At 51.2% G+C, this 41542-nt stretch carries 45 protein-coding genes and 1 tRNA gene (1 of these 46 only partly in view); 23 read left to right on the top strand and 23 right to left on the bottom strand.

What is annotated here, in order from left to right; translation table 11 throughout:
• Both ATB02_RS12255 and ATB02_RS12250 read right to left on the bottom strand, forming a co-directional pair.
• On the bottom strand, positions 1 to 174 hold a 174-nt coding region (locus tag ATB02_RS12255; RefSeq protein ID WP_001455307.1), incomplete at its 3' end, for a helix-turn-helix domain-containing protein.
• Positions 175 to 187: 13 nt separating this feature from the next.
• On the bottom strand, positions 188 to 844 hold the full coding sequence (locus tag ATB02_RS12250) for an IS5 family transposase (protein ID WP_446718972.1): 657 nt from the start codon (positions 842 to 844) through the stop codon (positions 188 to 190).
• A 453-nt stretch (positions 845 to 1297) separates the two neighbouring features.
• Here ATB02_RS12250 and ATB02_RS12240 point away from each other — a divergent pair, with 453 nt between their 5' ends.
• Entirely contained in the window at positions 1298 to 2038 is a 741-nt protein-coding gene (locus ATB02_RS12240) for an outer membrane protein (protein WP_097513686.1), read from the top strand.
• 159 nt (positions 2039 to 2197) lie between these two features.
• Positions 2198 to 3697: a phosphoethanolamine transferase gene (locus ATB02_RS12235; RefSeq protein ID WP_097513685.1), complete on the top strand. Its 1500-nt coding sequence runs from the start codon at positions 2198 to 2200 to the stop codon at positions 3695 to 3697.
• A 321-nt stretch (positions 3698 to 4018) separates the two neighbouring features.
• Here ATB02_RS12235 and ATB02_RS12230 read toward each other — a convergent pair whose 3' ends face one another.
• The 3 genes from ATB02_RS12230 to ATB02_RS12220 form a co-directional block, all read right to left on the bottom strand.
• Positions 4019 to 5284 carry a tyrosine-type recombinase/integrase gene (locus ATB02_RS12230; RefSeq protein ID WP_105271649.1) on the bottom strand — a complete coding sequence of 422 codons (1266 nt, stop codon included), beginning with the start codon at positions 5282 to 5284 and terminating at the stop codon, positions 4019 to 4021.
• A 197-nt stretch (positions 5285 to 5481) separates the two neighbouring features.
• Positions 5482 to 5557: transfer RNA gene (locus tag ATB02_RS12225), tRNA-Phe, on the bottom strand.
• A gap of 105 nt (positions 5558 to 5662) precedes the next feature.
• Positions 5663 to 6370, bottom strand: coding sequence for a DUF554 domain-containing protein (locus ATB02_RS12220; protein WP_105271648.1), 708 nt, complete (start codon positions 6368 to 6370; stop codon positions 5663 to 5665).
• Between the two features lie 152 nt (positions 6371 to 6522).
• Here ATB02_RS12220 and ATB02_RS26690 point away from each other — a divergent pair, with 152 nt between their 5' ends.
• Both ATB02_RS26690 and speC read left to right on the top strand, forming a co-directional pair.
• Entirely contained in the window at positions 6523 to 6600 is a 78-nt protein-coding gene (locus ATB02_RS26690) for a hypothetical protein (protein ID WP_212734103.1), read from the top strand.
• Between the two features lie 162 nt (positions 6601 to 6762).
• Positions 6763 to 8898 carry an ornithine decarboxylase gene (gene speC, locus ATB02_RS12210; protein ID WP_105271647.1) on the top strand — a complete coding sequence of 712 codons (2136 nt, stop codon included), beginning with the start codon at positions 6763 to 6765 and terminating at the stop codon, positions 8896 to 8898.
• 48 nt (positions 8899 to 8946) lie between these two features.
• On the opposite strand, the gene nupG is transcribed toward speC, so the two are convergent.
• The 4 genes from nupG to mutY form a co-directional block, all read right to left on the bottom strand.
• The gene (gene nupG, locus ATB02_RS12205; RefSeq protein WP_001360964.1) at positions 8947 to 10203 is read right to left on the bottom strand and encodes a nucleoside permease NupG; all 1257 of its coding nucleotides are present in this window, start codon (positions 10201 to 10203) and stop codon (positions 8947 to 8949) included.
• A gap of 201 nt (positions 10204 to 10404) precedes the next feature.
• Positions 10405 to 11484 (bottom strand): membrane-bound lytic murein transglycosylase MltC, encoded by a 1080-nt coding sequence (mltC, locus tag ATB02_RS12200; protein ID WP_000760323.1) that lies wholly within the window; start codon positions 11482 to 11484, stop codon positions 10405 to 10407.
• A gap of 64 nt (positions 11485 to 11548) precedes the next feature.
• Entirely contained in the window at positions 11549 to 11824 is a 276-nt protein-coding gene (locus ATB02_RS12195) for an oxidative damage protection protein (protein WP_000091700.1), read from the bottom strand.
• A gap of 27 nt (positions 11825 to 11851) precedes the next feature.
• On the bottom strand, positions 11852 to 12904 hold the full coding sequence (mutY, locus tag ATB02_RS12190) for an A/G-specific adenine glycosylase (protein ID WP_105271646.1): 1053 nt from the start codon (positions 12902 to 12904) through the stop codon (positions 11852 to 11854).
• 160 nt (positions 12905 to 13064) lie between these two features.
• Here mutY and trmB point away from each other — a divergent pair, with 160 nt between their 5' ends.
• From trmB to ATB02_RS12160, 5 genes are all read left to right on the top strand, one after another.
• The gene (trmB, locus tag ATB02_RS12180; protein ID WP_000786911.1) at positions 13065 to 13784 is read left to right on the top strand and encodes a tRNA (guanosine(46)-N7)-methyltransferase TrmB; all 720 of its coding nucleotides are present in this window, start codon (positions 13065 to 13067) and stop codon (positions 13782 to 13784) included.
• Positions 13784 to 14110, top strand: coding sequence for a YggL family protein (locus ATB02_RS12175; protein ID WP_104920308.1), 327 nt, complete (start codon positions 13784 to 13786; stop codon positions 14108 to 14110). Before trmB ends, ATB02_RS12175 begins: the two co-directional genes overlap by 1 nt.
• 183 nt (positions 14111 to 14293) lie before the next feature.
• Complete coding sequence (locus ATB02_RS12170; protein WP_000984793.1) at positions 14294 to 15013, top strand: DUF2884 domain-containing protein; 720 nt, start codon at positions 14294 to 14296, stop codon at positions 15011 to 15013.
• A 175-nt stretch (positions 15014 to 15188) separates the two neighbouring features.
• Positions 15189 to 16235: an L-asparaginase 2 gene (gene ansB / locus ATB02_RS12165; RefSeq protein ID WP_105271645.1), complete on the top strand. Its 1047-nt coding sequence runs from the start codon at positions 15189 to 15191 to the stop codon at positions 16233 to 16235.
• Between the two features lie 115 nt (positions 16236 to 16350).
• Complete coding sequence (locus ATB02_RS12160; protein ID WP_000745202.1) at positions 16351 to 17358, top strand: DUF1202 family protein; 1008 nt, start codon at positions 16351 to 16353, stop codon at positions 17356 to 17358.
• 64 nt (positions 17359 to 17422) lie between these two features.
• Here ATB02_RS12160 and hemW read toward each other — a convergent pair whose 3' ends face one another.
• From hemW to yggS, 5 genes are read right to left on the bottom strand one after another with little or no spacing between them, the layout of a single operon-like run.
• On the bottom strand, positions 17423 to 18559 hold the full coding sequence (gene hemW, locus ATB02_RS12155) for a radical SAM family heme chaperone HemW (protein WP_000239964.1): 1137 nt from the start codon (positions 18557 to 18559) through the stop codon (positions 17423 to 17425).
• The gene (locus tag ATB02_RS12150; RefSeq protein WP_001174747.1) at positions 18552 to 19145 is read right to left on the bottom strand and encodes an XTP/dITP diphosphatase; all 594 of its coding nucleotides are present in this window, start codon (positions 19143 to 19145) and stop codon (positions 18552 to 18554) included. Before ATB02_RS12150 ends, hemW begins: the two co-directional genes overlap by 8 nt.
• A gap of 7 nt (positions 19146 to 19152) precedes the next feature.
• On the bottom strand, positions 19153 to 19443 hold the full coding sequence (gene yggU / locus ATB02_RS12145) for a DUF167 family protein YggU (protein ID WP_001277222.1): 291 nt from the start codon (positions 19441 to 19443) through the stop codon (positions 19153 to 19155).
• Complete coding sequence (gene yggT, locus ATB02_RS12140; RefSeq protein WP_105271644.1) at positions 19440 to 20006, bottom strand: osmotic shock tolerance protein YggT; 567 nt, start codon at positions 20004 to 20006, stop codon at positions 19440 to 19442. The genes yggU and yggT overlap by 4 nt, the downstream gene beginning before the upstream one ends.
• A 17-nt stretch (positions 20007 to 20023) precedes the next feature.
• Positions 20024 to 20728, bottom strand: a complete 705-nt coding sequence (yggS, locus tag ATB02_RS12135) for a pyridoxal phosphate homeostasis protein (RefSeq protein ID WP_105271643.1) — start codon at positions 20726 to 20728, stop codon at positions 20024 to 20026.
• 17 nt (positions 20729 to 20745) lie between these two features.
• On the opposite strand from yggS, the gene ATB02_RS12130 reads away from it, so the two are divergent.
• The gene (locus ATB02_RS12130; RefSeq protein WP_105271642.1) at positions 20746 to 21726 is read left to right on the top strand and encodes a PilT/PilU family type 4a pilus ATPase; all 981 of its coding nucleotides are present in this window, start codon (positions 20746 to 20748) and stop codon (positions 21724 to 21726) included.
• Positions 21727 to 21899: 173 nt separating this feature from the next.
• On the opposite strand, the gene ruvX is transcribed toward ATB02_RS12130, so the two are convergent.
• From ruvX to metK, 8 genes are all read right to left on the bottom strand, one after another.
• Entirely contained in the window at positions 21900 to 22316 is a 417-nt protein-coding gene (gene ruvX / locus ATB02_RS12125; protein ID WP_000017111.1) for a Holliday junction resolvase RuvX, read from the bottom strand.
• Positions 22316 to 22879, bottom strand: a complete 564-nt coding sequence (locus ATB02_RS12120) for a YqgE/AlgH family protein (RefSeq protein WP_001339287.1) — start codon at positions 22877 to 22879, stop codon at positions 22316 to 22318. Before ATB02_RS12120 ends, ruvX begins: the two co-directional genes overlap by 1 nt.
• 108 nt (positions 22880 to 22987) lie before the next feature.
• Positions 22988 to 23938, bottom strand: a complete 951-nt coding sequence (gene gshB, locus ATB02_RS12115; RefSeq protein ID WP_105271641.1) for a glutathione synthase — start codon at positions 23936 to 23938, stop codon at positions 22988 to 22990.
• A 12-nt stretch (positions 23939 to 23950) separates the two neighbouring features.
• Positions 23951 to 24682: a 16S rRNA (uracil(1498)-N(3))-methyltransferase gene (gene rsmE, locus ATB02_RS12110; protein ID WP_001222509.1), complete on the bottom strand. Its 732-nt coding sequence runs from the start codon at positions 24680 to 24682 to the stop codon at positions 23951 to 23953.
• 79 nt (positions 24683 to 24761) lie between these two features.
• On the bottom strand, positions 24762 to 25469 hold the full coding sequence (endA, locus tag ATB02_RS12105; protein ID WP_105271640.1) for a deoxyribonuclease I: 708 nt from the start codon (positions 25467 to 25469) through the stop codon (positions 24762 to 24764).
• 94 nt (positions 25470 to 25563) lie between these two features.
• Positions 25564 to 26061, bottom strand: coding sequence for a SprT family zinc-dependent metalloprotease (locus tag ATB02_RS12100; RefSeq protein ID WP_001296359.1), 498 nt, complete (start codon positions 26059 to 26061; stop codon positions 25564 to 25566).
• Between the two features lie 76 nt (positions 26062 to 26137).
• Entirely contained in the window at positions 26138 to 27532 is a 1395-nt protein-coding gene (gene galP, locus ATB02_RS12095; RefSeq protein ID WP_001352953.1) for a galactose/proton symporter, read from the bottom strand.
• Between the two features lie 485 nt (positions 27533 to 28017).
• Positions 28018 to 29172 (bottom strand): methionine adenosyltransferase, encoded by a 1155-nt coding sequence (gene metK / locus ATB02_RS12090; RefSeq protein ID WP_001062128.1) that lies wholly within the window; start codon positions 29170 to 29172, stop codon positions 28018 to 28020.
• A 55-nt stretch (positions 29173 to 29227) separates the two neighbouring features.
• On the opposite strand from metK, the gene yqgD reads away from it, so the two are divergent.
• The 13 genes from yqgD to dagF all read left to right on the top strand — a co-directional run bounded on the left by yqgD (position 29228) and on the right by dagF (position 41451).
• Positions 29228 to 29479 carry a protein YqgD gene (gene yqgD / locus ATB02_RS26920; protein ID WP_001305310.1) on the top strand — a complete coding sequence of 84 codons (252 nt, stop codon included), beginning with the start codon at positions 29228 to 29230 and terminating at the stop codon, positions 29477 to 29479.
• A 110-nt stretch (positions 29480 to 29589) separates the two neighbouring features.
• Entirely contained in the window at positions 29590 to 29733 is a 144-nt protein-coding gene (gene yqgG / locus ATB02_RS26915) for a protein YqgG (protein ID WP_001297404.1), read from the top strand.
• Between the two features lie 93 nt (positions 29734 to 29826).
• On the top strand, positions 29827 to 29958 hold the full coding sequence (gene yqgB, locus ATB02_RS12075) for an acid stress response protein YqgB (RefSeq protein ID WP_001360961.1): 132 nt from the start codon (positions 29827 to 29829) through the stop codon (positions 29956 to 29958).
• 8 nt (positions 29959 to 29966) lie between these two features.
• Positions 29967 to 31943 (top strand): biosynthetic arginine decarboxylase, encoded by a 1977-nt coding sequence (gene speA, locus ATB02_RS12070; protein WP_001352954.1) that lies wholly within the window; start codon positions 29967 to 29969, stop codon positions 31941 to 31943.
• Between the two features lie 145 nt (positions 31944 to 32088).
• Complete coding sequence (locus tag ATB02_RS12065; protein WP_088541725.1) at positions 32089 to 32820, top strand: hypothetical protein; 732 nt, start codon at positions 32089 to 32091, stop codon at positions 32818 to 32820.
• A gap of 135 nt (positions 32821 to 32955) precedes the next feature.
• A complete protein-coding gene (gene speB, locus ATB02_RS12060; RefSeq protein WP_000105566.1) occupies positions 32956 to 33876 on the top strand; it encodes an agmatinase in 921 nt (306 codons plus the stop codon).
• A 258-nt stretch (positions 33877 to 34134) separates the two neighbouring features.
• Positions 34135 to 36933 (top strand): transcriptional regulator DagR, encoded by a 2799-nt coding sequence (gene dagR / locus ATB02_RS12055; RefSeq protein WP_105271639.1) that lies wholly within the window; start codon positions 34135 to 34137, stop codon positions 36931 to 36933.
• A 118-nt stretch (positions 36934 to 37051) separates the two neighbouring features.
• Complete coding sequence (locus ATB02_RS12050) at positions 37052 to 37480, top strand: PTS sugar transporter subunit IIA (protein WP_032185087.1); 429 nt, start codon at positions 37052 to 37054, stop codon at positions 37478 to 37480.
• Positions 37481 to 37490: 10 nt separating this feature from the next.
• Positions 37491 to 37976, top strand: coding sequence for a PTS system mannose/fructose/N-acetylgalactosamine-transporter subunit IIB (locus tag ATB02_RS12045; RefSeq protein WP_032185086.1), 486 nt, complete (start codon positions 37491 to 37493; stop codon positions 37974 to 37976).
• 25 nt (positions 37977 to 38001) lie between these two features.
• Positions 38002 to 38751 carry a PTS mannose/fructose/sorbose/N-acetylgalactosamine transporter subunit IIC gene (locus tag ATB02_RS12040; protein WP_000380263.1) on the top strand — a complete coding sequence of 250 codons (750 nt, stop codon included), beginning with the start codon at positions 38002 to 38004 and terminating at the stop codon, positions 38749 to 38751.
• Complete coding sequence (locus ATB02_RS12035; RefSeq protein ID WP_198600581.1) at positions 38748 to 39608, top strand: PTS system mannose/fructose/sorbose family transporter subunit IID; 861 nt, start codon at positions 38748 to 38750, stop codon at positions 39606 to 39608. The genes ATB02_RS12040 and ATB02_RS12035 overlap by 4 nt, the downstream gene beginning before the upstream one ends.
• Before the next feature lie 3 nt (positions 39609 to 39611).
• Positions 39612 to 40721 (top strand): D-glucosaminate-6-phosphate ammonia lyase, encoded by a 1110-nt coding sequence (gene dgaE / locus ATB02_RS12030; protein WP_032185085.1) that lies wholly within the window; start codon positions 39612 to 39614, stop codon positions 40719 to 40721.
• Entirely contained in the window at positions 40708 to 41451 is a 744-nt protein-coding gene (dagF, locus tag ATB02_RS12025; RefSeq protein WP_032185084.1) for a 2-dehydro-3-deoxy-phosphogluconate aldolase, read from the top strand. Before dgaE ends, dagF begins: the two co-directional genes overlap by 14 nt.
• A 55-nt stretch (positions 41452 to 41506) precedes the next feature.
• Here the strand turns inward: dagF and loiP are convergent, their stop codons facing one another.
• Positions 41507 to 41542: the 3' end of a metalloprotease LoiP gene (gene loiP / locus ATB02_RS12020; RefSeq protein WP_000701841.1), read on the bottom strand. The gene runs 723 nt beyond the window's last position; 36 of the gene's 759 nt are visible here — the last part of the coding sequence; its start codon lies off the right edge, out of view; the stop codon is at positions 41507 to 41509.

Here is a 41542-nt window from a genome sequence, read left to right as displayed (position 1 = left end):
ATCTAGGAGTGAAGCAACAGCAGGTCGCGGCGTATATTTTGGCGGCTCAGATTTTGCCTGCAAATAACGTTTAACGGTATTGCGGGAGATCCCCAGTTCTCTGGCAATCGCCCGGCTACTCATTCCCTGCTTGTGCAGGATTTTAATTTCCATAACTGTCTCAAAAGTGACCATAAGCTCTCCTGAATCAGGAGAGCAGATTACCCCCTGGATCTGATTTCAGGCGTTGGGTGTGGATCACTATTGCACCGTTCGTGACAGCCCCGTCTGCCGCGGCTGCCCTGATTTTTCTGTGAGTCTGCCGGATAAGGCCCGGGAAGGCTTCTGAGTCCGTGACGTTATTCAGCGACAGGTCTGCACAGACAACTTCATGTGTGTTGCTGTCAACAGCAAGATGCAACTTTCGCCAGATACGACGGCGCTCTTTGCCGTGCTTTCTGACTTTCCATTCGCCTTCACCAAAGACCTTCAGCCCGGTGGAATCAATCACCAGGTGTGCGATTTCACCCCGGGTGGACGTTTTGAAACTGACATTAACCGACTTTGCCCGCTTACTGACACTGGTGTAATCCGGGCAGCGCAACGGAACGTTCATCAGGGCAAAAATGGAATCAATAAAACCCTGCGCAGCCCGCAGGGTCAGCCGGAATACGCGTTTAATCACCAGAACGGTGGTGATGGCGAGATCAGAATAGCGCTGGGGCCTTCCTCGTGATGAAGGCGTTGCCGACTCATACCAGGCCTGAATCGCTTCATCATCCAGCCAGAAAGTGAGGGAGCCACGGTTGATGAGAGCTTTGTTGTAGGTGGACCAGTTGGTGATTCTGAACTTTTGCTTTGCCACGGAATGGTCTGTGTTGTCGGGAGGATGCGTGATCTGATCCTTCAACTCAGCAAAAGTTCGATTTATTCAACAAAGCCACTTTGGTCTGTAGTTGCATCATATCCCCCAAACTGTCAGTCCATGCATCTTTCGTCCCTGGTGTGTTACATGAACACACGTCACTTTTATCTCCTGGCAGAATAAACAAATTTTACAGGTTTTTTCTTCCCCGGGATTCAGCCTCACTCCCTGCTTGCTCAGCAACCATCTGCTGTTGTTGCCGGGTATGACTGTCTGCATGGCATGCATTTGTTGTATCTGTGCTGACTGAATACGATAAAAATTTCTGGTTAATGACGATCGATATCATCTATCGATTCGATCGATTTTATTCAATTGAGACTATCGCATGGGGGGTTTTAAAATGCACTGAGTACTGCTTGCAGCAACGGAGCAATAACGGAGATAATTGAAATGAAAAAGGTTTTTTCTGTTTCAGTGGTGGCCGCAGCCTGTGTATTTGCAGCAAATGCAGGTGCTGAGGAAGGTAAAAGCGGTTTTTATCTGACCGGTAAAGCCGGTGCCTCTGTGGTGTCACTTTCAGACCAGCGTTTCCTGTCAGGAGATGAGGAAGAAACGTCAAAGTATAAAGGCGGCGATGACCATGATACGGTATTCAGTGGCGGTATTGCGGCCGGTTATGATTTTTATCCGCAGTTCAGTATTCCGGTTCGTACAGAACTGGAGTTTTACGCGCGTGGAAAAGCTGATTCGAAGTATAACGTAGATAAAGACAGCTGGTCAGGTGGTTACTGGCGTGATGACCGGAAGAATGAAGTGTCAGTCAACACTCTGATGCTGAATACGTACTATGACTTCCGGAACGACAGTGCATTCACACCATGGGTATCCGCAGGGATTGGTTACGCCAGAATTCATCAGAAAACAACTGGTATCCGTACTTGGGATTACGGGTACGGGTACAGTGGGCGTGAGTCGTTGTCACACTCAGACTCTGCTGACAACTTTGCATGGAGCCTTGGGGCTGGTGTCCGTTATGACGTAACCCCGGATATCGCTCTTGACCTCAGCTATCGCTATATTGATGCAGGTGACAGCAGTGTGAGTTACAAGGATGAGTGGGGCGATAAATATAAATCAGAGGTTGATGTTAAAAGTCATGACATCATGCTTGGTGTGACTTATAACTTCTGACGAAACTGCTCCTGAAAGATAATAATTACTTATCTTCTGTAATTAAAAGGAAACACCCTGCAGTAATTATACTGCAGGGTTGTCTGTTATCTGTTTTACAGATAATTTCTGATTTTTATTATCCTGTTCTCTTCATAATAATGTTGTCGATATACTCCGATGAATATCAGAAAACTGTTTTGTCCGGGCGACAAACCCCGGATTTTATTGTTTTTATTCTTTTTTGTTATTTCTGTGATAATCACAATTGCATGCGGATACACTGAGAAGAATGCCACAGGAAATGTGCTGCTTCTGTTTCTCCTTCTTCTCCTTGCACACAGAAATACCCTCACATCCATTACAACGCTGTTATTTCTGTTCTGTTGTGCACTGTATGCGCCTGCGGGTATGACGTACGGTAAAATCAACAACAGTTTTATTGTCGCGTTGCTGCAGACCACGGCTGATGAGGCTGCAGAGTTTACCGGGATGATTCCTGTTTATCATTTTCTGGTCAGTGCCGCGATTCTGGTATTCATGGTGATTTTCTGGCGGACACACCACCGCGGTCACCGTAACTGGCTGGCACTGCTGCTGTTCGTATTATGCTCTGTAAACAGCTGGCCGTTGCGGATGGTTAAAGGAATTGTTGTGGGAACAACTGACACATTGCGTGAAATGCAGCGTTATAAACAACTGAGTCAGCACGGGGCTGACAACTGGAAAATCCTGCCGGGAACACCGTTGTATGACACGATTGTTATCGTTACTGGTGAGAGTGTGCGCAGGGATTATATGTCGGTATATGGCTATCCCGTGCCAACCACACCATGGCTGAATACGGCTCCCGGTTTATTTATTGACGGCTATACATCGGCAGCAGCCAGTACCGTACCTTCCCTGAGCCGGACACTGATTTATGACTATGAGCAGAACCCTGACTCCGGCAACAACGTGGTGGCGCTGGCAGCAAAAGCAGGATACAGCACATGGTGGATATCCAATCAGGGAAAACTGGGAGAGCATGACACACGCATCTCTGTTATTGCTTCTGATGCGGAGCATACCGTTTTCCTCAAGAAAGGCAGCTTCGCTTCCCGTAAAACGGATGACATGTTGTTGTTACAGGAAACAGAACGTGCGCTGGCGGATAAATCCTCGCCGAAGGTGATTTTCCTGCACATGATTGGCTCTCATCCGAATCCGTGTGACCGACTTAACTCCTGGCCGAATTATTACCTGGAGCAGTATCCCCGAAAGATTGCCTGTTACCTCGCCAGCATCAGTAAACTGGATAACTTTCTCGGTCAGCTTGATGGTATCCTTCGCCGGCATTCCCGTCACTTTGCAATGCTTTACTTTTCTGACCATGGGCTGTCGGTCAGCGACAGTGCTAATCCTGTTCATCATGATGGTCATGTGCAGGGGGGCTACAGCGTTCCCCTGATTATTACCGCCAGTGACATCACGTCTCATCAGTCCGTCAGCAGGAAAATCAGTGCCCGTAATTTCGCAGGCATTTTTCAGTGGCTGACCGGTATTCGTACCGAAAATATACCGCCATTCAATCCGCTGACAGACGAAGATAATGAACCCGTTATGGTTTTTAACGGAGAGAAAAATGTGCCGGCAGACAGTCTGAAACCGCAGCCACTTATTCTTCCGGACCACAGGTAATCATATATGGCAAACTGTAATACAGTCTCTTGTACTGAAAAGGATTCTGTATAGAATAGAACCTGTATTCATATCAGCACAAGGGACCACCAAATCCCGGCAGCATTCCTTACGTCAGTTATCCCGCATCACCCTGTGGGTGCGGGATTTTTTATGATGTTTCTTTTTATTGAATATATATAAATAACGAATAACTGCGGATTCTGATAATCCACCTGCAGGGAGCAATCCGGTAAACATTTAATACATCAGTTAATATCGTTTTGCCTTTTTTAACAAAAAATAATCCCCGGGTGGTTCCCGGGCATTTTCCCGGGAGGATTATTGTTTTAATGGATTATTAATCTTTGCATATTCAAATGAACTGATAAATCTTTCTCTGTTTGCATCCAGAAAATCGGCCCACCACTGTAGCATAAGTCGACGTTCTTCCAGATGTTCGGCTTTATGGATATACGCAGCACGTACACCATTACGCTCCTGATGGCTCATCTGGCGTTCCACAGCATCGCGGGACCACAAACCTGATTCTATTAATGCACTACATGCCATCGCCCGGAATCCATGACCACAGACATCCTGGGTTGTGTCATACCCCATAACCCTCAGGGCTTTATTTACGGTGTTTTCACTGATTGGTTTACGTGGGTCATGTGCTCCCGTAAAGATCAGACCATTTTCACCTGCCCATGTCTGAAGTTCTGCCAGTATGGCTACAGCCTGTTGGCTGAGTGGCACAAGATGTGGTGTTCGCATCTTGGAGCCCCGGTATGAAAATTTTACGCCTGGCAGAGGTTCGCGTTCGGCTGGAATAGTCCACATGGCATTGTCAATATCAATTTCAGACCAGCGGGCATATCTGAGTTCACTGGAACGAATAAAAACCAGTAAATTCAGCATAACTGCCAGTCGGGTGACAGGCTGGCCTTTATAACCGTCAATACGCGACAGAAGTTCAGGCAGGCGTGAAAGATCCAGAGCAGGGCGATGCTGGCGTTTTACCGTGGTCAATGCACCAGCCATATCCAGAGCCGGGTTATATCTGATGATGCCAGACTGTACGGCATAACGCATTACAGCAGATATTCTTTGCTGCAGACGACTGGCGATTTCATAAATTTGTTTAGCTTCTGCAGCACGAACAGGGATAAGCAGGTCCGGGGTACTGAGTGTTGTGATATCCCGGTTGCCGATAAAGGGGAAAACGTGTGTCTCGAGGCTTTTGAGTACTTTATCGCTGTGTGATTGTGCCCATTGTTTATTACTGGCATGCCAGCGTCGTGCAATATGTTCAAAAGAGAGTTGTAAATCAGGGACTACTTTTTTAGCTCTTTTCTGTTCGCAAGGGTCAACCCCCTCCGAAATCAGTTTTCGGGCCTCATCCCGTTTTGTACGAGCTTCGGAGAGAGAAACTTCCGGATACACACCAAGTGCCAGGGTTTTCTCCTTACCCAGAATACGATAACGGAGACGCCAGTAACGGGAACCATTAGGATGAACCAGCAGGAACATGCCGGCCCCGTCAGTGAGTTTATAAGCCTTGTCAGTGGGCTTTGCAGCCCGGATTTTTGCGTCAGTCAGTGCCATAGTTCAGCCTTCTGAATGCGTTAAAGAGGGTACAAATTCTGTCGAACTGGGGTATACCCGCAATTATACCCACACAATGGGGTTGATGTGGGGGGAATCTGGTTGAGTTCGGTAGAATTGATTTGGAGGCAGAACGCTTAAATTGTGGCGTTCTGAAACGAAAAACGGACCTCCGTGGAGGTCCGTTGATATGAATTTGGTGCCCGGACTCGGAATCGAACCAAGGACACGGGGATTTTCAATCCCCTGCTCTACCGACTGAGCTATCCGGGCAACGGGGCGCATTAAACCTGATTCGCCTCGTCTCGTCAATCAAATTTCTTCAATTTACTGCAGACTGCACAATCTATCATCACTTTGCCGCTATTGCACGCATTGTCAGGCAAACCAGGCGGTCCAGGCGGCGGAAAGCGGCATTGCCAGAAGCAATGCTGGAAGCATGTTGACCACCGGGAACATTTTAATGCCACAGATGCGTAAGCCGGTTGCCAGCAGCAATAAACCGCCCACGGCGCTGAAGTCTGCCATCATCGACGGTGTGGTCAGCGGTAATATCAGCGCGGCAGCCCACGCCAGCGTTAACTGGATGATCAGTAATGGGATACTAATTACCGACACCGCAATACCCAACGAGCAGGCGAAGATCATCGCCGTAAAGAAATCGAGAAATGACTTGGCGATTAAAATACTCGGATCGCCGGTCATACCTTCGTTCATCGCACCGAAGATCCCGGTGCCGCTGGCGCAAAACAGGACAATAATCGCGACAAAATTCTGAATAAAAGATTCATGCGCTGGCTTCTTACGTGAGTGGCGAAACAGATTTTGTGCTTTGGTGACCGCGGTATTGACGCCTTTTTCCAGCAGACACATTTCGCCGATTAATGCACCGAGTAAGGTTGCTAAAACCATCGCTGGAAGGTTGGCGCATTTCACCACCAGTAAAATACCAATCCCCAGCGATGCCAGACCAAAAATAGATGTCATGGAGACGCGGATACGTTCCGGTAAACGTTGGCTGAGCAGAGCGCCGATAACGCCACCCAGTAAGACTGCACTCGCGTTGATAAAAGGGCCGATGACCACAAGAGTTCCTGTTAACTGTATTGTTTGATTTTCTTATTATGAACTTTTTGCCTTGTTGATGGCTTGTTTGGTCGCAAAGTCCTGGCTTGCACGCTTTAGCGAAAGGTGCCATGATTGCGCGAATTTTCTCCTCTCTGTACGGAGTTTGCCCGATGCACGCCACCTCCTTACATTCTCTCGCTTATCGCCGTTTCGCGCGAAACTCCTCCCTTTTTCTGCTCATGCGGTGAAGTTAACGCACGCTCACTGCAGGACAACAGTAAAATCAGAGCGTTTCTGCTTTTACTGATGTCTGGCGGTCGGAGCTGGTGACCAGTTTGACCCATATCTCGTGGGGCAGGGTTTTTCACCTTGTCCGGTATTCTTACTTCCCCGAAACGGGTTTTGCGCTTATGAAATCAATGAATATTGCCGCCAGTAGTGAACTGGTATCCCGACTTTCTACTCATCGCCGCGTGGTGGCGTTGGGAGATACTGATTTTACGGACGTCGCGGCAGTCGTCATTACCGCTGCGGATAGCCGCAGTGGCATTCTTGCGTTGCTTAAGCGCACCGGTTTTCATCTACCGGTGTTTTTGTATTCCGAACATGTTGTTGAATTACCTGCGGGCGTTACGGCGGTAATCAACGGCAACGAGCAGCAGTGGCTGGAGCTGGAATCCGCAGCCTGTCAGTATGAAGAGAATTTGCTGCCACCGTTTTATGACACGCTGACGCAGTACGTTGAGATGGGCAACAGCACTTTTGCTTGCCCTGGGCATCAACATGGTGCGTTCTTTAAAAAGCATCCTGCCGGACGCCATTTTTACGATTTCTTTGGTGAGAACGTCTTTCGCGCCGATATGTGTAATGCTGACGTAAAATTGGGCGATCTGCTTATTCATGAAGGTTCGGCGAAGGATGCACAGAAATTCGCAGCCAAAGTCTTTCATGCCGATAAAACCTATTTTGTGCTGAACGGCACATCGGCAGCGAATAAAGTGGTGACGAATGCGCTGTTAACGCGTGGCGATCTGGTGCTCTTCGACCGTAACAACCATAAGTCGAATCATCACGGCGCGCTGATTCAGGCGGGGGCGACGCCGGTCTATCTGGAAGCTTCACGCAACCCGTTTGGTTTCATTGGCGGTATTGATGCGCACTGTTTTAATGAAGAGTATCTGCGCCAGCAAATTCGCGACGTTGCGCCAGAAAAAGCTGACCTGCCGCGTCCGTTTCGCCTGGCGATTATTCAGCTGGGAACCTATGACGGCACTGTCTATAACGCCCGTCAGGTGATCGATACCGTTGGGCATCTGTGTGATTACATTCTGTTTGATTCCGCGTGGGTCGGTTACGAACAGTTTATCCCGATGATGGCAGATAGCTCGCCGCTGCTGTTAGAGCTTAACGAAAACGATCCGGGGATCTTTGTGACGCAGTCGGTGCACAAACAGCAGGCGGGATTCTCACAGACGTCGCAGATCCATAAAAAAGATAATCATATTCGCGGGCAGGCGCGTTTTTGCCCGCATAAGCGGTTAAATAATGCCTTTATGCTCCATGCTTCTACCAGCCCGTTCTATCCGCTGTTTGCCGCGCTGGACGTTAACGCCAAAATTCATGAAGGGGAGAGTGGGCGTCGGCTGTGGGCTGAGTGCGTTGAGATAGGGATTGAAGCGCGCAAGGCGATTCTTGCGCACTGTAAGCTGTTCCGCCCGTTTATCCCGCCCGTTGTTGATGGCAAATTGTGGCAGGATTATCCGACATCAGTGTTAGCCAGCGACCGTCGTTTTTTCAGTTTTGAGCCGGGGGCGAAGTGGCACGGCTTTGAAGGATATGCCGCGGATCAGTATTTTGTTGATCCGTGCAAGCTGTTACTCACTACACCAGGTATCAATGCCGAAACCGGTGAATATAGCGACTTTGGCGTTCCGGCGACGATTCTGGCGCATTATCTGCGTGAGAACGGTATTGTGCCGGAGAAGTGCGATCTCAACTCCATTCTGTTCTTATTAACGCCGGCGGAAAGCCACGAGAAGCTGGCACAACTGGTGGCGATGCTGGCGCAGTTTGAACAGCATATTGAGGATGACTCACCGCTGGCTGAGGTGTTGCCGAGCGTTTATAACAAATATCCGGTGCGCTATCGCGACTACACCCTGCGCCAGTTGTGTCAGGAGATGCACGATCTGTATGTCAGTTTCGACGTCAAAGACCTACAAAAAGCGATGTTCCGCCAGCAGAGTTTCCCGTCAGTGGTGATGAATCCCCAGGATGCGCATAGCGCTTATATTCGCGGTGAAGTGGAGTTGGTGCGGATTCGTGATGCCGAAGGGCGAATTGCGGCAGAAGGGGCGTTGCCTTATCCACCTGGCGTGCTTTGCGTGGTACCCGGGGAAGTCTGGGGTGGGGCGGTTCAACGTTATTTCCTTGCGCTGGAAGAAGGCGTGAATTTGTTGCCGGGATTTTCGCCGGAGTTGCAAGGTGTCTATAGCGAAACCGATGCGGATGGCATGAAACGGTTGTACGGGTATGTGTTGAAGTAAGAATAAAAAAACGGGTCACCTTCTGGTGACCCGTTTTTCTTTGCGTAATTAGTGGCTAACCGTCTGTGTACCTGTCGGGACACGAACGTGTTTATATTTGAACATCGCCATGAATGCGAAGGCCAGAACCACGGAGTAACCTGCGAAAATCAGCCATACGGTCTGCCAGTCGGTAATGCCGTTTTGGGTGTACATCTCAACCACTTTACCGCTCACGATGCCGCCGAGGATACAGCCGAAGCCGTTAGTCATCATCAGGAACATCCCCTGCGCACTGGCGCGAATTGCCGGGCTAACTTCTTTTTCGACAAACACCGAACCAGAGATGTTGAAGAAGTCGAATGCGCAACCGTAAACGATCATCGACAGTACCAGCAGCACGGTACCGAACGGAGTCGGGTCGCCGTAAGCAAACAGCGCAAAACGCAGGATCCACGCCACGATACTGATCATCATTACGTTCTTAATACCGTAGCGGCTTAAGAAGAACGGGATGGTCAGAATGAACAGGGTTTCAGAGATCTGCGAAATCGACATGATGATTGACGCATGCTGCACGATGAAGCTGCTGGCAAACATCGGATCTTTGTCGAAGCTGTGCAGGAAGGTATTACCGAACATGTTGGTAATCTGCAGTTCCGCGCCCAGCAGCATTGAGAAGATGAAGAAGATTGCCATACGCTTGTTTTTAAACAACGCGAATGCATCGAGGCCCAGCAGGGTTGTCCAGCTCTGATTCGCTTGCTGTTTAGCAACCGGAATATGCGGCAGAGTCAGGGTAAACAGAACCAGAACGGCGGAAAGGGCTGCGCCAATATACAGCTGCATGTGGCTTAATTCGAAGCCGGACAGGCTCACCACCCACATTGCCATGATAAAGCCGATGGTGCCCCAGATACGGATTGGCGGGAAGTCAGTAACGATATCCATCCCGGCATTTTGCAGGCGATAGTAAGAGATGGTGTTGATTAACCCAAGCGTTGGCATATAAGCAAACGAGTTAATCAATATCACAAGGAACATCGCTTCCGGCGTCGTGACCTGTGCTGCCATGAACAGCGTGATAGCGCCAATGGTGTGGCAAATGGCATAGACCCATTTCGCACTTAACCATTTGTCGGCCACAATTCCCAGCAGCGCAGGCATGAAGACTGCGGCGATACCCAGCGAGCTATAAACTGCGCCAATAGAAGCACCGTCAAACTTCAGGGTAACAAACATATAGGAGCCGAGGGTCGTCAGCCAACTTCCCCACAGACAGAACTGCAGAAAAGAGAGGATTTTCAGCTGCAGCTTAAGATTCATGTTAATTTCCTCACATCGTGATGCGGATGAGTGTTTGAAAAAGCACATTTGACCGTGCGAGATGATGCGATTCTATCAACTTCGCAGACTGGTTTTTTGTTACCTGTGGCAAATAATTGCAAACATTCCCAATTTGCAAAACGAAATTGTGATGTGGATAACATTTTTGCCCCTGAGCATCGTCAGGGGCGGTAAGTGGAATTATCGGCGGCGGTAAGATTTTTGCGCCGTGTTCACTTTATAAAGATAACGGCGAGATTCCGCAGAGGGATGGCGGGTCGTCAGCGTCTGATAAACATCGCCCGGAGTCATGGTGTTAATAATATTAGCCGCCTGAATCTTATCATTCGAAAAGACTCGCAGCACGCTGCCTGCGCCGCCGTTATAGGCGGTGATGACGGCATAACGCCGCGACGTTGGGTTATCAATTCCGCCAAGATAAACATTATTCAGCATCGCCAGATACGCGGTGCCGGTATCAATATTGCTGGCAGGATCAAACAAGAAACTGCGGCTCGGCGTGCCGGATTTCCCCTGCGAGCGGAACACATCTTTCCCGGCAGTATGTTGTACCACCTGCATTAATCCCAGCGCATCGGAACGGCTGACCGCATACGGGTTAAAGGAAGATTCAGTCTGCATAATTGCCAGAATCAGCGACTCATCAACGCCATATTTCCGTGATGCCTGGCGGACCATACCGAGATATTTGTGCGCACGTTTATCAAGGTGGTTCGGCACCATGTTAATGGTGACGCTGTAGATGATACGCAGCCCGTTGCTGCGGCTTTTCAGACGGTTTTTCAGCAGATAATCCGCGAAGTTGCTCGCACGACCTTCCCAGCGAATCGGCTGCCCGGTGTTGTCCACCACCTGACCGTAAAGGAAAGGTTCTTTCGAAATCGTAATATCATCAACGTCGGAATAGAGATCGACCGAACTCGGATCGTCACCCATCAACAACGTTTTGATAATTGCCCGTCGCAGGTGCGCGGCAGGTTCTGTCCCGGCGATGGTTTCGATAGTGATCGTACCGTCATCGAAGTTGATGTGGCTGCGGGTCTGATATTGATCGGTGTATTTCACATAGTCCTTAGGACCGGCGATCACCACCTCTTTGAATCCCCAGATGTTCTCAATGTTGTGGGCAAATTGCCCCATTAGAATATCAAAACCGTTGGTATCTTTGACCCAGGCTTCGTTATAGGTATCGCCTTTTTTGGTCGTCGAACAGGAGATGAGCAACGGCGCAATCAAAGCCAGCGCGAGATATTTTTTCATCATTCCGGGTGCGTGTTGTGTTTGTTTTTATGCAAGTTGCCGGAGGTGACCTCCGGCTCTGTTTTTATTTTTTATCTTCCGGCGTATAGCCCTCGATATGTACCTCTTTACCCTCGAACAGGAAGTTGACCATCTCCTGCTCCAGCAGCTTGCGGTGCTCAGCATTCATCATGTTGAGTTTCTTTTCATTAATCAGCATGGTTTGTTTGTGCTGCCACTGCGCCCAGGCTTCTTTGGAGATCTCGTTATAGATGCGTTTTCCCAGCTCGCCGGGGTACAGCTGAAAATCCTGACCTTCTGCTTCACGTTGCAGGAAAGTACAAAAAATCGTTCTGCTCATAAATCATCCTCTTTATCGACTCACGCGCTAAACCGGCGCGCCAGTGCGTAACTGCTGTAACAAACGCTCCACGGGAGCCGCCAGGCCAACTGACGGCGGTTGCGCTAAGTTATACCAGAGCGCATTGCCTTCATCCATGCAGCCGGTGAATGACGACACGGGAAGCCACATAGGCACAATATCTAAGTGGAAATGGCTGAAGGTATGCCGAAACGCAGTCAGCTGCGTCAGGTTATCGGCAGAAATCTGTCGTTGCGCCAGCCACTGCCGCAAACTTTCTTCATCGGCAAACTGCGGGAAACAGTATAAACCGCCCCACAATCCGCTCGGCGGACGCTGCGCCAGCAATACTTCATCTTTGTGCTGTAACAGCAGAAAGTAGCCAGTACGCTCCGGCAGCGTCTGTTTCGGTTTTTTGCCCGGATAAAGCGACCAGCTATTGTTGGCGGCGGCAATACACCCGTTTTGTAGCGGGCAGAGCGAACATTTCGGTTTCGAACGCGTACAAATCATCGCGCCCAAATCCATCATCGCCTGGTTAAACCGTTCCACGCCAACCGCGGGCGTCACCTGCTCGCTTAAACTCCATAGTTTGTTCTCGACCTCTTTTTTCCCAGGCCAGCCGCTTACAGCATAGCAGCGCGCCAGCACGCGTTTGACGTTACCGTCGAGAATCGGAAAGTGCTTACCCAGAGAAAGCGAGAGAATCGCGCCTGCGGTGGAACGCCCGACGCCCGGTAACGCGGCAACCTCATCAAAGGTTTCCGGGAATTTACCGCCGTGTAAGGTGGCAACTTGCTGTGCCGCTTTATGTAGATTGCGCGCGCGGGCGTAATAGCCCAGTCCGGTCCACAAGTGGAGAACTTCGTCCAGCGGCGCATTGGCGAGATCGGTCACCGTTGGGAAGCGCGCCATAAAGCGTTCAAAATAGGGGATAACGGTCGCAACCTGAGTTTGTTGCAACATCACTTCTGAGAGCCATACTTTGTAGGGCGTCTTGTCAATTTGCCAGGGCAGCGTTTTCCGCCCGTATTTATCGTACCAGTCCAGAACCTGGGCTGAAAATTGCGACGCTTGCATGGTCACCGAATTCACTGTTGTTGGGGGCAAGATTGCAGCACAGCGACGGCAGGGTGTAAACCGGAACTTTCCGCAGCCACGGCCTTATCATGCTTGCATCCGGCAACTAACTTTGGATAATGCCCGTTTTCAGAACACTTTCACAAGCGACTAAATCTTTATGAAAAACGACGTCATCTCACCGGAATTTGATGAAAACGGCCGCCCACTGCGCCGTATCCGTAGTTTTGTGCGCCGCCAGGGGCGACTGACCAAAGGCCAGGAACATGCGCTGGAAAACTACTGGCCGGTGATGGGCGTTGAGTTCAGCGAAGATATGCTGGATTTCCCTGCGCTTTTTGGCCGTGAAGCGCCAGTGACGCTTGAGATTGGTTTCGGCATGGGGGCGTCGCTGGTGGCAATGGCTAAAGATCGCCCTGAGCAGGACTTCCTCGGCATTGAAGTGCATTCACCAGGCGTTGGTGCGTGCCTGGCTTCTGCGCATGAAGAGGGCTTAAGCAACCTGCGCGTGATGTGTCACGATGCGGTTGAAGTGCTACACAAAATGATTCCTGACAATTCATTGCGCATGGTACAGCTCTTTTTCCCTGACCCGTGGCACAAAGCGCGCCATAATAAACGCCGTATCGTTCAGGTGCCGTTTGCCGAACTGGTAAAAAGCAAACTGCAGCTGGGGGGCGTATTCCATATGGCGACCGACTGGGAACCTTATGCGGAACATATGCTTGAAGTGATGTCTTCTATTGACGGTTATAAAAACCTGTCAGAGAGCAATGATTACGTACCGCGTCCGGCATCACGTCCGGTGACGAAATTTGAACAACGTGGTCATCGTCTTGGTCACGGAGTATGGGACTTAATGTTCGAGAGGGTGAAATAATGGCAAAGAACCGTAGCCGTCGTCTGCGTAAAAAAATGCACATCGACGAATTCCAGGAATTAGGATTTTCGGTGGCATGGCGATTCCCGGAAGGTACATCGGAAGAACAGATTGATAAAACCGTTGATGACTTTATTAACGAGGTTATCGAACCGAACAAACTGGCCTTTGACGGCAGCGGATATCTGGCCTGGGAAGGTCTGATCTGCATGCAGGAAATCGGCAAATGCACCGAAGAACATCAGGCGGTTGTGCGTAAGTGGCTGGAAGAGCGCAAACTGGATGAGGTACGCACCAGCGAACTTTTCGACGTTTGGTGGGACTAAGAAAGCATACGGGCGATGACAAATGCAAAACTGTCTGATGCGCTACGCTTATCAGGCCTGGAAAGATGCACAATCGAGTAGGCCGGATAAGGCGTTTACGCCGCATCCGGCATGGATAACGTGTACTTTGTTATCAATCTGGGGCCAGCAAATGCTGGCCTGATTTGTTCTTGAGGGAAGACTATGATGCGCAAAATGCTGCTGGCGGCAGCACTTTCAGTGACGGCAATGACCGCTCACGCCGACTACCAGTGCAGCGTCACGCCGCGTGATGATGTGATTGTCAGCCCGCAAACCGTGCAGGTGAAGGGCGAAAACGGCAATCTGGTGATCACGCCAGACGGCAACGTGATGTATAACGGTAAGCAATATTCCCTGAACGCCGCCCAGCGCGAGCAGGCGAAGGATTATCAGGCTGAACTGCGTAGTACGCTGCCGTGGATTGATGAAGGCGCGAAAAGCCGCGTCGAGAAAGCCCGTATCGCGCTGGATAAAATTATCGTTCAGGAGATGGGCGAAAACAGCAAAATGCGCAGCCGTCTGACCAAACTTGATGCGCAACTGAAAGAGCAGATGAACCGCATTATCGAAACGCGCAGCGATGGCCTGACGTTCCACTATAAAGCCATTGATCAGGTTCGCGCCGAAGGCCAGCAATTAGTGAATCAGGCAATGGGCGGAATTTTACAGGACAGCATTAATGAAATGGGCGCGAAAGCGGTGCTGAAAAGCGGTGGTAACCCATTACAGAATGTGCTGGGAAGCCTGGGCGGTCTGCAATCCTCAATCCAAACCGAATGGAAAAAGCAGGAAAAAGATTTCCAACAGTTTGGCAAAGATGTTTGTAGCCGCGTTGTGACTCTGGAAGATAGTCGCAAAGCCCTGGTCGGGAATTTAAAATAATCCTCTATTTTAAGACGGCATAATCCTTTTTTATGCCGTTTAATTCTTCGTTTTGTTACCTGCCTCTAACTTTGTAGATCTCCAAAATATATTCACGTTGTAAATTGTTTAACGTCAAATTTCCCATACAAAGCTAAGGGATAATGCGTAGCGTTCACGTAACTGGAGGAATGAAATGGAGTTTTTCAAAAAGACGGCACTTGCCGCACTGGTTATGGGTTTTAGTGGTGCAGCATTGGCATTACCCAATATCACCATTTTAGCAACCGGCGGGACCATTGCCGGTGGTGGTGACTCCGCAACCAAATCTAACTACACAGCGGGTAAAGTTGGCGTAGAAAATCTGGTTAATGCGGTGCCGCAACTGAAGGACATTGCGAACGTTAAAGGCGAGCAGGTAGTGAATATCGGCTCCCAGGACATGAACGATGATGTCTGGCTGACACTGGCGAAAAAAATTAACACCGACTGCGATAAAACCGACGGCTTCGTCATTACTCACGGTACCGACACGATGGAAGAAACCGCTTACTTCCTCGACCTGACGGTGAAATGCGACAAACCGGTGGTGATGGTCGGCGCAATGCGCCCGTCCACGTCCATGAGCGCAGACGGTCCATTCAACCTGTATAACGCGGTAGTGACCGCAGCTGATAAAGCCTCCGCTAATCGTGGCGTGCTGGTGGTGATGAACGACACCGTACTGGACGGTCGCGATGTCACCAAAACCAACACCACCGACGTAGCGACCTTCAAGTCTGTTAACTACGGTCCTCTGGGTTACATTCACAACGGTAAGATTGACTACCAACGTACCCCGGCACGTAAGCATACCAGCGACACGCCGTTCGATGTCTCTAAGCTGAATGAACTGCCGAAAGTCGGCATCGTTTATAACTACGCTAACGCATCCGATCTTCCGGCTAAAGCACTGGTAGATGCGGGCTATGATGGCATCGTCAGCGCTGGTGTGGGTAACGGTAACCTGTATAAATCCGTGTTCGACACTCTGGCGACCGCCGCGAAAAACGGCACTGCAGTAGTGCGTTCTTCCCGCGTACCGACGGGCGCTACCACTCAGGATGCCGAAGTGGATGATGCGAAATATGGCTTCGTGGCCTCTGGCACGCTGAACCCGCAAAAAGCGCGCGTTCTGCTGCAACTGGCTCTGACGCAAACCAAAGATCCGCAGCAGATCCAGCAGCTCTTCAATCAGTACTAATCACCTCGCCCCGGTATCGTGCCGGGGCTTTTCACTTCAGACTCACGTCCATTGCCAATTTTTATCACCCTAATGATAATCACCGGAATAAATTATTCCGCGCGAGGGTTTTCGGGTGAAAAAGCAATGGATTGTTGGCACGGCGCTGCTTATGTTGATGACTGGTAATGCCTGGGCAGATGGCGAACCGCCAACTGAAAATATCTTAAAAGATCAATTCAAAAAGCAGTATCACGGCATTCTCAAGCTTGATGCCATCAGCTTAAAAAATCTTGATGCTAAGGGTAATCAGGCCACCTGGTCAGCGGAAGGCGATGTCTCTTCCAGTGACGATCTCTATACCTGGGTCGGTCAGTTGGCAGATTACGAACTGCTCGAACAGACCTGGACGAAAGATAAACCGGTAAAATTCTCGGCGATGTTAACCAGTAAAGGAACGCCCGCGTCTGGCTGGTCGGTGAACTTTTACTCTTTTCAGGCGGCAGCCAGCGATCGTGGGCGGGTGGTCGACGATATCAAAACGAATAATAAATATCTGATCGTGAATAGCGAAGATTTCAATTATCGCTTTAGTCAGCTTGAATCAGCGTTGAATACCCAGAAGAACTCGATTCCTGCGCTGGAAAAGGAAGTGAAAGCGCTTGATAAGCAAATGGTGGCGGCGCAGAAAGCAGCGGATGCATATTGGGGAAAAGATGCAAACGGTAAGCAAATGACCCGCGAAGACGCATTTAAAAAAATTCACCAACAGCGTGATGAGTTTAATAAACAGAACGATAGCGAGGCGTTCGCGGTTAAATATGACAAAGAGGTTTATCAACCGGCGATTGCGGCATGTCATAAACAGAGTGCAGAGTGTTATGAAGTGCCGATTCAGCAGAAGCGAGATTTCGATATCAACGAACAACGGCGACAGACTTTTCTGCAATCACAAAAACTTAGCCGTAAATTGCAGGATGACTGGATAACGCTCGAAAAAGGGCAATATCCGTTAACGATGAAAGTTTCAGAAATAAACAGTAAAAAAGTCGCGATTTTGATGAAAATTGATGATATCAACCAGGCTAATGAACGCTGGAAAAAAGATACCGAACAATTGCGGCGCAATGGGGTGATTAAGTAATTTTTGCGATGACGCAAGAGTTGTAGCCGGATGTTGCGTACACGCCGCATCCGGCAATACAAATTTACTCAGCCAGAAAAAGCTCCAGCAGCGAATTTAAAAACAACTTCCCATGTTCCGTTATCTGCCAGTAATCCGCACATTCTGTGAGATAACCCTGAGCAATAGCCTCGTCTAACTGAGGGCGAATAACCTCTTCTGAAAGGCCAGTATACTGGCTAAACTCCACGCGCGGCGCGGCTTCCAGCAGACGGAAGCGATTCATAAAGAACTCAAACGGCTTATCTGCGGCTTCGACATCGCGCTGGCTTTCCAGATACCGCCCCTGCATAAAACCACGCGGATGACGCGTTTTGGTGGTACGCAGAATGCGCCCATCCGGGAAGGTGACTTTGCCGTGCGCGCCGCAGCCAATACCGATGTAGTCACCAAATCGCCAGTAGTTGAGATTGTGCTGGCACTGATAACCTGGTTTGGCGTAAGCGGATGTTTCATACTGCTGATAGCCCGCTGCGGTTAATAACTGATGCCCCTGTTCGAAAATATCCCACAGCGCGTCATCGTCCGGCAGTACAGGAGGGCGCGAGCCAAACAGCGTATTAGGTTCGATGGTTAGCTGATACCAGGAAAGATGCGGCGGATTCAGTTCAATAGCCTGGCGTAGATCGCCAAGCGCCTCTTCCAGTGATTGATCCGGTAGCCCATGCATCAAATCGAGGTTAAAGCTACGTAACCCTAAACCGCTCGCCAGCTTCGCAGCTCGTTTCGCTTCTTGCGGGCCATGAATGCGCCCAAGTCGTTTCAGCTTTTCTTCGCTAAAACTCTGCACACCAATAGAGATGCGATTCACGCCAGCACGCTGATAATCAACAAAGCGATCGGCTTCTACCGTGCCTGGGTTCGCTTCCATGGTGATTTCTGCATCCGCTGCCAGCGGCAAACGCGCACGCACGCCGTCCAGCAGCGTTTGCATCGCCGGGCCAGAAAGCAGGCTCGGCGTACCGCCGCCAATAAAGATTGTCTGCACTTCACGGCCCTGAGCGTAAGCCACATCGTTGTCCAGATCGTTAAGCAGATGCTGAACATAATCGTCGTGCGGCACTTCTCCTTTCAACGCGTGAGAGTTGAAATCGCAGTACGGACATTTCTGCACGCACCACGGGATGTGAATGTAGAGACTCAGCGGCGGTAATTTAACCATTTCGTAAAGCGTCCAACAGCAGTTTCAATGCCTGACCACGGTGGGAAATGGCGCTCTTTTCTTCGCGGGTCAGTTCGGCAGCAGTTTTACCTTCGGAAGGCACGAAGAATATTGGATCATAACCAAAGCCGCCAGTACCCGCCGGTTCACGAGTAATCACGCCCGGCCAGCTACCGTGGCACACCAGCGGAGTCGGATCTTCCGCGTGGCGCAGATATACCAGCACGCAGTGGAAACGCGCTTGACGTTGGTCGTCCGGTACGTCTTTCAGAGTTTCCAACAGTTTTTGCAGATTCTTTTGATCGGTCGCGTCTTCACCGGAATAACGTGCGGAGTAAATCCCAGGCGCACCGCCAAGCACATCTACCGCCAGACCAGAGTCGTCGGCAATTGCCGGTAAACCGGTCACTTTTGCCGCGTGGCGTGCTTTCAGAATCGCGTTTTCGATAAAGGTCAGGCCGGTTTCTTCGGCGGAATCTACGCCGAGGTCTGTTTGGGCCACGATATCAAGACCGAAGTCGCTAAGCAGCGACGCCAGCTCACGCACTTTACCGGCATTGCCGGTTGCGAGGACAACTTTTTGCATAGGATACCTAATTAATTAACGCCGCGATTTCTGGCGGGATTTGTTGCGGATTAATGATTTTAATTTGTTTGTGGCGGCCAAGTTCGCCTTTCTCAATTACCACCTGGCTTTTGGCTACCCGGAATTGCTTGCCGAGAAACTTCACCAGATGGCTGTTGGCCTGGCCGTCAACCGGCGGCGCGGTAATGGCGACTTTTACTTCGTCGCCATGTAAACCGACAATAGAATCACGGCTGGCTTTCGGCTGAATATAAAGCCGTAAAACCAGACCGTCATCATTAACTGTTACGGCACTCATAACGCCATCCACAGCCCCGGTAGTAGCATATTTCCGGTCGCCTGCAGTACTTCTGCGACACCCATATTAATGACATACAGCAGCAGAACGAGGATCATCGGCGAGAAATCAATCCCACCCATTGCTGGCAGCAGGCGGCGAATCGGGCGCAGCAGTGGATCGGCCAGCTGGATCAGGACGTATTCAATCGGGCTACGACCCTGGCTTACCCAGCTCATAATCGCCATCACCAGCAGGACCCAGAAAATCAACAGGCCGATGGTTTTCAGCAAAATCAGTAAACCAGCAATCCAGATGATCGGCAGGAAAGTCACGACTTTAAACAGCACGATGGCTTTGATAAAACTGAGAATATAGGCAACCAGCAGCGAGGCGCTGTCAATCGGTCCCATTGCCGGAATAACGCGGCGCAGTGGTCCAATAATCGGCTGCGTCACCCTCACCACAAACTGTGAGAAGGGGTTGTAAAAATCACAATGAGCCCACTGCATCCAGATGCGTAATAACAGCACCATGGTATACAGCTCAATGACCGTTGAAAGCAGGAAAGTCAACGTATTCATGGCGTTCCTTTAATTCCTTATTTTTTAGAGTAATCACGCGCACCAAAAATTGCAGTGCCGATACGAACCATCGTGCTACCTGCCGCAATGGCGGCTTCCATATCGTCCGACATTCCCAGAGAGAGCGTGTCGATATGCGGGTAGCGCGTTTTCAGTCCGGCAAATGCTACAGCCATTTGGCGTGCAACTTCAAACTGCCTTACATATTCTGACTCAGGCGCAGGGATTGCCATCAGCCCGCGCAGACGCAAATGCGGTAGTTCAGCGACCGCTGCTGCCAGCTCGTCCAGTTCAGCCAGTTGAATCCCGGACTTACTGTTTTCATCACTAATATTAATTTGAATCAGTACGTTAAGAGGGGGAAGTTCTGCCGGGCGCTGGTCGTTCAGGCGGGTGGCGATGCGCAAACGGTCGATGGTATGACACCAGTCGAAATGTTCTGCCACCAGGCGGCTTTTATTAGACTGCAACGGGCCAATAAAATGCCATTCTAATCCTGTTACGCCCAGTTCCTGAAAGTGGCGAATTTTATCTACCCCTTCCTGAACATAGTTTTCACCAAATTGACGCTGCCCGGCATCAATGGCTTCTGCGATGGCGCTCGCAGGTCTTGTTTTACTGACTGCAAGCAGCGTAATTTCTTCTGGAGAACGACCGCAACGCGTTGCAGCCGCTGAGATTTTGTCCCGGACCTGTGCCAGGTTATGCGCAATATCGTTCATTTTCCGAGGATCTTAGTATGAATATGGAAGAAATTGTGGCCCTTAGTGTAAAGCATAACGTCTCGGATCTACACCTGTGCAGCGCCTGGCCCGCACGATGGCGTATTCGCGGGAGGATGGAAGCTGCGCCGTTTGATGCGCCGGACGTGGAAGAGCTATTGCGGGAGTGGCTGGATGACGATCAGCGGGCAATATTGCTGGAGAATGGTCAGTTAGATTTTGCTGTGTCGCTGGCGGAAAACCAGCGATTGCGCGGCAGTGCGTTCGCGCAACGGCAAGGTATTTCTCTGGCATTACGGCTGTTGCCTTCGCACTGTCCACAGCTCGAACAGCTTGGTGCGCCACCGGTATTGCCGGAATTACTCAAGAGCCAGAATGGCCTGATTCTGGTGACGGGGGCGACGGGGAGCGGCAAATCTACCACGCTGGCGGCGATGGTTGGCTATCTCAATCAACATGCCGATGCGCATATTCTGACGCTGGAAGATCCTGTGGAATATCTCTATGCCAGCCAGCGATGTTTGATCCAGCAGCGGGAGATTGGTTTGCACTGTATGACGTTCGCATCGGGGTTGCGGGCTGCATTGCGGGAAGATCCCGATGTGATATTGCTCGGAGAGCTGCGTGACAGCGAGACAATCCGTCTGGCGCTGACGGCGGCAGAAACCGGGCATCTGGTGCTGGCAACATTACATACGCGTGGTGCGGCGCAGGCAGTTGAGCGACTGGTGGATTCATTTCCGGCGCAGGAAAAAGATCCCGTGCGTAATCAACTGGCAGGTAGTTTACGGGCGGTGTTGTCACAAAAGCTGGAAGTGGATAAACAGGAAGGACGCGTGGCGCTGTTTGAATTGCTGGTTAACACACCCGCGGTGGGGAATTTGATTCGCGAAGGGAAAACCCACCAGTTACCGCATGTTATTCAAACTGGGCAACAAGTGGGGATGTTAACGTTTCAGCAGAGTTATCAGCAGCGGGTGAAAGAAGGGCGCTTGTGACGTTGCTATGTCTGATACGAATTGTAAACATGCCCGATGCGCAAGCTTATCGAGCCTACAAGGGAAGCGTAACTTTGAATTCGCACTCACCGTAGGTTGGATAAGGCGTTTACGCCGCATCCAACATGAAACAACGAGCACATTGTCAGAAATCTGTGCGCTAGTAAATCGCCTTAATATCCCTGCTCGAAATAACTTTCGAGAATAATAACCGCAGAGGCAGAGTCGACTTTACCTTTGTTGAGCGCCCGATAGCCGCCCTGTTCGAACAGACCGGAGCGCGCTTCCACGGTGCTAAGCCGTTCATCATGGAGCTTAACTTCAACACCAAAACGGCCATGAATACGATTGGCGAATTTACGCGCCCGGGCAGTCAACGGTTGCTCGGTACCGTCCATATTCAGCGGCAAACCGACGATAATTTCGTCAGGTTGCCACTCTTTCAGTAAACGTTCGATAAGGTTCCAGTCCGGCGTACCGTCCTGTGCTTTAATTGCGGGCAGTGGGCGAGCGGTGCCGGTAATGCGTTGTCCGACCGCTACGCCAATGCTTTTAGTGCCGAAATCGAAGGCGAGTAAGGTTCCACTCATCAGGCATGCCCTGCCACACCAGGCATGGTGAGAATATCCACACCAATCAGTTTTGCCGCATCGCGCCAGCGGTCGGCAATCGGCGTTTTGAACAGAATATTCAGATCTGCCGGGGCCGTTAGCCACGCGTTATCGAGAATTTCTTGTTCCAGTTGACCTTTCTCCCAGGAGGCATAACCCAGCGCCACCAATACGTCAGACGGTTGTTTATCGGTGCCGAGCGTTTCCAGCACATCGCGGGAAGTGGTCATCACCGTGTTGTCTGAAATGCGAATGCTGGAAGCAAAATTGGAGGGCGGAGTATGCAAAATAAACCCGCGATCTTCAGCCAGTGGGCCGCCGAGCATAACCGGTTTATCCAGACGGATTGATTCATCACGCGGCTCCGGCGTGATCTTCAGCTTTTCCAGAATCCCTTCAATTTTGAGATTTTCCAGCGGCTTGTTGACGATGATCCCCATTGCACCATTGGTATTATGTTCGCAAATGTAGACCACGGAACGACGGAAAATCGGATCCTGGAGAGCAGGCATGGCAATAAGAAAGTGATGCTGTAAATTCATTGTCAGAGGTTCTGTTTCCTGGTTCAAAAAAGCAACAGCGCCCAGTATGCGTGGAAAGAAGGGCGCTGTCACTCAGAGTCTCAACGAGATCCTTCTCGCTAAGGTGGGTTACTGCTGCTGTAAACGTGCTTCGATGGCATCCATTAACATACCGGTGATCGACACCGGAAACTCTGCTTCAATCTCACGAATACAGGTTGGGCTGGTGACGTTAATTTCAGTCAGACGGTCGCCGATGATATCCAGACCAACAAAAATCAGCCCTTTTTCTTTCAGCGTCGGTCCGATCTGACGGGCGATTTTCCAGTCACTTTCCGTCAGCGGACGAGCTTCCCCGCGACCACCGGCAGCCAGGTTACCACGGGTTTCGCCGCCTTGTGGAATACGCGCCAGGCAGTACGGCACCGGTTCGCCATCCACCACCAACACGCGTTTGTCGCCATCTTTAATGGCTGGCAGGTAATTTTGCGCCATGCAGTAGCGAGTGCCATGCTCAGTCAGGGTTTCGGCAATCACGCCGAGGTTTGGATCGCCTTCTTTCACGCGGAAAATCGACGCGCCGCCCATACCGTCAAGCGGCTTAAGAATGATGTCGCTGTGTTTCTCCCAGAACGCTTTCAGCTGTGCTTTATTGCGCGTAACCAGCGTTTCTGGCGTTAAGTCAGAGAACCAGGCGGTAAACAGTTTCTCGTTACAGTCGCGCAGGCTTTGCGGCTTGTTAACGATCAGCGTCCCTTTCTCTTCGGCACGTTCCAGAATATAGGTCGCGTAGATAAACTCGGTATCAAACGGCGGGTCTTTACGCATCAGGATCACATCGAGATCGGCCAGCGGCAGATCCTGTTCACCGACGAACGAAAACCACTCTTCGTAGTTCTGCTTCACGTTCAGCGTGCGGGTATGGGCGCGGGCTTCGCCATTGATCAGATACAGATCGCCCATCTCCATATAGTGAAGTTCGTAACCACGACGCTGTGCTTCCAGCAACATAGCGAAACTGGAATCTTTCTTGATGTTGATGTTTGCGATGGGGTCCATCACGATGCCGAGCTTGATCATTATTATTCTCCGTTAGCCCAAATCGCCAAAACGCACCTGTAGTGCGGTGATGGCGGTGAGCGCAGTTGTCTCTGTACGCAAAACGCGAGGTCCCAACAGGATATCAGTAAATTGATAGCGGGCAGTCATGGCAATTTCATCTGCCGATAAACCGCCTTCCGGGCCAATCAGCAGGCGGACGCGTTCAACCGGTAACGGCAACGTATTAATGCTGTTACTGGCGCGCGGGTGAAGATTCAGTTTCAGTCCTTCATCCTGCTCTGCACACCAGGCTTCCAGATCCATCGCTGGACGGATTTCCGGTACCCGGTTACGGCCACACTGCTCGCAAGCGGCAATCGCAATCTTCTGCCACTGCTGGAGCTTCTTGTTCAGACGTTCACTATCCAGTTTAACGCCGCAGCGTTCAGAAAAAAGTGGCGTAATGAGGCTTACACCGAGTTCGATCGATTTCTGGATAGTAAATTCCATTTTTTCACCACGCGACATCACCTGACCGAGGTGAATATGCAGCGGAGATTCGCGATCGTCGATCTGGCCTTCCAACACCTTCACTTCCACGCTTTTTTTGCTGGCGCTGGTAATTTCGGCGTCAAAGACCTGGTTGCTACCGTCAAACAATTGCAACGCCTGTCCTGGCCCCATGCGCAGTACGCGCCCGATATGGTTGGCGGCATCTTCGCAAAGCGCGATGTGAGAATGGCTGGTCAGTGGTTCAGGATGATAAATGCGGGGGATACGCATAGTTAAAAATCCGCGTCGTCTCCCCACGCGGTTGTACGCGTGGGGTAGGGGTTAACAAAAAGAATCCCGCTAGTGTAGGTTAGCTCTTTCGCGCCTGGCAAGCGCGTTGCACATACGGGTTATGATTGCCCTGCACCTTCGCGATGCGTTCATCGCGCTCGCACTCCCAGTCGGTAACCGGATACATCTTGTCCCATGCGTTGAACAGCTGCGTTTGCTGGCGAGAGAGTGTCAGGTTGTATTGGTCACGCATATAGAAGTAGGTGCGCGCAATGGCACCGCGTGCACGTGCTGGTGGCTCGGCGGCTTTTTCTTTGAAATCGACCTTCATAGCGCATTGACCGTACTGGCCTTCGCCGCCATTCCACTGGCTGTACATAAAGTTGCCGCGATCGCCATTCACCTCGCCGACTGACGGTTGCAGGTTATGCATATCGCTTTCCATCTTGCGATAGACCGGATCTTTGGCACAGTTTTTACGTCCACCGTCCTGCCAGCACTGGCGCTGGTGACCGAATTGCCAGGCGGGAACAACGTGTTCCCACTCTACGCGGCTGGCGCGGTTTTCATTTTTGCGCACCTGATAGCCGCACGATTGCAGATCAACAACGCCTTTTTTGCCCTGCCAGTTAATTTTACATCCGCAATAAAACGTACCGGGCGCGTCAGCGTGGACTTTTACCGCTGCGGCTTTCGCCTGAGAAAAACTATTGATACCTTCGGCCAACGTCGGGCCGGAAAATGCTGCGCTCAGTACCACCGCAGCAATAGACAAATAACGGTACATCACTTACTCCGTGTTAAAACGAGCCAGCAACGTAGCGAAAGTTGTTTTGGTATGCAATCAGCCAGATCAGGAAAGTTCCTGATAGTTCAGGTGGTTATTTTGCAATCAGCTGTTCACCGCAATGAACACAGCGATAGACGGCCTCGCCACGAACTACGCGATTATGGCGGCGTACGGTAAGCTGATGTTCCTGGCACTTGCAGCGGTAGGGGAAGGTGTTGCGACGCACGGATTGCAGTTCAAACTGGTGCGTACGACGAGCGGGAACGCCCAGCACGCTTTCCATCATCCATTTCCACTCTTTGCCATGTGGCGCTACGCGGCCGAAATGTTTCCATACCAGCAAATGTGCCAGTTCGTGTGGCACCACTTCTTCAATAAAGGCTTCGCTGTTTTCCAACAGTAAAACCGGATTGAGGCGAATTTCATAGCTTTCAAGCCAGGCTGTTCCGGCGGAGGTTCCGCGCTGGGTGTAAGAAAGTTTTGGCTCCGGGTAGTTACGCCCCAGCTTCAGGTTGGCCTGGGCGAGCTTTTCCCGCAGGCGACGCATAACGGCCTGTTGGATGGCAATAGGGAGACGGGATGTTTTCATAGCGGCAGAGGATAGAGCGAAGAAAAGATGACTGCAAGAGGTGGCTTCCTCCACGACGGGAGGAAGCCTGATGAGATTAATCGTGAGCGCCGATTTCGCGCAGTTTACGACCTTTCATCAGATTACGTTCAATATGTTCCAGCGAAACGTGTTTGGTTTCCGGTACCAGCCACAGTGTCAGCAGAATAAACAGTACGTTCAGAGCCGCATACACCCAGAAGGTGTTGGCGTTACCCAGCGTGTTGAGCATGGTCAGGAACGTTGCGCCAACGATCATGTTGGCAATCCAGTTGGTGGCGGTAGAGCAGGTGATGCCAAAATCGCGGCCTTTCAGCGGCTGAATTTCGGAGCACAGTACCCAAATCAGCGGACCGGCACTCATGGCAAAGCCGACAATAAACATCAGCAGCATGGCGATAGCGAAATACTGCGCCGACGGAGAGTGGATACCGATATGCATCATTGTACCGAGTATGCCCATGCCAGCAGCCATCACCAGGAAGCCCAACGTTAGCGTTGGTTTACGTCCCCAGCGGTCAACAAGGCCTATTGCGATAAAGGTGGCGAGTACGTTGGTGAGACCGACGATCACTGTCCCCCACATTTGCTCGGTGGTGTTGGTATAACCCGCCAGTTCGAAGATTTTCGGCGCGTAATACATGATGACGTTCATCCCGGTGAATTGCTGCATTACCTGCAACAGTACGCCAAGGAACACCGCGCGGCGGAAGTTGCTGTTCTCTTTAAACAGCGCCCAGCCACTCTGTTTAACCTGCAAACTTTCACGGATTTCATCCAGTTCGCGTTTCGCTTCCGCACTGGTGTCGCGTAGGCGCAGCAGCACGCGCTCGGCATCAACAAAACGGCGTTTGGCGGCAAACCAACGTGGGCTGTCTGGCAGGAAGAAAACACCAATCAGCAGCAAAATTGCCGGGATGATAATCACACCCAGCATCCAGCGCCATGCACCGGTGTAGCTGAAGGCGGTATCAGAAAGATAAGCACCGAGGATCCCGATAGTGATCATCAACTGATACATCGAGATCATACTGCCGCGAATTTTTTCCGGCGCAATTTCAGAGAGGTAAAGAGGTGCGGTATAAGAGGCCACACCCACCGCCAGCCCCAGCAGAACGCGGGAAAGAATCAGTACTTCAACGTTTGGCGCAGCCGCAGAGAACAGTGAACCAGCAACAAACAGAATTGCGCCGATCATCAGGCTCTTTTTGCGCCCGAGTTTAAAGGAGAGCCAGCCGCTACCCACCGCACCGACTGCCGCACCGAACATCATGGAGCTTACGACCCATTCTTGTGTGTGCGAAGTAATCTGGAATTCATCAGCAATAAACGGCAGTGCGCCAGCAATTACACCGATATCCAGGCCAAAGAGTAATCCCGCCAGAGCGGCAAGGAAGCAGACGAAAAACGTCATTGCCTTGTTTGACCGCCCCTGTTTTTTAGCGTCAGGCATGATGCCCTCCAAAATGGTTATTTTTTATTGTGAATTAAGATAGGTGAGTACGACGTAAAAAGATGTGAAGCAAATCACATCAGTGTAATCGCTTACACTAACATTTATCTTAGTTATGATTTAAGTGCATGAAAATAATTGAGTTATATCATCATAGATTAAACGCAGTTATCTGCAATTAAGACTTTACTGAAAAGAAATGTAACAGCTGTGAAAACTGAATAATAATATGAAAATATTACAAATATTTGGCTGGTGTGGTGGGTGTAATCGGTTTCAGTCGTGGTGATGATTTGAGGGTAAAACGTGTTCAGGAAGAATGATGTTATTGTGCAGGCGGTTTTTTTTGCCGGATGCGGCGTGAACGCCTTATCCACTTACATGTGACAGCGGTTGTGGGCCTGATAAGCGTAGCGCATCAGGCATTTCTCTGGAAAAGAAAAAGGCCAGCGCGAGGCTGGCCTTTGAAAGCAGGTGAAGAAAGATTACTTCAGACCGGCAGCATCGCGCAGCAGCTGCGCTTTGTCGGTTTTTTCCCACGGGAAATGTTCACGACCAAAGTGACCGTATGCTGCGGTTTCTTTGTAGATCGGGTGCAGCAGATCCAGCATCTGAATCAGACCGTATGGACGCAGGTCAAAGAACTCACGTACCAGCAGAGTCAGTTGTTCAGAAGGCACTTTCTCGGTACCGAAAGTTTCCACCATGATGGAGGTCGGTTCAGCCACGCCGATTGCGTAGGAAACCTGAATTTCACAACGATCGGCCAGGCCAGCCGCAACGATGTTTTTCGCGACATAACGTGCTGCGTACGCTGCGGAACGGTCCACTTTTGATGGATCTTTACCAGAGAACGCACCGCCACCGTGACGTGCCATGCCGCCGTAGGTATCAACGATAATTTTACGACCAGTCAGACCGCAGTCACCCATCGGGCCGCCAATAACAAAACGTCCGGTCGGGTTGATGAAGAACTTGGTTGCGGAAGTCAGCCATTCTGCGGGCAGAATCGGCTTGATGATCTCTTCCATTACCGCTTCTTGCAGCGATTTCTGGTCGATCTCTTCAGAGTGCTGGGTGGAAAGTACTACAGCATCGATGCCAACGATTTTGCCGTCGTCATACTGGAAAGTCACCTGGCTTTTCGCGTCCGGGCGCAGCCACGGCAGAGTGCCGTTTTTACGTACTTCAGCCTGACGCTGAACCAGACGGTGTGCATAGGTGATAGGTGCTGGCATCAGCACGTCGGTTTCATTGGTTGCGTAGCCAAACATCAGACCCTGGTCGCCCGCGCCCTGTTCCAGCGGATCGGCACGATCAACGCCCTGGTTGATGTCAGGAGATTGTTTGCCGATAGCGCTCAGGACCGCACAGGAGTTAGCGTCAAAGCCCATGTCGGAATGTACATAGCCAATTTCGCGAACGGTGTTACGGGTGATCTCTTCGATGTCTACCCAGGCGCTGGTGGTGATTTCACCGCCAACTAAAACCATGCCGGTTTTTACGTAGGTTTCGCAAGCAACACGTGCTTTCGGATCCTGTTCGAGGATCGCGTCTAAAACGGCATCAGAGATTTGGTCAGCAATTTTGTCAGGATGCCCTTCAGAGACGGACTCGGACGTAAAAAGGTGTTTTGCCATATTTAATATCACCTAAAGAGAATTTGGTTAGCTCAAACTGTTGTGTGGATTTTCTGTGGTAGCGGATCCTACCACGACTCTGCAGGTTAAAAACACTGGCAGTCTGAGTGTTAATCGGTATGGATGGATTAACATCTGGATGGCTATTTTAGGTCAGTTCTTCACCCAATTTCCACTTTTTTTTGAATCGTGTCTCATTCTGTTAAAAACGTGGCTGGAAATTTTTCCTGACAATGCTGGCATTCTGCGTATTTATCTTTTGCAATTTTCTGCCATTGTGGGGTATAAAACGCGGCGCGCGGCTTAAATAAAAAGCACACGACGTTTCTTTCGTGTTGCCACTTCCAGCCGGGTTGAAATCAGAGTTTTGGCTTGTGGGTTCGTCTTAACAGGCGGCCGTGGAGGTGATACGAAATAATGAACCGTTGTCTGCTGCTTAACCTGTCTCACCGTTCTGGTGAAGATTCGTTCCCCGCACTCTGCATCTCTGCTTTGCATACCTGCCGATGTTATACCCATCTCGGCGCTTCTCAGGATTCAAGAGCTGGTTACAGTTACTGAGGACTGAACAAGGGCGCTCTTGTAAAAACAAGAGTTTTCTCGTGGTTTCGCCGAACTGTCACACTTACGTTCGGTTATGTGTTTAATAATGTTATGAAAAAGAAACCGGTTGCGCAGTCGGAGCGTCAGCATACTTTGCTGGAAAATCCGTGTGCTTATGGGTTGTTATCGCAGTCCCAGGCTGCGATAGTCGTTAACTGTTTTACACTTAATAAAATAATTTGAGGTTCGCTATGTCTGACGACATGTCTATGGGTTTGCCTTCGTCAGCGGGCGAACACGGTGTACTACGCTCCATGCAGGAGGTTGCAATGAGCTCCCAGGAAGCCAGCAAGATGCTGCGTACTTACAATATTGCCTGGTGGGGCAATAACTACTATGACGTTAACGAGCTGGGCCACATTAGCGTGTGCCCGGACCCGGACGTCCCGGAAGCTCGCGTCGATCTCGCGCAGTTAGTGAAAACTCGTGAAGCACAGGGTCAGCGTCTGCCTGCACTGTTCTGTTTCCCACAGATCCTGCAGCACCGTTTGCGTTCCATTAACGCCGCGTTCAAACGTGCGCGGGAATCCTACGGCTATAACGGCGATTACTTCCTCGTTTATCCGATCAAAGTTAACCAGCACCGCCGCGTGATTGAATCCCTGATTCATTCGGGCGAACCGCTGGGCCTGGAAGCCGGTTCCAAAGCTGAGTTGATGGCGGTACTGGCGCATGCTGGCATGACCCGTAGCGTCATCGTCTGCAATGGTTATAAAGACCGCGAATATATCCGCCTGGCATTAATTGGCGAGAAGATGGGCCATAAGGTCTATCTGGTCATTGAGAAGATGTCAGAAATCGCCATTGTGCTGGATGAAGCAGAACGTCTGAATGTCGTTCCTCGTCTGGGCGTGCGCGCGCGTCTGGCGTCTCAAGGTTCTGGCAAATGGCAGTCTTCTGGCGGGGAAAAATCGAAGTTCGGCCTGGCGGCGACTCAGGTACTGCAACTGGTTGAAACCCTGCGTGAAGCCGGACGTCTCGACAGCCTGCAACTGCTGCACTTCCACCTCGGTTCGCAGATGGCGAATATTCGCGATATCGCCACGGGCGTTCGTGAATCCGCGCGTTTCTATGTGGAACTGCACAAGCTGGGCGTCAATATTCAGTGCTTTGATGTCGGCGGCGGTCTGGGTGTGGACTATGAAGGTACTCGTTCGCAGTCCGACTGTTCAGTGAATTACGGCCTCAATGAATACGCCAACAATATCATTTGGGCGATTGGTGATGCGTGTGAAGAAAATGGTCTGCCGCATCCGACAGTAATCACCGAATCGGGTCGTGCGGTGACTGCGCATCACACCGTGCTGGTGTCGAATATCATCGGCGTGGAACGTAACGAATACACGGTGCCGACCGCGCCAGCAGAAGACGCGCCGCGCGCGCTGCAAAGCATGTGGGAAACCTGGCAGGAGATGCACGAACCGGGAACTCGCCGTTCTCTGCGTGAGTGGTTACATGACAGCCAGATGGACTTGCACGATATTCATATCGGCTATTCTTCGGGCACCTACAACCTGCAAGAACGCGCGTGGGCTGAGCAGCTTTATCTGAGCATGTGTCATGAAGTGCAAAAGCAGCTGGATCCGCAAAACCGCGCACATCGCCCGATTATCGACGAATTGCAGGAACGTATGGCGGACAAAATGTACGTCAACTTCTCGCTGTTCCAGTCGATGCCGGACGCATGGGGGATCGACCAGTTGTTCCCGGTATTGCCGCTGGAAGGGCTGAATCAAGTTCCGGAGCGACGCGCCGTGCTGCTGGATATTACCTGTGACTCTGACGGTGCCATCGACCACTATATCGATGGTGATGGTATTGCCACGACAATGCCTATGCCGGAGTACGATCCAGAGAATCCGCCGATGCTCGGTTTCTTTATGGTCGGCGCGTATCAGGAAATCCTCGGCAACATGCACAACCTGTTTGGTGATACCGAAGCGGTTGATGTGTTCGTCTTCCCTGACGGCAGCGTAGAAGTGGAACTGTCTGACGAAGGCGATACCGTGGCGGACATGCTGCAATATGTACAGCTCGATCCGAAAACGCTGTTAACCCAGTTCCGTGATCAAGTGAAGAAAACCGATCTTGATGCTGAACTGCAACAACAGTTCCTGGAAGAGTTCGAGGCAGGGTTGTACGGTTATACCTATCTTGAAGATGAATAATTAAGATTATTCCGCTATCGGGTCGATTTATTTACGTAAATCGGCCCGCTTTCTTTTTATATATTCTTAAAAATAATTTAGCTGCTTTCCTTATTGAATAATCTCCCTACAATCGCTGCATTAATTAAATACAGAGGGAATGGTTATGAAAAAATGGAAAGTACGTAGCGCGTTGGTGGCATTAGTCGTGCTGCTGGCCGGTTGTTCCAGTAATGCGCAGTATAATAGCAGTGCATCGGGCAATGTCGGCACCGCCTGGGGTGGGGATGTGCACTCAACGGTTCAGGGCGTATCTGCTGAACGAGCCTGGCGCGATCCGGCAGAGATGATCGTTATTAGTTATTCGACTAATGTTCCTTCCGGCTACGACCGCGTTTATAGCATTCGTATTAACGAACTTGAATATGCTATTCGCGATGGTAATTTTAATTCTCTACCTATTACGCGGATTTATAATTCATCAGGTAAAGAACTACGCTATATAGTCCATGCCAGAGTAGGAATGAATTACCAATTATATGTCCGCAATTACAGTCGTAACACCAACTACGAGATCGTTGCGACAGTTGATGGCCTGGATGTTCTCAATGGTAAACAAGGTTCCCTGAATAACAACGGCTATATTGTGAATGCCGGGGATTCGTTGGCGATTAAAGGATTCCGCAAAGATAAACATACCGAAGCGGCTTTTCAGTTCGCCAACGTTGCGGATTCCTACGCAGCCAATTCGGCGCAAGGCGATGTGCGTAATACCGGTGTAATCGGCTTTGCCGCCTTTGAATTACAAGGCCCGGCGCAAAATGCGCTGCCACCGTGCTCTGGACAAGCGTTTCCGGCGGACAACAATGGCTATGCGCCGCCACCGTGTCGGAAATAGTAACCTCGCTTGATGCCTCGCCCATTTAAGGCGATAATTAGCACAAAATTGTGTTTCGCAAATCCAACCCTTCCTCGTCGGGCCTAACGACGCGGAAGGGTTTTTTTATATCGACTTTGTAATAGGAGTCCATCCATGAGCACCTTAGGTCATCAATACGATAACTCACTGGTTTCCAACGCCTTTGGTTTTTTACGCCTGCCGATGAACTTCCAGCCGTATGACAGCGATGCTGACTGGGTAATTACCGGCGTGCCGTTCGATATGGCTACTTCCGGTCGTGCGGGTGGACGCCACGGTCCGGCGGCGATCCGTCAGGTTTCAACAAATCTGGCCTGGGAACACAACCGCTTCCCGTGGAATTTCGACATGCGCGAGCGTCTGAACGTGGTGGACTGCGGCGATCTGGTGTATGCCTTCGGCGATGCTCGTGAGATGAGCGAGAAGCTGCAGGCGCATGCCGAAAAGCTGCTGGCTGCCGGTAAGCGTATGCTCTCCTTCGGTGGTGACCACTTTGTTACCCTGCCGCTGCTGCGTGCTCATGCGAAGCATTTCGGCAAAATGGCGCTGGTACACTTTGACGCCCACACCGATACCTATGCGAACGGTTGTGAATTTGACCACGGCACTATGTTCTATACCGCGCCGAAAGAAGGTCTGATCGACCCGAATCACTCCGTACAGATTGGTATTCGTACCGAGTTTGATAAAGACAACGGCTTTACCGTACTGGACGCCTGCCAGGTGAACGATCGCAGCGTGGATGACGTTATCGCCCAGGTGAAACAGATTGTAGGTGATATGCCAGTTTACCTGACCTTTGATATCGACTGCCTGGATCCTGCTTTCGCGCCGGGCACCGGTACGCCGGTGATCGGCGGCCTGACCTCCGATCGCGCCATTAAACTGGTACGTGGCCTGAAAGATCTCAACATTGTTGGGATGGACGTAGTGGAAGTGGCTCCGGCATACGATCAGTCGGAAATCACCGCTCTGGCAGCAGCGACGCTGGCGCTGGAGATGCTGTATATTCAGGCGGCGAAAAAGGGCGAGTAATTCGCTAAATATTTCCCGGTGTGCATAGTCATGCCGGGAAACATTCATCAGTGCGATATATGTTTTTATATTTCTACGCGACTTTTTCTTAGCTCTGTTCACCTGCCTGGTTGTTTCAGAACATAAGTAATATTTAAAACACGAATATTCAGAAACCAGATTGTCACAAGGAATATTAATTCTTCCCGGTAGTTCTCATTCTTACGTTTACAAATAGTGTATGTTCTGAACAACTATTGTTTTTTAAGCGGTAAAGAAATGAGACGGATTGATGTTATTTGCAAGGAGCTGGAGCGACTGACGTATGGGCTGGAACTGTCTGATTTAGCGAAGGAGAAAGCATTTACTGCTGAGGCGATTGGTTTTAACCTTGGGCTGGCACGTAACTCGGTTAGTAAAGATCTTAATCAATTATGGAATGAAGGCCTGGTGGTAAAAAGTCAGGGACGTCCTGTTTTTTTTCTACATCGTCACGCACTAGAATTGCTCATTAATCGAAAACTGGATGATTGCGAATGCATAGTTCATTCAGTGGCTAGTTTATTGCCAAAGAAAGAAAAATATACAGATGATGATCCGTTTTCCGGACTTATCGGATACGACCGTAGTCTCCGTGATGCGGTAGAAAAAGGCCGCGCAGCGGTGCTCTATCCCCACGGACTGCATGTGCTGTTAACCGGGGCATCTGGTGTTGGCAAAACATTCTTTGCTGAGTTAATGCATTGCTTCGCTTGTAAGCACACCATAGGTTCGCCACCTCCGTTGGTTTACTTTAACTGTGCCGAATATGCTCATAATCCGGAGTTGCTTTCCTCTCATCTGTTTGGTCACCATAAGGGGGCATTTACCGGGGCAAGCGAGAATAAAACGGGGCTGGTGGAGCAAGCTGACGGAGGTTATTTACTTCTGGATGAAGTGCATCGCCTCCCGTATGAAGGACAAGAGAAGCTCTTTTCTATTCTCGATAAAGGTGAATACCGCCCGCTTGGTTCAAGTGGGCCAACATATTCAATTTCGGTGCGCCTTATTTGCGCCACCACAGAGTTGGTCAACTCCTCACTATTGCGTACCTTCCAGCGGCGTATCCAGGTGTATATCGACTTACCGGGTATTCGCCAGCGTTCGGTCGAGGAGCAACTCGAATTGATTGTCAGCTTCTTCCAGCGCGAAAGTCGTAAAATTGAACGTACCATAAGCCTTGATAAAACCCTTTTGCACTGGTTGTTAAGTAAACCCCTGGAAGGCAATATCGGCCAGCTTAAAAGCGATATTCAGTTCTTGTGCGCGCAGGCGTGGGCGTCGGGAATGACCGAGCGCAATGATACATTAGAGTTAGATAAACGACTGGCGGAGATGCCGTTTAATACCACGCCGGAGCAGCGCCTGCTGGTCGATGCGTTGTTTGGCGGTAAAGATCGTTTGAACGTGGATGCGCGTACGTTGCCCGCGTTAAAAAATTCGTTGGCGACCAGCGCGGAAATAGAAGAGAGCGATCTGTTTTACAGTTTCCTGACTCGTGAATATGTCAATCTGCGCAACAGTAACGTGCCGCCCGCAGAAACGCTGGCTATCCTGAAAAACAAACTCAGTTCGATTTTTGAATACGGTCTCTATAGCCGCCATAGTGCGGCGCATCCACCGCGCTATGGCGATCAAATTGAGGAGCGGGTGACGTTGCTGATCGGTTACGTGGAGCAGGTATTAGGATTTACGTTGCCAGAAAACCTGGCGAACCCGTTACGTAAACACTTTCTTGCGCTGATTGGCTATGTGCGGCGAGGGCTTATACCTCAACTCTATTCCTCCAGCTTGATTCTGGATCGCTGTAAAGATGAGTATGACAATGCCACGCTTCTGTGCCGCAAAATCAATGAGCTGTTGCATATTCAGTGCCCGGCGACGGAGGTGGTCTGGCTGTGCCTGTTCCTGAAAGAGTGTCGCCACTACCGCCAGCGCATCGACACCAGCCCGGATTGCGGCGTGATTCTAATCGCTCACGGTGCGACCACCGCAACGAGCCAGGCGCAATATGTGAATCGGGTGCTGGAGCGCGATCTGTTCTACGCAATTGATATGCCATTTGAGCAGTCGGTGCATGACACCCTGGAAACCCTGACCCGGATGATTCAGGACCGGTGCTGGCAGCGGCTGATACTGATGGTGGATATCGGATCGCTGGTCCATTTTGGCAGCACCATCAGCAAGCTGTTCCAGATTGACGTTCTGTTGTTGCCAAATATCACTCTGACCAGCCTGCTGGAGGTGGGGCTGGATTTAAGCTACGAAACTGGGGATCTATCGCAATTGGCTGTGCTTATGCAGAGTAAAAATATCCCTTGTCGGCTCTGCACGCCGCAGCAAGAGAGCGGTGGCAAAGTGCTGGTTATCTCATGTATAACCGGAATGGGGACGGCAGAAAAGATCAAAAAAGTGCTGGAGGAGAGCTTTGGCGAGCTGATGTCGCAGGACACGCGTATGGTGATTCTCGACTATAACGAGGTGCGCAGCCTGGAGCGTATTCAGCAGGCGCTTAATGCCAGTGAACGGCTGGCAGGGATCGTCGGCACCTTCCAGCCGGGACTGCCGGATATTCCGTTTATCTCGCTGGAGGAACTGTTTTCCGAGCAAGGGCCGGAGCTGGTGCTCAGCCTGCTGACTCCGGATCTCTCAAGCAGCGAGCGCCGACTGGAGATGGAGCGCAGCGCCATGCGCTTTATCAGCGCGCTGACCATGGAGAGCATCATCAACCATATTTCGGTGCTCAACCCGCAGCGAATTCTGAAAGAGATCGAGGACGTTCTGAACCACTTAACCAACACGCTCTCCCTGAAACCGAGCCGCCAGGTGACACTACGTTTTCTGATCCATTGCTGCTGCATGGTCGAGCGTATCGTGATTAACCGCAAACCGTTACAGATGGCGCTGGAAAACCGGCTTGATCTGGACGCTCGTGCCTTTAGCGTCATCAAATCCTCCTTTTTGCCGATTGAAGAGGCTTACGCTATCCGTTTATCGGACGCAGAATATTTTTATATCTACGAACTGCTCTACAGCTGATCCCCTGATTTACGGGGCTTAAGGCCTCATCCAATCTCTTTTCCTCTGAGCGTGACACAAATTCTGGCACGTCCTTTGCTCCTGACGAAATGTAAACACTGGAGCAAAGGAGGCTATTTTGACCACAACTGTATCTATTCATCCGTTACCTGAAATTTTGCTGCTAACTCACGGCGGCTGGGGGCTGCAGCTCTGCAACAGTCTGCGCATGGTGATGGGCGAAATCGAAGGCGTGACGGAAATCGCGCTGATGCCTGTCGATACGCTGGGCGAGTTTTACCAGCGCGTCGAAGCCGTGGTGAAAACCATGCCAGAAGGTTCGCTTATCGTGACCGATTTTATCGGCGGCACCACCTCTAACGTGGCGGCGCGGCTGAGCGCCGATTATCCGGTGGCGGTGATCTCCGGGCTTAATGCCTCGCTGCTGCTGGAGGCGCTGGACAAGCGCGAACATGGCCCACTGACCGCCTGCGTGGCCGATCTGGTGGAAGCTGGGCGCAACAGTTGCCTGGACGTCGTCTCCCATATTCGTCAATTACAACAGTAAGGAAAATCGTATGGCAAACATCGTGTTATGTCGCATTGACAGCCGTCTTATCCACGGACAGGTGGTGACGAAGTGGGTGGGGCAATCCCAGGCCAACCGTATTGCGGTGGTCAGCGACGAGCTGGACGCCGATCCGTTTATGAAAAATATCTACCTGATGGCCGCGCCGCCGAATATCAAAGTGGACTGCTTCAGCAACCAGAGCTTCGCGGCCGCGTGGAAAGACAACCAGCTGGGCGACGGCAACGTGCTGGTGCTGTTCCCGTCGCTGGCGGCGATTCAGGAAGCGGTGCAGCAGGGCTTTGACGTGGCTGATATTCAGGTTGGCGGCTTAGGCGGCGGGCCAAACCGTAAAGCGGTGTTCCAGAACATAACTCTGGATGAAAAAGACGTTGGCATTCTTAACGATTTGAAAAGTCGCGGCATTAAGGCTGTTTTCCAGACCATCCCGGAAGATAAGCCGCAGTCGCTGGACGATATCCTGAAAAAATTCTGACCCTCTGAACATGGGATAACAAATTATGGATACCTTACTTTTTGCAAGCCTGATGGGGCTGTATTACTGGTTTGCCCGGTTGCGCCTTGGCTATACCTTCTCCGCCATGCTGTTACAGCCAGTGGTGGTGGCGGTCTTTGTCGGCCTGCTGCTTGGCAACATGCCTGCGGCGATGATTATCGGCGCGGGGATGCAGTTGGTATATCTGGGTGTGACCTCAACGCCAGGCGGCAATGTGCCGTCAGACCCGGCGCTGGCGGCCTGTATCGCCATTCCTATCGCCGTTAAGGCCAATATGGACCCGAACCTGGCGATTGCACTGGCGATTCCATTTGGCGTTATCGGCGTATTCCTCGACCAGTTGCGTCGCACGCTAAATGCGGCCTGGGTGCATATGGCCGATAAACACGCGGAAACGGCCAATATGTCAGCCATTATGCGCTGCGCCTTTCTCTACCCGGCGCTGCTGGGGCTGGTGCTTCGTTTCCCGGTGGTGTTCGCTGCCAACTACTTCGGCCAGAACGTAGTGGAAAGTTTCCTCAAGCTGATGCCGCACTGGCTGACCCACTCGTTTGAAATCATGGGCGGGATTCTCCCGGCGCTGGGCTTCGCCATCACCATTATGGTGATTGGTAAAAAGAGCCTGCTGCCGTGGTTTATCGGCGGATTCTTCGCGGTACTGTACCTCAAGGTGGACATCATGGCGATGGCGATTTTCGGCACCTGCGTGGCCTTCCTGATTAAAGGCCTGGCGAAAAATGAAGGAGCGGCATAATGAGCGACGACGTAATGCAGCATGAATTGGTGGAGCGCGCGCGGGAGTCTGGGGCGTTGACCAAAGCGGATATCACCAAAGCGTGGTTTATCTACTGGCTGGGCGCGGAAGTGTCCAGCTCCTATGAGCGTTTACAGAGCCTGATTTTCTGCGCCTCGATGACGCCGATTATCAAAAAGCTCTATCCGAAAAAAGAGGAGCAGGTGGAGGCGTTAAAACGCCATCTGAACTTCTTCAACTCAGAGCAGACGTTTGGCGCGGTGATCCAGGGGATCTCCATCGCAATGGAAGAGCAAAAGACCCGCGGCGAGGCGATTAACGATGCCTCTATCACCGGGATTAAAACCGGCCTGATGGGGCCGCTGGCCGGAATGGGCGACTCCATCATCTGGGCGGCCGTGATGCCGCTGTTGATTGCTATTTTTATCCCGTTCGCCGCCAATGGCAGCGCAATGGGCGGTATTTTGCCGCTGATTCTCTACCCGGCGATTACGCTGGCAATCAGCTACGGCATGGTGCACAAGGGCTATACGCTAGGGCGCGATTCGATTATCAGCCTGCTGCAGGGGGGGCGCATCAAGGAGCTTATCTACGGCGCTAACGTACTGGGGCTTATCATGATGGGTGCGCTATCCGCGAGCTTTGTCAAGATAACCTCACCTTTAAAAATTAGCGCACTGAAAGGCTCTGAAGTGGTGGTACAGCAGATTCTTGACTCCATCGCGCCCGGCCTACTGCCGCTGGCGGCAGTGTTCGCGATCTACTTCTATCTGGTGAAAAAGGGACCGCGTTACACCACGATTTTGCTGTCAATTGTGGCGTTGAGCGTGGTCTGCTCGCTGCTGGGAGTGCTGTAAGCCATGACGCAGAATATCTATCAACAACTGGGGCTGAAACAAGTGATTAACGCTTGCGGTAAGATGACGATTCTCGGCGTCTCCAGTGTCGCGCCGGAGGTGATGCAGGCCACCGCGCGTGCGGCATCCTCTTTCGTGGAGATTGATCAGCTGGTGGACAAAACCGGCGAGCTGGTCTCTCGCTTTACCGGGGCGGAGGATAGCTACGTTACCTCCTGCGCCTCGGCAGGGATCGCCATCGCTATCGCCGCCGCCATTACCCGCGGCGACAAGGCCCGGGTGGCGCTCATGCCGGATAGCTCCGGCATGGCCAATGAAGTGGTGATGCTGCGCGGCCATAACGTCGATTACGGCGCATCGATCCTCAGCGCGATCCGCTTAGGCGGCGGGCGCGTGGTGGAGGTGGGGTCAAGTAACCTGGCGGCTCTCTGGCAGCTGGAGAGTGCCATTACCGACGCGACCGCCGCGCTGCTGTATGTGAAGTCGCATCACTGCGTGCAGAAGGGGATGTTGAACATCGAGGACTTCGCCCAAGTCGCGCAGATGCACAACCTGCCGTTGATTGTCGATGCCGCCGCCGAAGAGGATTTACGTGCCTGGGTGGTGAGCGGAGCGGATATGGTGGTCTACAGCGGCGCAAAAGCCTTTAACGCGCCTACCTCCGGGTTTATCACTGGTAAAAAAATCTGGATTGCAGCCTGTAAAGCGCAGCATTACGGCATTGCCAGGGCGATGAAAATCGGCAAGGAGAACATGGTTGGGCTGGTTTACGCGCTGGAGAATTATCACCAGGGGCAGGCAATCATCACCGCGGAACAGCTCCAGCCAGTGGTTGAAGCGATTTCTGCGATTCACGGGTTAACGGCTGATATTGAGCAGGATGAAGCCGGGCGTGCAATCTGGCGTATTCGTATTCGGGTAAATGCGCAAGAATTTGGAGTTGACGCTCGCGTCGTCGAAGCGCAACTGCGTGGTGGCGATATCGCGATTTATACACGGCGGTATAACCTCCACCAGGGCGTTTTTAGCCTTGATCCGCGTACGGTGGCGGATGGGGAGATGGCGCTTATCGTGGCGCGACTGAAGGAGATTGCAGATCATGCAAAAGATTAATTTCTATCATAATCGTGTGGCAATTAATGTGCTGGCGAAAGATATCGCCAATGCCCGTGAAATCTATGACGCCGCCGAAGGCCACGCGGTGATTGGCGTGCTTTCCGCGCAGTTCTCCTCGGTGGATGAGGGGATCCAGGAAGTTAAACGTTGGATGGCGGAAATACCGTCCATTTCAGTAGGTCTGGGGGCGGGTGACCCGGCGCAGTATTACAAAGCTGCGATGATTGCGGCGCAGATTCATCCAGCACACGTTAACCAGACCTTTACCGGTTGTGGTTTCGCGGCAGGCGCGCTTGCGACGACGGGCGGTGAGCAGACCCATGTCAACGCGCTGGTTAGCCCGACGGGAACGCCGGGCGAAGTGCTGATTTCCACTGGCGTTAGCAGCAGCCAGGGTACGCCTGCCCGCGTCTCCTGCGATACGGCGGTGCGAATGATGCTAGATATGGGCGCACACGCGGCGAAGTTCTTTCCGATGGGCGGCGAGAAGTCGCTTCCGGAGCTATACGCGCTGGCGACCACGGCGGCGCGCAATGGTATGACGCTGATTGAGCCAACCGGCGGGATTGATTTGGATAACTTCAGTGTGATTCTAAAAACTTGTCTGGAGGCGGGTGTGCCGCGCATTATGCCGCATGTTTACAGCTCGATTATAGACCCTGATACGGGATATACCCGACCGGATGATGTAGCCGTTTTGCTGAATAAAGTGAAATCACTACTCTGATCGGGGATTCAGGCGTTACCGACCTACAATTATGTTGTAGATCGGTATGTCTGACTTATTTTATCCCATCCGCGCTCATACGATCGCGAAT

This window comes from Escherichia sp. MOD1-EC5189 (genome assembly GCF_002966045.1).
Taxonomy (GTDB): domain Bacteria; phylum Pseudomonadota; class Gammaproteobacteria; order Enterobacterales; family Enterobacteriaceae; genus Escherichia; species Escherichia coli_F.
This window is presented reverse-complemented; position numbering and strand designations above follow the sequence as displayed.

Coding starts and splice junctions, on each gene's coding strand:
- ATB02_RS12240 (WP_097513686.1), top strand. CDS start 1,298: ATGAAAAAGGTTTTTTCTGTTTCAGTGGTGGCCGCAGCCTGTGTATTT.
- ATB02_RS12235 (WP_097513685.1), top strand. CDS start 2,198: ATGAATATCAGAAAACTGTTTTGTCCGGGCGACAAACCCCGGATTTTA.
- ATB02_RS12230 (WP_105271649.1), bottom strand. CDS start 5,284: ATGGCACTGACTGACGCAAAAATCCGGGCTGCAAAGCCCACTGACAAG.
- ATB02_RS26690 (WP_212734103.1), top strand. CDS start 6,523: ATGCACGCCACCTCCTTACATTCTCTCGCTTATCGCCGTTTCGCGCGA.
- speC (WP_105271647.1), top strand. CDS start 6,763: ATGAAATCAATGAATATTGCCGCCAGTAGTGAACTGGTATCCCGACTT.
- nupG (WP_001360964.1), bottom strand. CDS start 10,203: ATGAATCTTAAGCTGCAGCTGAAAATCCTCTCTTTTCTGCAGTTCTGT.
- mltC (WP_000760323.1), bottom strand. CDS start 11,484: ATGAAAAAATATCTCGCGCTGGCTTTGATTGCGCCGTTGCTCATCTCC.
- ATB02_RS12195 (WP_000091700.1), bottom strand. CDS start 11,824: ATGAGCAGAACGATTTTTTGTACTTTCCTGCAACGTGAAGCAGAAGGT.
- mutY (WP_105271646.1), bottom strand. CDS start 12,904: ATGCAAGCGTCGCAATTTTCAGCCCAGGTTCTGGACTGGTACGATAAA.
- trmB (WP_000786911.1), top strand. CDS start 13,065: ATGAAAAACGACGTCATCTCACCGGAATTTGATGAAAACGGCCGCCCA.
- ATB02_RS12175 (WP_104920308.1), top strand. CDS start 13,784: ATGGCAAAGAACCGTAGCCGTCGTCTGCGTAAAAAAATGCACATCGAC.
- ATB02_RS12170 (WP_000984793.1), top strand. CDS start 14,294: ATGATGCGCAAAATGCTGCTGGCGGCAGCACTTTCAGTGACGGCAATG.
- ansB (WP_105271645.1), top strand. CDS start 15,189: ATGGAGTTTTTCAAAAAGACGGCACTTGCCGCACTGGTTATGGGTTTT.
- hemW (WP_000239964.1), bottom strand. CDS start 18,559: ATGGTTAAATTACCGCCGCTGAGTCTCTACATTCACATCCCGTGGTGC.
- ATB02_RS12150 (WP_001174747.1), bottom strand. CDS start 19,145: ATGCAAAAAGTTGTCCTCGCAACCGGCAATGCCGGTAAAGTGCGTGAG.
- yggU (WP_001277222.1), bottom strand. CDS start 19,443: ATGAGTGCCGTAACAGTTAATGATGACGGTCTGGTTTTACGGCTTTAT.
- yggT (WP_105271644.1), bottom strand. CDS start 20,006: ATGAATACGTTGACTTTCCTGCTTTCAACGGTCATTGAGCTGTATACC.
- yggS (WP_105271643.1), bottom strand. CDS start 20,728: ATGAACGATATTGCGCATAACCTGGCACAGGTCCGGGACAAAATCTCA.
- ATB02_RS12130 (WP_105271642.1), top strand. CDS start 20,746: ATGAATATGGAAGAAATTGTGGCCCTTAGTGTAAAGCATAACGTCTCG.
- ruvX (WP_000017111.1), bottom strand. CDS start 22,316: ATGAGTGGAACCTTACTCGCCTTCGATTTCGGCACTAAAAGCATTGGC.
- ATB02_RS12120 (WP_001339287.1), bottom strand. CDS start 22,879: ATGAATTTACAGCATCACTTTCTTATTGCCATGCCTGCTCTCCAGGAT.
- gshB (WP_105271641.1), bottom strand. CDS start 23,938: ATGATCAAGCTCGGCATCGTGATGGACCCCATCGCAAACATCAACATC.
- rsmE (WP_001222509.1), bottom strand. CDS start 24,682: ATGCGTATCCCCCGCATTTATCATCCTGAACCACTGACCAGCCATTCT.
- endA (WP_105271640.1), bottom strand. CDS start 25,469: ATGTACCGTTATTTGTCTATTGCTGCGGTGGTACTGAGCGCAGCATTT.
- ATB02_RS12100 (WP_001296359.1), bottom strand. CDS start 26,061: ATGAAAACATCCCGTCTCCCTATTGCCATCCAACAGGCCGTTATGCGT.
- galP (WP_001352953.1), bottom strand. CDS start 27,532: ATGCCTGACGCTAAAAAACAGGGGCGGTCAAACAAGGCAATGACGTTT.
- metK (WP_001062128.1), bottom strand. CDS start 29,172: ATGGCAAAACACCTTTTTACGTCCGAGTCCGTCTCTGAAGGGCATCCT.
- yqgG (WP_001297404.1), top strand. CDS start 29,590: ATGAACCGTTGTCTGCTGCTTAACCTGTCTCACCGTTCTGGTGAAGAT.
- yqgB (WP_001360961.1), top strand. CDS start 29,827: ATGAAAAAGAAACCGGTTGCGCAGTCGGAGCGTCAGCATACTTTGCTG.
- speA (WP_001352954.1), top strand. CDS start 29,967: ATGTCTGACGACATGTCTATGGGTTTGCCTTCGTCAGCGGGCGAACAC.
- ATB02_RS12065 (WP_088541725.1), top strand. CDS start 32,089: ATGAAAAAATGGAAAGTACGTAGCGCGTTGGTGGCATTAGTCGTGCTG.
- speB (WP_000105566.1), top strand. CDS start 32,956: ATGAGCACCTTAGGTCATCAATACGATAACTCACTGGTTTCCAACGCC.
- dagR (WP_105271639.1), top strand. CDS start 34,135: ATGAGACGGATTGATGTTATTTGCAAGGAGCTGGAGCGACTGACGTAT.
- ATB02_RS12045 (WP_032185086.1), top strand. CDS start 37,491: ATGGCAAACATCGTGTTATGTCGCATTGACAGCCGTCTTATCCACGGA.
- ATB02_RS12040 (WP_000380263.1), top strand. CDS start 38,002: ATGGATACCTTACTTTTTGCAAGCCTGATGGGGCTGTATTACTGGTTT.
- dgaE (WP_032185085.1), top strand. CDS start 39,612: ATGACGCAGAATATCTATCAACAACTGGGGCTGAAACAAGTGATTAAC.
- dagF (WP_032185084.1), top strand. CDS start 40,708: ATGCAAAAGATTAATTTCTATCATAATCGTGTGGCAATTAATGTGCTG.